The organism is Terrabacter sp. Root181 (assembly GCF_001428505.1).
GTDB lineage: Bacteria > Actinomycetota > Actinomycetes > Actinomycetales > Dermatophilaceae > Terrabacter.
Genome location: NZ_LMHU01000010.1, coordinates 113,190 through 167,947, shown reverse-complemented (window position 1 = coordinate 167,947; position 54,758 = coordinate 113,190). Strand labels below are relative to the sequence as shown.

Sequence of the window (54,758 nt, the reverse complement as noted above, 5' to 3'; positions counted from 1 at the left end):
TCAGGGCCGTCGGGGACGTCGGCAACGGGTGCAGGCCCGCGCATCGCGGCACGCTGGGCGTCGGCGAGCTTGCGGGAGGTGATCGTGTAGACGAACGCCTCGAAGGGCAGCCCGCGCTCCTGGTAGGTCGGCAGGGCGGTCATGACGGCCATGCACACCTCCTGAGCGACGTCCTGGGCTGTGTCCTCGGCGCCGAAACGGCCCAGGCGGACGCGGGAGTACCGCAGGGCCATGTCCCTGACGCGCGCCAGCAGCACGTCGCGTGCGTTGTCGTCACGCACGGCGAGCGCCGCAAGCTCACGAAGCGATGGAGCGTCCATCCGCTCCATCGCACCAACGCCACCCGGCGTTACGCCGGTGTGCGTGGACCATCCAAGACCCATGTGAGCTGTCGTCCCCCCGAACTGTCGTCTGTGCTGGCGACGCCTTCGTCCGCGCCGCCGTCGGTGCGCTCCCCAGAGCGGGGCCCATGGTAGTGCCGGCGGGCCCCTCCGGACGAGTACGGACGGTCGGATCCGCCTCCTCGGACGAGCATGCCATCCAGATGGCAATTCTTGAACAAGTCCTTAAGATTCCGCTCTTTATCCGTGATCGCATGCCCGGTTAGCGTCGATTCCGCGGCTCCGCGACCCACCACACGCACCGAGCGGGCCGGTACGACACGGCGGACACAACCGCCCCACCGAGAGACGAGTTCATGGCCGAGATCACCCGCCTGCCCGGACCGGTTGCCGACCTGTGGGACTGGCAGCTGGACGGTGCCTGCCGCGGCGTCAGCCCCGAGGTCTTCTTCCACCCCGAGGGCGAGCGCGGCCCGCGCCGCCGCAACCGTGACGCCCAGGCCAAGGCCGTCTGCGCCGCCTGCCCCGTCGTGGCCCAGTGCCGCTCGCACGCCCTCGAGGTCCGCGAGCCCTACGGCGTCTGGGGCGGGCTGACCGAGGCCGAGCGCGAGGTCCTCTACGACGGCATCCAGGAGGCCTCCTGACCACCTGACGGTCGCCGGCACACGCCGTCGGCGACCACGCAGCCGCTCGACCGGCCCGCGAGATACGACGGGGTCGCGGAGGTCGAGACGCAGCGAGGGCCGCTCCCCGTCGGGGAGCGGCCCTCGCTGTCGTGTCAGGCGCCGACGCGGGGCCCGTCAGGGCCCGTGGTCGTATGCCGTGTGGCGCGGTGCGTCAGTGACCGTGGCCGTGGCCGTGACCGCCGGCCGCGGGCTCCTCGTTCTCGGGCTTCTCGACGACGAGCGTGTCGGTCGTGAGGATCATCGACGCGATGGACTCGGCGTTGCGCAGCGCGGAACGGGTGACCTTGACCGGGTCGATGACGCCGGCGGCGATGAGGTCGCCGTACTCGCCCGTGGCCGCGTTGAGGCCCTGGCCGAGCGGGAGCTCGGCGACCTTGGAGGTGACGACGTAGCCCTGGAGGCCGGCGTTCTCGGCGATCCAGCGCAGGGGCTCGGCGACGGCCTTGCGCACGATGGACGCACCCGTGGCCTCGTCACCGGTCAGCTCGAGGGCGTCGATGGCGGAGGCCGCGTGGATGAGGGCCGTGCCGCCACCGGCGACGATGCCCTCCTCGATGGCCGCGCGGGTCGCCGAGATGGCGTCCTCGATGCGGTGCTTCTTCTCCTTGAGCTCCACCTCGGTGTGGGCGCCGACCTTGATGACGCAGACGCCACCGGCGAGCTTGGCGAGGCGCTCCTGGAGCTTCTCGCGGTCCCAGTCGGAGTCGGTGCGCTCGATCTCGGCCTTGATCTGGTGGACGCGGCCGGAGACCTCGCCCTCCTCGCCGTTGCCGTCGATGATCGTCGTGTTGTCCTTGGTGAGGACGACGCGGCGGGCCTGGCCGAGGACGGTCAGGTCGGCCTGGTCGAGGCTGAGGCCGACCTCGGGCGCGATGACCTGGCCACCGGTGAGGATGGCGAGGTCCTGGAGCATGGCCTTGCGGCGGTCGCCGAAGCCGGGGGCCTTGACGGCCGCGACGTTGAACGTGCCGCGGATCTTGTTGACGACGAGCGTCGAGAGGGCCTCGCCGTCGACGTCCTCGGCGATGATGAGCAGCGGCTTGCCCGACTGCACGACCTTCTCGAGGATCGGGAGCACCTCGGCGACCGAGGAGATCTTGCCCTGGTTGATGAGCACGTAGGCGTCCTCGAGGACGGTCTCCATGCGCTCGGTGTCGGTGACGAAGTAGGCCGAGAGGTAGCCCTTGTCGAACTGCATGCCCTCGGTGAACTCGAGCTCGGTCGCCGTCGTCGAGGACTCCTCGACGGTGATGACGCCGTCCTTGCCGACCTTGTCGAACGCCTCGCCGATGAGGCCACCGAGGGTGGCGTCCTGGGCGGAGAGCGTCGCGACGGAGGCGATCTCGTCCTTGCCGTCGACCTCGCGGGCGTTCTCGAGGAGGCGGTCGTTGACCGCGGTGACGGCCTTGTCCATGCCGCGCTTGAGCGCGGCCGGGGCGGCGCCGGCGGCGACGTTGCGCAGGCCCTCCTTCACCATGGCCTGGGCGAGCACGGTCGCGGTCGTCGTGCCGTCACCGGCGACGTCGTTGGTCTTGGTCGCGACCTCCTTGGCGAGCTGGGCGCCGAGGTTCTCGTAGGCGTCCTCGAGCTCGATCTCGCGGGCGATGGTCACGCCGTCGTTCGTGATCGTGGGGGCGCCCCACTTCTTGTCGATGACGACGTTGCGGCCCTTCGGGCCGAGCGTCACCTTGACGGCGTTGGCGAGCGCGTCAACGCCGCGCTCGAGCGACTTGCGGGCGGAGTCGTCGAACTCCAGCTGCTTGGCCATGGTGTTCCTTTGGCTCGGGTTGCTTTGCGGTTGCTGTGCTTACGTGAAACGAGACGCACCCCGGGGAGACCCCAGTGGGGCTCACCGGGGTGCGTTCACGGCATACGGCTGGGTCAGCCGACGATGGCGAGGACGTCACGCGCGGAGAGGATCAGGAACTCCTCGCCGCCGTACTTGACCTCGGTGCCGCCGTACTTGCTGTAGATGACCTTGTCGCCGACCTTGACGTCGAGCGGGACGCGCTCGGTGCCGGTGTCGTTGAAGCGGCCGGGGCCGACAGCGAGGACCTCGCCCTCCTGGGGCTTCTCCTTGGCCGTGTCCGGGATGACGAGGCCGGACGCAGTGGTCTGCTCGGCCTCGAGGGACTTGACGACGATGCGGTCTTCGAGCGGCTTGATGGAAACCGACACGGTGGTGACCTTCCCTTCGGGACAGTCGGAAACTGACTACGGACTGTGGGCTCTTCGAGGCTGGCCGCCGTCGCGGGGGTCGACCTCCCTCGATGAGGGTGCTGGCACTTTCAGGTCGAGAGTGCCAACAGGATGAATCTAGGTTTGCCGTTAGCACTCGGTCAAGTCGAGTGCCAGATTCGGCGGCGCGTCGTGGTCCGCCGGGCGCTGGCAGGATGAGCCCATGGACGCCGCCATGGTCGATCGCCTCTCCGCGGGTGAGGGCTGGGCGCTGCTCCAGTCGCTGCCTCCCTACGACGAGGGCGGCTCGCTGCACCTGCAGGATCGGCTGCGTGAGGCGGGCTTCGCCGCCGACCTCGTCGCGGCGGCGATGACCCAGTCGCGGCTGCGCTCACGCGGGGTCGAGAAGTTCGGCGACTTCGCCGCCGGCATGCTCTTCACCCCCGACGGCCTCGAGCAGTCGACGCGCCTGGCGATCGCCGCGCGCCACGCGCACCGGTACGCCGCCGCCGGGGTCCGCGACGTCTACGACCTCGGGTGCGGGCTGGGGTCCGACGCGATGGCCTTCGCCGGCCTCGACCTGACGGTCCACGCCGTCGACGCCGACGACACGACCGCCCGCATCGCCGCCGTCAACCTGCGCCACTGGCCGTCCGCCCGGGTCACGCACGGGCTCGCCGAGGACGTGCGCCTCCCGGAGGGCGAGGGACGACGCCACCTCGGGCTGTGGCTCGACCCGGCCCGCCGCGTCACCGGAGTGGCCGACATCAGCGGCCGCACGAAGCGCGTCTTCTCGCTCGACGCCATCTCGCCGTCGTGGTCGCAGGTGCTGGAGTTCGCCGGGCAGGTGCCGGCGACGGGCGCCAAGCTCTCCCCCGGCTTCCCGCACGGGTCGGTCCCCCGGGGCGCCGAGGCGCAGTGGACGTCGTGGCACGGTGAGGTGCTCGAGTGCGCGGTCTGGTGGGGACCGCTCGTCGCGAGCGCCGGACGCACCGCTGCCGTGTGCACCGAGACCTCCACCTCCGTGGTCACCGAGGCCGACGCGGCCGACGGCGCACGGCGCCCGGGGCTCGGGTCGGTCACCGACATCGGCGAATGGCTCTACGAGCCCGACCGCGCCGTCATCCGGGCCGGACTCACGGGCGCGCTCGTCGCGGCCGTCGACGGCGCCGAGCTCGCCACCGGAGTCGGCTACGTCTCGAGCGGCGTGGCTCGCGAGCTGGCCTGGGCCCGGCGCTTCCGGGTCGTCGAGGCGATGCCCCTGTCGACCAAGCGCCTCGCCCGCTGGCTGCGCGACCACGGTCACGACCGCGTGACGATCAAGAAGCGCGGCGTGACCCTCGATGCCGACCTGCTGCGGCGACAGCTGAAGATGACCGGCCGGGGCAAGGGTGGCTCCGAGGCGACGCTCGTCCTGACCCGGGTCGGCGGCGGCCAGGTTGCCCTCGTCGTCACGCCTGCCTGACGCAGCCGTCCCGGGCTCCCTGTCGCCCACCCCATGGTCTGCCCGATGGTGCTGCGGATGGTGGGGTGATCGCCCCACCAACCGCAGCACCATCAGCAGGTCCACACCGAGGGCCGACCGGCTCAGGTCGCGGCGGCGGCGTACAGCTCGTGCAGGGCGCTCCACGTGATGCCCCAGTCCGGCGCCGGCGTGCCGTCGACGTGGGCGTCGAGGGCGCGGACGTAGGTGTCCCAGCCCGCGGCATACCCCGCGACCTGGCCGTCCGTGAGCCGCGCGTGCCGCAGGACGAGGCGCGACCCCTCGCCGTCGGCGCTCACCTCGACCGTGACGACGGTCGGCGCCTCGCGGATCGGCCACTCCCAGACGAGCCGGTGGGGTGGCTCGCACCTGACGACGCGACAGCGCGGGACGTCGCCGTCGTCGAAGTGGATGGCGAACTCGCCTCCGGGGCGTAGGTCCCCGGCAACGGGCGCGAACCAGCGGGCCAGACGGTCCGGGTCGGTGCACGCCTGCCAGAGGTCCTCGGGTGATGTCGCATAGTGCCGGTCGAAGACGATCGCGAGGGCGCCCGGGTCGTCACCGTCCCGCTCGATCCGCCCCAGCACCTGCGTCAGCTGCTCGCTCATCCCTGCTCCTGCCGTCGGGCCCGCACGCCGCGGGCGATCTCGGTGTCGAGGGCGTCGAGACGCTGCCCCCAGAACGAGCGGACCTCGCGGCACCACTGCTCGACCTCGTCGAGCGCACCCGGCGCGAGCCGGTAGACGCGCCGCTGGGCGACGGCCTCCGCCTCGACGACACCGGCCTCGCGCAGCACCCGCAGGTGCCGCGAGATGCCGGGGCGCGCCGCGTCGAAGAGTGCCGCGACCTCGCCCGCGGTCAGCTCCTCACGGGCGAGGTGCTCGACGATGGACCGCCTGGTCGGGTCGGTCAGCGCTTCCCAGGTGCCGCTCATGCGTTGAGGGTAACGCTTGAGTTACGTAACTCACAAGGTACGTCCTTGTCCCGCAACACACCGAGCAGGTCACAACCCACCGCGATCCGTCCCGGGTGTGTTGTGACCTGCTCGGTGAGTTGCGGGGTGGGGTGGGGTGGGTCAGAGGGTGGCGTCGGGCTGGGCACCGACCCAGCGCACGGCGGCAGCACCGGCGGCGTTGGCCGCCTCGACGGCGGCCTGGCGGTCGGCACCGCCGGCCAGGGCCGCCGCGAGGGCTCCGCAGAACGCGTCTCCGGCACCGACCGTGTCACCGAGTTCATGCGGCGCCACGGGTATGCCGTCGACGCCGTCCGTCCCCCACCGCGCCCCCGCTGCCCCGAAGGTCACGAGCAGCGACTGCGGCACGAGGTCGGAGTCCGCGAGAGCGCGCATCTCCGACTCGTTGACGACCACCGGGTCGGCCAGGGCGATGACGTCGGATGGCAGCCCGGCATACGGCGCGAGGTTGAGCACGACCCGGGCACCGGCCGAGTGGGCCGCGCGAGCGGCGTCGGCCACGGTGTCGAGGTGCACCTCGAGCGAGCACAGCAGCACGTCGCCGGGGCCGAGACGTCCGGCCTGCGCCACGAGGGAGCGGTCCCGCTCGCCGTTGGCGCCGGCCACGACGATGATCGAGTTCTCGCCCTGCTCGTCGACGGTGATGAAGGCCGTGCCGGTCGGCGCATCCCCACTCGTCGACACGGCGGAGGTGTCGACGCCAAGGCCCGCGAGCCGGTCGAGGTAGGCACGACCCGGACCGTCGTCGCCGACGCGGGCGAGCATCGCGACGTCGGCGCCGACGCGGGCGGCCGCCGCAGCCTGGTTGCCGCCCTTGCCCCCGGCGAAGGTGCCGCCCGGCTCCCCGAGCAGGGTCTCCCCCGGCAGGGGGTGACGCTCGACGAGGGTCACGACGTCGACGTTGAGCGAGCCGAGCACCGCGACGCGCCCCATCAGCGCTGCCCCGCCCGGCCGAGGATCGTGTCGGCCCAGAGCCGGGTGTAGCGGGGGCCGTCGACCTCCAGGGCGACGTCGACGCGCACCGGGGCCTCGCCGTGCGGGTCGTGGGCCATGTCGCCGCTCCAGTCGCGCCGGTCGACGATCGTGCGGCCTCGCGACCACGTGCCGGCGAGCTCGACCCGCAGCGGCAGGGGCTCGGTGCGGACGCCGTCCCGGTCGATGACGACGCACACCGCGCCGGCGTCACCGATGGTCGACGCCGGACGGTCGAAGCGCGCGTTCTGGAATCTGATCAGGCTGCCCGCCAGCTCGGCCGGGCCGCGGCCCCCGACGGCGACGAGCTCGTCGGCCAGCTCGGCCGGCACGACGGGCTCATAGAAGACGTCGAGGCCGTACATCGTCACCGGGATGCCGAGGTCGGCCGCCGCGTCGAGCGTGATGGCGGCCGCTTCGGGGTCGTGGAAGACGTTGAACTCGGCCGACGCCGTCGCGTTGCCGACATTGGCGGCGCCACCCATGAAGATGATCTCCGAGATGCCTTGTGCCACATCCGGATAGGTGCGCAGGAGCAGCGCGATGTTCGTCAGCGGCGCCAGGGGCACCAGCGTGACCGGTCGGCCCTCGGCGGCCGCCTCACGGCAGACGTCGCGCAGGAGCTCGACGGCATGCCGCGGGTCGACCGTCGCTGCCGCGGCCGGCCAGCCGAGGTCGCCCATGCCGTCGTCGCCGTGCACGTGCCGCGCGTCGACCGGCGTCTCGAGCAGCGGTCGCTCGGCTCCACGCGCCACCGGGATGTCGCTGCGCCCCGCGGTCTCGAGGACGAGCAGCGTGTTGCGCACGACGTCGTCGACGGGGGCGTTGCCCCCGACGCACGAGACGGCTCGCAGGTCGAGCGCCGGGTGCAGGGCGGCCAGGAGGAGGGCGCAGGCGTCGTCGACCCCGGTGTCGACGTCGAGCACGATCGGGATGGGTTCGGTCGTCACAGCGGCAACGTACCGGTTCGGGCCGTCCCCGACGTCCCGGCGGGGACGAGGACCACCAGCCGCCGGGGATAGGCTCGAACGATGCGCCCGAGCCACAGCCGACGCCTCCTTCAGTCCACCGCCGGATGGGCCGTTCTCGCGGCGGCCGTGACCGCTGTCGCGGCCGCCTGCTCGTCGGCGCCGCCGGCCGCCGCCCCGCCGGCCTCCGGCACGTCCACGCCCCGCTCGACCTCGGCGACGACCGTCCCCACGACGGTCCCCACGACGAGCGCGGGCCCCTCGACGAGCGCTCCCGTCCCCACGACCAGCGAACCGTCGGCGCCCGCCTCCTGCGCGCCCCGCATCGTCGCGGGCATGGACGACGACGAGCGCGCGGGCCAGCTGCTCATGGTCGGTCTCGACAACGGCGCGAGCCGCTCGAGCCTCGACGCCCTCGTCGCGCGCCGCCACCTCGGCGGGGTCATCCTGCTCGGCGGCTGGGACGGCGGCACCGAGCGCGTCCGTGCGACGACCCGGCACCTCGCCGGGCTCGCGTCCGAGGAGGACACCGCCGGCCTCGGCCTGCTCGTCGCGGCCGACCAGGAGGGCGGAGCCGTGCAGCAGCTGCGCGGCGACGGCTTCAGCCGTATGCCGTCCGCCCGCGTCCAGGACCAGGGCTCGGCGAAGGGCCTCACCGCCGACGCGACGCGCTGGGCCGGCCAGCTGCGCCGGGCGGGCATCAACGTCAACCTCGCACCCGTCGCCGACACGGTGCCGACGTCGATCGGTCGCGCCAACGGTCCGATCGGCCAGTACGACCGACAGTTCTCGAGCGACCCAGAGCGCGTCTCACGCATGGTCGGCGCCTTCATCGCCGGGATGCGCGCGGGAGGCGTCGCCTCCACCGTCAAGCACTTCCCGGGCCTCGGACGCATCACGGGCAACACCGACGTCACGGCCCGTGGCATCACCGACCGCACGACGACGGTCGACGACCCCTACCTCGAGCCGTTCCGCACCGGCATCCAGGACGGCGTCGAGCTCGTCATGGTCGGCTCGGCCATCTACAGCCGGATCGACCCGGGCACCAACGCGGTCTTCTCCCGGCCGATCGTCACCGACCTGCTCCGCGACCGGCTCTCCTACGACGGGGTCGTCATCACCGACGACGTAGGCGCCGCGAAGGCCGTGGCCGACGTGCCGGTCGGCGAGCGCGCCACCCGCTTCATCGAGGCCGGCGGCGACATCACCCTGACCGCCCGCCCGAGCACCGTCCCAGCCATGCACGACGCCATCACGACGAAGATGCACGCGAGCCCGGCCTTCGCCAAGCAGGTCCAGACCGCCGCCACCCGCGTCGTCGACCTCAAGCTCCAGATGGGCCTCGCCCGCTGCCCGTAGCCCCAGACCGCGACACCCCCAGACCGCGGCCCCGACCCAGTCACCAGCCCCACCGACCCCCCCCCAGGCGCGAGCCGACGACCGAGGGTGGGTGCAGATCCGCTGCAGCCCGGTCACACCCAGCCAGGACGAGAGGGCGCCGGGCGGGCCCAGGAGGAGCGCGCCGAGTGCGCAGTACGACAGGCCGGGAGGTGGGCGGCCGTTCGTCCGCGCGGCATCGAAGGCGGCACCGTGCCCCTGCAAGGCCACGTGCCCGCATACGCCGCCTTCGCTCCACGCCGCGCGGGCGAGCGGGTGCCCGCCGACCCCACGCCACGAGCGCCGTCGCGCGCCCGACGAGCCCCAGCCGGGCGGGCAGTGACGCGAGCTACGCCTGGACGAGAGTGACCGGCATCGACGAGTCGGTGGGAAGCCCGAGGTCGCTCGGCTCGCGCCCCTTCGCCACCATCTGCGCCCCGAGCGCCGCGACCATGGCCCCGTTGTCGGTGCACAGCCCGGGACGCGGCACGCGCAGGGTGACGCCGGCCTTGGCACAGCGCTCCTCCGCGAGCGCCCGCAGGCGGGAGTTGGCCGCGACGCCGCCGCCGATGAGCAGGTGGTCGACCTCGTGCTCCTTGCAGGCGAGCAGGGCCTTGCGCGTGAGGACGTCGACGACGGCCTCCTGGAAACTGGCCGCGACGTCGGCGACGGGCACGGTCTCGCCGGCACGCTGACGGGTCTCGACCCACCGCGCGACGGCCGTCTTGAGCCCCGAGAACGAGAAGTCGAAGCGGTGCCGCTCCATGTCGCGACCGGTCGTGAGCCCGCGAGGGAAGTCGATGGCGATCCGGTTGCCTTCTCGCGCAGCGCGATCCACGTGCGGACCACCCGGGAAGGGCAGACCGAGCACGCGCGCGACCTTGTCGAAGGCCTCCCCCGCGGCGTCGTCCATCGTCGAGCCGAGCGAGCGCACGTCGTGGGTGACGTCGGGGACGAGGAGCAGCGAGGAGTGACCACCCGAGACGAGCATCGCCATCGTCGGCTCGGGCAGCGGACCGTGCTCGACGACGTCGACGGCGACGTGCGAGGCGAGGTGGTTGACGCCGTAGATCGGCTTGCCGAGCGCGAGGGCGAGGGCCTTGGCCGAGGCGACCCCGACGAGGAGGGCGCCGGCCAGTCCGGGACCCGAGGTCACCGAGATGGCGTCGAGGTCGCGCAGCTGCACGCCGGCCTCGCGGCAGGCCCGCTCGATCGTCGGCACCATGGCCTCGAGGTGGGCTCGGCTCGCGACCTCGGGGACGACACCGCCGAAGCGGGCGTGCTCCTCGACGCTGCTCGCGACCGTGTCGACGAGCAGCGTCTGCCCGCGGACGATGCCGACACCCGTCTCGTCGCAGGACGTCTCGATGCCGAGGACGAGGGGCTCGTCGCTCATGCGTCTCCCTTCGTGACGAGAAGGCGCATGACGAGCGCGTCCACGTCGCCTGGTTGGTAGTAGCGGCGGCGCACCGAGATGACCTCGAAGCCGGCCCGGTCGTAGAGGCGCCGTGCCGCGTCGTTGTCGGCGCGCACCTCGAGCAGCACCGCGTCGACCCCGCGCAGCGTCGCCCGACGGACGAGCTCGGCGAGCAGGACGCGGCCCGTGCCGTGGCCCTGGTGGTCGGGGGCGGTCGCGATCGTCATGACGTCGGCGACGTCTCCTGCGACGTCGAGACCGGCATACCCGGCGATGGCGCCGTCGGCCGTCGTCGCGACGACGTAGTCGCGACGGGGGCGACCGGCGAGCTCGCTCCACCACGTGGCCGCGGACCACGCGTCGTCGGCGAAGAGCTGCTCCTCGAGCTCGGCGAGGCGGGCGAGGTCGGTCCACTCGAGGTCGCGCAGCACGACCCCCTCACCGCGGCGCACCTGCGGCTCCGTCACGGTCACCCGAGGGTCGACTTCGTCGAGGGAGGCGCTGGAGCGGCGTCGGGTCGGCGCAGGTAGAGCGGCTCGAGACCGTCGAAGCCGTGGCCGGGGTCGATCCACTGGAGCTCGGTGGCGGCCGGGTGCGCCGCCGCGGCGAGGCGGCGGACGGCGAGGTCGGCGAGCGCTCCCCCGCTGACGTCGAGGGGCTCCACGGCCCGCGGGAGGGCCTCGGCGTAGAGGCCGGGCCCGCGCCCGGCCGTGGGCAGGGCGCGCGCCTCGGTGGGGAGGTCGGACGCCCGCGACACCGCGGGCTCAGTGACGCGGTCGGCGCGAGCGTCCCCGAGGACGTACGCGGCGGCATACACCTCCTTGCGGCGGGCGTCCGTCGCGACGAGCAGGTCGCCGCGCCGCCCACCGAGCCACGCCTCGTGGGCGATCGCGTCGAGGCTCGTCAGGCCGCGCACCGGCAGACCGAGCGCGAAGGCGAACGTCCGGCCGGTGACGATGCCGACGCGGAGGCCGGTGAAGGGGCCGGGGCCGATGCCGACGACGACGTCGGTGACGTCTCCCGGCTCGGCGCCGACCTGGGCCAGGGCATCGCGGACGTTGGGCGCGAGGTGCTCGGCGTGCGCACGGGCGTCGAGCGTCGTGGCCTCCGCGACGACCGAGGCGCCGTCGTGCAGGCCGACGGTGATGGCGGTCGTGGAGGTGTCGATCGCGAGCAGGAGCACGTCGGTCAGGCTATCCGAGCACGCACGCGGACCCGCACCCGTGCCGCCCTCGCATGCCGTCCGGACGCGTCGAGCGGGGGCGGTCAGCGCGCCGGCGCGACCGCGTCGAGGACGTCGTCCCAGCGGTCGCCCACGCCGACGAGGCGCGCCGTGCGCACGTCGTCGCCCGTGATCGTCAGCTCGAGCCGCGACTCGCTCAGCTGCTCGGCGAGCCCGGCGCCCCACTCGACGACGGTGACGCTCGCGTCGAGGTCGGCATCGAGGTCGAGGTCGTCGAGCTCGATGGCGCTGCCGAGGCGGTAGGCGTCGACGTGGACGAGCAGCGGGCCGCCGACGAGCGACGGGTGCACTCGTGCGATGACGAAGGTCGGCGACGTGATGGGGCCACGCACACCGAGCCCCTCGGCGATGCCCTGCGTCAGCGTCGTCTTGCCGGCACCGAGGTCGCCGGTGAGGACGAGCACGTCGCCGCCGCGCAGCCGGGCGCCGAGATGGCGGCCGAAGTCCTGGGTGTCCTCGGTCGTGGCCCAGCGCACCTCGCGCTCCACGTGCTCACGCCCCCTTGGTGCGCGCCTGCTTGACGCGGCCGGACCGGACGAGCTCGGCCGCCTCCTTCTCGAGGCGGCGCTGGCGGCGGTTCTTGGCGACGTCGGTGACGATGCGGCGCACGCGCGGCTGCGAGGCGACCTCGATCTGCTCGGCTCGTGCCCGCGCCGACTGGTCGACGAGCTGTACGAGGTGCGCGTTCAGCAGGTCGGGGTGCTCGAGCATGATGACGTGCCCGGCGTCGTTGACGACGATGTGCTCGGCGCCGGGGATGCCCTCGACGATGAGCTCGCTGTGTGACGGCGGCGTCAGGATGTCGTCGCGCCCGTTGAAGACGAGGACGACGGCGTGCCGGAACTCGAGGAGCGCGGGCCGCTTGTCGAAGCCGTCGAACGTCTGGAGGTAGTCGTTGACGACATCGAGCGGCGTGCCGAGCAGGATGTCGCTCGTGTAGCGCACGACCGAGCGCGGCACCGGCGAGGCGAACGAGTTCTGCTCGACCATGAAGTGCTCGATGTCGCGCCCCACCCGCCGGATCCGGGTGAAGAGCTCGGGGCGGTGGCTCAGCGGGCCGAGCACGCCCGGTCCGATTCGCTCGAGCAGGAGCCGGCCGAAGGTCGCGGTGCGTCCGCCGTTGGCGAGCATGATGCCCCCGGGACTCGTCGCGACGAACGCGGCTCCGACGACCCGCTCGAGGACGAGCTGTGGCTCTGCCTCACCGAGCCCGAGCATCGTCATGCCACCCATCGAGTGGCCGACGAGCACGAGGTCGCCCTCGGGCACGAGCTCGGTGATGACCGTGTGGAGGTCCTGACCGAGCCGGTCGATGGTGTAGCTGTCCTTCTCGCCGCGACCCGACCGGCCGTGGCCGCGCTGGTCCCAGCTGACGACGCGGTAGCCGGCCTCCTTGAGGGCGCGGCGCTGGTAGACCCAGCAGCGCAGGCTGAGGCAGTAGCCGTGCGTCAGCACGACGGTGGGCAGCTCGTCGGGGCGCCCGTGCCTCGTGGTGCCGTCCGCTGCGGCGCGGGCCGCGGCGGCGGAGGGGAGGTCGATCTCGACGTGGAGCGGGACGCCGTCGTCGGTGAGCACGACGCGCTCCTCGTCGGGCGTGATGTCGAGCAGCTCGGGCGTCTCCAGCGCCGCCATCGCGGCCCGGTGCTTGCCGGCGCGGTCGGCGGCGATGCCCGCGGCCACACCTGCGGCGACGCCGAGCGTGGCGGCGGCGATCCCGATGACGGGGTTGCGGCGCGAGCTCATGCGGTGCCCTCGGGCGCGCCGACGTAGAGCCTCGGCACGCGGGCCCCGAGCCGTGTCACGATCTCGTAGCTGATGGTGTCGGTCGCGTCGGCCCAGTCCTGGGCCGTGGGCTCACCGGGGGCGCCGCCGAAGAGCGTCACGACGTCACCGGCCCGGGCCCGCGAGCCCGGTCCGAGGTCGACGACGAACTGGTCCATGCAGACGCGTCCGGCGATGGTGGTGCGCTGACCGTCGACGAGCAGTGGCCCGACGTTGGTCGCGTTGCGGGGCACGCCGTCGGCATAGCCGGCCGGCACGAGCCCGACGACCGTGTCGACATCCGGGACGTAGGCGTGTCCGTAGCTGATGCCCTGTCCTGCCGGCAGCGCCTTGACGAGGGCGAGGCGCGCGCGCAGTGTCATGACCGGGCGCAGGCCGAAGTCGTCGTCGACCTGCGGCACGGGGGTCAGGCCGTAGATCGCGATGCCGGGCCGCACGAGGTCGGCGTGCGCCGAGGGGTGCACTAGGGTCGCCGCCGAGTTGGCGAGGTGGCGCACCTCGGGGCGCAGACCGGCCCGCTCGGCCTCGGTGACGGCCTCGAAGAAGCGCTCCTGCTGGGCGAGCACCGTGGGGTGCTCGGGCGAGTCGGCGTGGGCGAAGTGGGTCCAGATGCCGACGACGCGCACGGAGCCGTCGGCCTCGGCGCGATGCGCGTGCTGCACGAGGGTGGTCCAGTCGCGGCCGTAGGCTCCGCCGCGCCCGAGACCCGTGTCGACCTTGAGGTGGACCCGCGCCGTGCGTCCGATCCGGGACGCCGCCGCTGCGATCTCGTCGATGACCCACGGCGCCGAGGCCGAGAGGTCGATGTCGCGCTCGACGGCGCCGCCGAAGTCGGAGCCGGGCACGCTGAGCCAGGTCAGCAGTCGCGTCGTGATGCCGGCGTCGCGCAGCGCGAACGCCTCGGCCAGCTGGGCCGCCCCGAGCCACGTCGCGCCTCCGCGCACCGCGGCGCGCGCGACGGGAAGCAGGCCGTGGCCGTAGGCGTCGGCCTTGACGACGGCCATGAGCTCCGACGTCGGGGCCAGCGCGCCGAGCGTGCGCACGTTGGCCTCGAGCGCCGTGAGGTCGATCTCGGCCCACACGGTCAGGCCGTGGGTCTCCGGTGCGGTCGGGCTCCCAGCGGTGGGCGTCGTGGTCCGCTCGGCGTCGGAGGCGTCGATCTGGCTCATCGGTTCAGTCTCGCAGTTCGTCTGGGTGGTCCGGGTGCGGGGCTCCGCGTGCGGGACGCGGGGGCCAGGCTCACCCGGGCGCGGACCGTCCCCGGGCCAGCAGGTCGCGCACCGTCGGTCGTATGCCGTGGGCCACCGCGAGTGCGCGCAGCGGGCCGCCGCCCGAGACCCGGGCGGCGGTGACGCCGTGCACGAGCGTCCCGAGGGAGGCCGCGTCGTGCGGCGGGAGGCCGGCTGCGAGCAGGGCGCCGATGACGCCCGAGAGCACGTCGCCGGCCCCCGCCGTGGCGAGCCAGGGCGGGGCGTCGGCCTGGGAGCGCACCGGCTCGTCCTCGGTGACGACGAGCGTCGTCGCGCCCTTGAGCAGCACGGTGGCGCCGGTCAGGGCGACGAGGCGGCGGGCGTGACCGAGCGGGTCGGCTCTGACCTCGTCGGCGGTGACCTCGGCGGGACCGTCGACGCTGCTTGCGCCACCGTGCACGCTCGCGGAGCCACCGGAGTCGGACGAACCTGCGTCATCCGTCCCCGATGACTGCCTCTCGAGGCGGGTCAGGAGCCGGGCCAGCTCGCCGGCGTGCGGCGTCAGGACCGTGGGCGCGTCACGTCGGCCGTCGACGAGGGCCAGTCCCCCGGCATCGACGACCACCGGCAGGTCGCTCGCCAGGGCGGCACGTGCCGCGTCGAGCTGGGACCGGCCGGCATCGTCGTCGGTCTCGGTGTCGAGACCCGGACCCACGACCCACGCCTGCACGCGTCCGTCGCCCACGACGGCCTCGGGCACGGCCTGGTGGACGAGGCCGACCGGGGTCGGCGTGCCGACGTAGCGGAGCATCCCGACGCCGGCCTCGGCGGCGGCGGTCGTGCACAGCACCGCCGCACCGGGGTAGGCCTCGCTGCCTGCGACGACGCCCAGGACCCCGCGGGAGTACTTGTCGTCACCCTGACCGGGCACGGGCCACAGGTCGGACACGTCGTCCCACGTCAGCCGCTCGACGGCCGCGGGCACGTCGTCGACGTCGACCCCGATGTCGACGACGGTGAGCCGGCCGGTCGCGCCCTCACCGGCCGGGAGCAGGTGCACGGGCTTGGGGGTGCCGAACGTGACCGTCTCGTCGGCCCACACGGCGTCGTCCTCGCCGGACTCCCCGGCAGGGTCGAGGCCGCTCGCGAGGTCGACAGCCAGCACCCACGCGTCGTCGTCGACGGCGTCCACGAGGCGCGCGGCCTCGGGCCGCAGACCGGGCCGGCCGCCGATGCCGACGATGCCGTCGAGCACGAGGTCGGCCTCCGCGACGACGTCGGCCGCGGCACCCTGGTCGGAGGCCACGTGGACCATGACCCCCGCTGACTCGGCAGCCGCGAGAGCAGCAGCGTGCACGCCGGAGCGGCCCGACGACGGCACGAGCACCACGGCGCAGGCGAAGCCCGACTCGGCGAGGTGGGCCACCGCATACAACGTGTCGCCGCCGTTGTCACCGGCGCCGACGAGACCCACGACGGTGGTGCCCTCGATGTCGGCGAGGCGGGCCACGGCGACCTCGGCGAGGCCGAGGGCGGCCCGCGACATGAGCTCGCCCTCGGGCAGCTCGGCCATGGCGGCGGCCTCGGCGGAGCGGACCGCATCGACGGAGTGGGCGCGGATCATCAGCCCTCCGCGATGACGACGGCCGACGCGACACCCGCGTCGTGCGACAGGGACAGGTGGAAGGAGTCGACACCGAGGGCGTTGGCCCGCGCGAGGACGGTGCCCCCGATCTCGAGCGAGGGTCGGCCGTCGTCGTTGGTCACGACCCGGGCGTCGGTCCAGTGCAGGCCGACGGGAGCGCCCAGCGACTTGGCGAGCGCCTCCTTGGCCGCGAAGCGCGCCGCGAGCGAGGCGATGCCGAGGTGGCGCTCCTCGACGGTGAAGAGCCGTTCGCGTAGCGCCGGGGTGCGCTCGAGGGTGGACCCGAAACGCTCGATGTCGACGACGTCGATCCCGACCCCGACGATCACGTCACTCGACCGTGACCGACTTGGCGAGGTTGCGCGGCTGGTCGACGTCGAGGCCCTTGGCCGTCGACAGCCACAGCGCGAAGACCTGGAGCGGGACCACGGTGAGCAGCGGCGCGAGCAGCGGAGAGGTCGCGGGCACCCGGATGACCTCGTCGGCGAACGGCTCGACGGAGTCGTCACCCTCCTCGGCGATGACGAGGGTGCGGGCGCCGCGGGCGCGGATCTCCTGGATGTTGCTGACGACCTTGCCGTGCAGGCCGTGCTCGCTCGTCGGCGACGGCACGATGACGAAGACGGGCTGGCCGGGCTCGATGAGCGCGATGGGGCCGTGCTTGAGCTCGCCGGCGGCGAACCCCTCGGCGTGGATGTAGGCGAGCTCCTTGAGCTTGAGCGCACCCTCCATGGCGATCGGGTAGCCGACGTGGCGGCCGAGGAAGAGGACCGCGCGGGTGTCGGCCATGAACTTGGCGATCTCCCTGACCCGGCCCATCTGGCCGAGCAGCGTCTCGATCTTGGCGGGGACGCCGCTCAGCTCCTTCATGACCGACTGCGCGTCGTCGGCGAACGAGCCGCCGCGCAGCTGCGCGAGGTAGAGGCCGAGGACGTAGCAGGCGGTGATCTGCGCGAGGAACGCCTTGGTCGAGGCGACCGCGATCTCAGGACCGGCGTGCGTGTAGAGCACGGCGTCGGACTCGCGCGGGATGGTCGAGCCGTGCGTGTTGCAGACCGAGACCGTGATGGCACCGAGCTCGCGGGCGTGCTTGACGGCCATCAGGGTGTCCATCGTCTCGCCCGACTGGCTGATCGAGACGACGAGCGTGCGCTCGTTGACGATCGGGTCGCAGTAGCGGAACTCGTGCGCGAGGGCGACCTCGACGGGGATGCGCGTCCAGTGCTCGATGGCGTACTTCGCGACCATGCCGGCATACGCGGCGGTGCCGCACGCGACGATCGTGATGCGGTCGACGGACCGGAGCTGCTCCTCGGAGATGCTCATGTCGTCGAGGACGAGGCGGCCCTCGGCGTCGGTGCGCCCGAGCAGCGTGTCGGCGACGGCGTGCGGCTGGTCGTTGATCTCCTTCTCCATGAAGGTCGCGTAGCCGCCCTTCTCGGCGGCCGCGGCGTCCCACGTGACCTCGTACGCCTTGCCCTCGGCGGGCGAGCCGTCGAAGTTGATGACGGACGCACCATCGGGAGTGATCGTGACGATCTGGTCCTGGGCGAGCTCGAGGGCGTGGCGCGTGTGGCCGATGAAGGCCGCGACGTCGGAGCCGAGGTAGTTCGCGTCGTCGCCGAGACCGACGACGAGCGGGCTGTTGCGGCGGGCCCCGACGACGACGCCGGGCTGGTCGGCGTGGATCGCGAGGAGCGTGAAGGCGCCCTCGAGGTCGGCGACGACGGCGCGCATGGCGTCGGTCAGGTCGTGCTCGCGGTCGTAGGCGGCGGCCACGAGGTGGGCGACGACCTCGGTGTCGGTCTCGCTCGTGAACTGGATGCCGTCGGCCAGCAGGCCCTTCTTCAGCGCGTGGAAGTTCTCGATGATGCCGTTGTGGATGAGGGCGAGCTTGCCGTCCTTGCCACCCCGGTGCGGGTGGGCGTTCTCGTCGGTCGGGCCGCCGTGGGTGGCCCAACGGGTGTGGCCGATCCCGGTCGTCGAGGACGGCATCGGGTGGGCCTCGAGCTCGGCCGTGAGGTTGGCCAGCTTGCCCGACTTCTTGCGCGTCTCGACGTGGTCGCCGTCGAGCAGGGCCACGCCTGCCGAGTCGTAGCCGCGGTACTCCAGACGGGCCAGGCCCTCCATCACGACGTCGAGCGCCGTCCCGTCGTCGGTCCGCCCGACGTATCCCACGATTCCGCACATGGGGTCCAGCCTAGGGGACCGTCCGAGGGGCCAATGCCACCCCCGCCCCCGGCGTCCGCAAGAATGTGGCTCGTGTCGGAGCCATCCAGCGGTACCGGCGGTGACGGCGGCGAGGGCGCCAACGGGACCGCGATCCCGTCGCCGTACGTCGAGTTCGACCGGGCCGCGTGGTCACGGTTGCGCGAGAACCACCCGCTCAACCTCGACGACGCCGACCTCGCGCGCCTGCGCGGCCTCGGCGACCGCGTCGACCTCAACGAGGTCGAGGAGGTCTACCTCCCCCTCTCGCGCCTGCTCAACTTCTACGTGGGGGCCACCCGCCAGCTGCACCAGGTGACGAGCGACTTCCTCGGTGAGCGCCCGGCCAAGACGCCCTTCGTCATCGGCGTGGCGGGCTCGGTGGCGGTCGGCAAGTCGACGACGGCCCGCATCCTGCGCGAGATGCTCGCGCGCTGGCCCGACACCCCGCGCGTCGCCCTCGTCACGACCGACGGCTTCCTCTTCCCCAACGCGGAGCTCGAGCGCCGAGGCATCCTGCAGCGCAAGGGCTTCCCCGAGTCCTACGACCGCCGGGCGCTGCTCCGCTTCGTCGCCGAGATCAAGTCGGGCCGGGCCGAGGTCACGGCGCCGGTGTACTCGCACCTGACCTACGACATCGTCCCCGGCGAGCGCATCGTCGTGCGCCAGCCCGACGTGCTCATCGTCGAGGGCCTCAACGTGCTCCAGGCGCCCGAGGTGCACCCGGTGCGCGGCACCGGCCTGGCCATCAGCGACTTCTTCGACTTCTCGGTGTACGTCGACGCGTGGGTCGACGACGTGCGCAAGTGGTACGTCGAGCGCTTCCTGCGCCTGCGCGAGACGGCGTTCTCCGACCCCGACTCGTACTTCCACCGCTACGCCGTGCTCTCCGACGACGAGGCCGTCGCGACCGCGAACCGGATCTGGCGCGAGATCAACGGCCCGAACCTCGTCGAGAACATCCTGCCCACGCGGTCACGGGCGAGCCTCGTGCTGTCCAAGGGCGACAACCACGAGGTCCGCCGGGTGCGCCTGCGCAAGATCTGAGCGTCCCGGTCGGCCGAGCACGTATGCCGGGTGGCGGGCGCCTGCTGGGAGCCCGCCCACCCGGCATACGGCGTGGGCCAGGTCAGTACCAGTGCGGCGAGCGCGCCTGCCACGTCGACCAGGCGTTGCACGGGTTGCCGTAGGACATCTCGATGTACCAGAGGCCCCACTTGATCTGGGTCAGCGGGTTGGTGCGGTAGTCGGCACCGAACTGCGCCATCTTGCGGGCCGGGAGGGACTGCGGGATGCCGTAGGCCCCGGAGCTGGCGTTCTCGGCGTACCAGCGCCAGTCGCTCTCGCCGGTCCACAGGTTGACGAGGCAGTTGTACTGCGCGTCGCTCGTCCAGCCGTGGTCGGCCATGAGGACGCGGGCCGCGGCCTGCGGGTCGTCCTTGGCGTTGTCGATGGCGCGCTGGCGCTCCTTCGCACGCTCGGCCTTGGCGGCCTCCTCGCGGGCCAGCTCGGCCTGCTTGGCGGCTTCCTTCTTCTTCTTGGCCTCGAGCTCCTTGGCGGTGCGCAGGCCGGTGGCCGCGATGGCGGTGCGGCGCTCGTTGCGCGAGACCGAGGCGGCGGCGCGGTAGGTCGTGTCGACCGTCGAGGCGCGGGCCAGCTCGTCGGTCTGGGCGACGACCCCGCTGCCGACGACGAACGCGGCCGCGTCGGCGCCGATGAGGTTGGTGGCCTTGGCGTAGGCGAAGCCTGAGGCTCCGAGGCCGAGCGCGAGCGCGCCGGCGAGGATCGGCCGGCCGACGTGGCGCTGGCGCGCGGTCGGCTTGGCGTGGCGGCTGCTGCGCGTCGCGTGCGGCAGGGACGCCGCCGGGCGCCGGGGACCGGCGCCGTCGGCGTGGTCGGCAGAGGCAGCGCTGACGGGGATGGCGCGTGTGGGGTCGAAGGCCCGACGGGCTCCCTGGGTCGCACCCGCAGCGGGCTGGCTCACCGGTCGCGGGCTCCGGGGGACGGCCGGAGCCGTCTCGGGGTCGACGCGGTCGGACCGCGCCGAGGGGGTGGCGGGGTTCGGGCGCGGAGCGGTCGAGGGAGCCGGAGCGTTGCGGTGCCGGCCTTCATACCGTGCCATGAACAGACGTCACGCCTTCCTGGGTCGAGGGGGTGTGCCCGGCGCGTGCGTCTGCGGGCGCTGGCCCGTCGACGGCTGCGCCCGACGTGTGGAGGTGACCCGGGGGGATCGCGCTCACACCCCGAGGTGAGCGTTACCGTTCCGAGATCTTTCAACCTCACACGGTGCCAGCCGACTGCACCCGGGAGCAAGTCGGCATCCACCGTGGAGGGTGTTTCAGGGGGCCGGAGCGAGTGGCCCAGCGCACAGCGTCCCCGAGCCGCGTGCTCGGGGAGCGCCGTGCGTCGTGTGACTCAGGTCACATCTCGAGACCTTCGAGCATGTCGGTGACGAGTGCCGCGATCGGGCTGCGCTCGCTGCGCGTCAGGGTGACGTGCGCGAAGAGCGGGTGACCCTTGAGCTTCTCGATGACCGCCGCCACACCGTCGTGGCGCCCCACCCGGAGGTTGTCGCGCTGGGCGACGTCGTGCGTGAGCACGACCTTGCTGTTCTGGCCGATGCGCGAGAGGACCGTGAGGAGCACGTTGCGCTCGAGCGACTGGGCCTCGTCGACGATGACGAACGCGTCGTGGAGCGAGCGCCCGCGGATGTGGGTCAGCGGCAGCACCTCGAGCAGGCCGCGGTCCATGATCTCCTCGACGACCTCGGTCGAGACGAGGGCCCCGAGCGTGTCGAAGACCGCCTGGCCCCACGGGTTCATCTTCTCCTGCTCGGTGCCGGGCAGGTAGCCGAGCTCCTGGCCGCCGACGGCGAAGAGCGGGCGGAAGACGAGCACCTTGCGCTGGGCGCGACGCTCCATGACGGACTCGAGGCCCGCGCAGAGCGCGAGCGCCGACTTGCCCGTGCCGGCGCGCCCACCGAGGCTGACGATGCCGACGTCGGGGTCGAGCAGCAGGTCGAGGGCGATCCGCTGCTCGGCGCTGCGGCCATGCAGGCCGAAGGCGTCACGGTCGCCGCGCACGAGACGGATCTGCTTGTCGGCACCGACCCGCCCCAGACCGCTTCCCCGCGGCGAGAGCAGGACGAGACCGGTGTGGCACGGCAGCTCGGCGGCGCCGGCGTGCTCGATACGGCCGCGGTCGTAGAGCTGGTCGAGCTCCTCGCTGCTGACCTCGAGCTCCTGCAGCCCGGTCCAGCCCGAGTCGACGCCCTGCTCGTGGCGGTACTCCTCCGCCTCGAGGCCGCACGCCGAGGCCTTGACGCGCATCGGGAGGTCCTTGGACACGATGGTGACGTCGGCGCCTTCGTTGGCGAGGTTGCGGGCCACCGCGAGGATCCGCGTGTCGTTGTCGCCGAGACGGAAGCCCGCCGGCAGCGACGAGGGGTCGGTGTGGTTCAGCTCGACGCGCAGCGTGCCGCCCTCGGCGCCCACGGCCACCGGCTTGTCGAGACGGCCCTCGCTGACGCGGAGGTCGTCGAGCAGGCGCAGGGCCTGGCGGGCGAAGTAGCCGAGCTCCGGATGGTGCCGCTTGCCCTCGAGCTCGGTCACCACGACGACCGGGAGCACGACCTCGTGCTCGGCGAAGCGGAGCATGGCCCGGGGGTCGGACAGGAGCACCGACGTGTCGAGGACGTACGTCTTGTGCTCGGGCTCGCGTTCGCGGGCCGTCGTGCGCGTGGTGGCGCGTGTCGTGGCGCGTGTGGAGGCCGCGGCCGGCTTGGTGGTCGTGCTGGCGGGGTCCGACGTGACCTGACGGGTCGTACGAGCCATGTGCCACTCCCTACGCGGCGCGCGTCGCGCGCCTAATCGCTCCCGAGATGCCGGGCGGTGACCACCAGAGGGTGGCGCACTGCCCGACCCTCCGTCCTGAGCGATCGCTCCATGGGTGGGCCTCCTGGCAACGTCCGACGGGTGTCGGCCGTTGTGACGACGGTACGACTCGGAGGCGACGGCGACGAGCATTGAGCGACGTCGAGTCGTCGTGTCGCCCGAGAGTTCACACGGGCGTAACACGCCCGTCGCCGCCGGCCCGAAAGCGGATCCGGGGCCGACGGCGCAGGCGGCACGAGCGAGGGCGCCCGGGACTCGGGGCTCAGGCCCAGGGCGAGCGGCCCATGACGCGGACGTACTCGCGCTTCCAGCGCCAGCGGACCGCGGCGATGGCCATCCCGATGACGCCGAGCCCGCCGAAGATCGCGAGGATCAGGTAGGCGACGCCCGTGGCGCCCTCGGCCCCCTGGTCGGCGCCCTTCTTGACCATGAGGAAGAAGATGACGCCGACGACGGTGAAGGCGAGGAAGAACAGGCCCATGAGGATCGGCTCACGGATCTTGAGGGTCAGCAGCCCGCGCTCCTGGCTGACGTAGGAGAACGGCTCCTTCGGCGGCGTCGGGCCGGCAGGGTCGGCCGAGTCGGCCGGGTCGGTCTGGCGGGGCGTCGGCGTGCTCATGCGCTGACCGTCTCGGCGTAGAGGGCGGTCACGGCGTCCTGCAGGCCGTCGGCGTCGACGACCCCGCCCGTGCCGGTGCCCGGCCCGGCGACGTCGGTGAGCGCCTCGAAGTCGGTGCCGGAACGGCGGATCGCGAGGTTGGCGCTGCCCTCGAGGGTCTGCACCTCGAGGAAGACGCCGGCCTCGGCGTTCGCGGCGAAACGCTCGCGCACGAGTCCGGTGACGAGGGCGCCGGTGTTGCCGTCGCGCTCGCCGAGGCGGATGAACCACGACGCGAGCTGACGTGGCTGCATCAGGGCGATGACGGTGTCGGACTCGACGAGGATGGCGAAGTCGGCCTGGCTGACGTTCTCGCCCACCAGCCCGATGCGGGTCCACCGCGTGGCCGCGCCCACGGCGTACTCGACGAGGGCGGCGTTGGAGCGCGACTCGGGGGTGCCGTCGTCGGTGACGGTGAGCCACCCGCGCGAGGCGAGGCTGGAGGCGCCGGCGAGCAGGGCGGCGTCGTCCGCGGTGCGGGGGTCGAGCATGAGCAGGCGGCGCGAGCGCTCACCGGCCGGGGTCTCGTGGCGGGCCATGAGGTAGGCGAGCTCGCCGGCGCCCAGCCCGAAGACGTCCTCGGGGAGCTCGAAACCCTCGAGCGGGGTGCCCTTCATCGGGTCAGCCATGGTTCTCCTCGGTCGTGGTCCGTGTGGTCGTGGGGTCTGGGTCGTGCTGCGGGTGCGTGGGCCGTGTCGTGACGTCAACGATGCCGGGTGCCTCGTGGTTTCGCCTCCCGGGGTCTCCCCCGCCGGTCAGAACGGCCACGCCTTGTCGGCGATGTCGCCGATGGCGTCACCGGCGTCCGAGGCGAAGTCGCCGACAGCGTCGACCGCGTCACCGGTGAAGTCGCTGATGGTGTCCCAGTTGTCGTACACGAGCTGGCCGACGGCCATGCCGCCTGCGGCGATGCCGCAGACGACGTCGACCGGGGGCGGGGTCATCAGGGCCGCGGCACCGAGACCGGTCATCACCGAGTCGTAGCCGGCGCGGCCGTAGTTGCCCTCGGAGATGTCGTTGGCGACCGTGAAGCCACCGAAGGCGACGCCGATGGGTCCGAGCGCCTTGCCGACGGTGCCGAGCGTGCGGGCGAGCGCACCACCCTCGGCCAGGGAGGGCATGAAGCGCGAGAGGGTGCTCCAGTTCTTGGGGTTCAGGGCGTCGCCGAACTCGGCGAGACGACCCGTGCCCCAGGCGTTCTTGAGGTTGGCGAACAGGCCCGTCGCCCGGTCCCAGCTGCCGAGGTTGGACAGGAAGTTCTTGATCTTCATCCCGGTGCCGAGGAGGCCGACCGCGGTGCCGAGGCCCTTGATCGGGGTCCACAGCGACTTGAGCAGGTCGTAGCCCGGGATCCCGCCGTTGCCGCCGGATCCGCCGGATCCGCCCGAGCCGCCGGGTCCACCACCGGAGCCGGACCCGCCCTCACCGCTCGTCGAGTCCTGCGCCCCCGCGTTGCGCCGCAGTGCCTCGGCGAGCTTGCCCAGGTCGGTACCGAACTGCGTCAGCTGCGCCTCCACCGGCGGCCAGCGGTCCATCAGGTGGTCGAGGTCGGCGCCGCCCCACTGGCCCTTGAGGGCGTGGACGGCGCGGCTCGCCTCACCCTTGAGGGTGTCGCACTCACGGGCGTGCCCGGTGATGCGCTCGGCGGACGCCCGTAGGGCCACCGGGTCGGCACCCTTCTTGTAGATCGCCATCTCTGGTACTCCCCTGATGTCGTCGCCGTCTTCGTCGTGCGCGGCCCGTCCGGCTCGGCGCCCGCCCGTGCGTGCTCCGGCGTCTCGGCCCAACGGCAACCTACGCAACCGGGCCAAGCCGGACAATGGGGAGCACTCCCCACCGCTTAGCGGCGTGTCGTGGCCGGCCGTCCCCGAGGTTGGTGGAGCGCCCGGTCAGCCGCCGAAGCGACGGTGCCGGCCGGCATACGCCCGGAGAGCGCGCAGGAAGTCGACGTGACGGAAGTCGGGCCAGTAGGCCTCGCAGAAGTAGAACTCCGACGTCGCGCTCTGCCACAGCAGGAAACCGCCGAGCCGCTGCTCGCCCGAGGTGCGGATGACGAGGTCGGGGTCGGGCTGGCCCTTGGTGTAGAGGTGCTCGGCGATGTCCTCGACGGTGAGCTCGGCGGCGATCTGCTCGATGGTCTCGCCGTCAGCAGCCCGCGCGAGCAGCAGGTCGCGCACGGCGTCGGCGATCTCGCGGCGCCCGCCGTAGCCGACTGCGACGTTGACGGTCATCCCGTCGACGTCCTTCGTGCGCTCGGCCGAGGCGCTGAGGCTCGCAGCGGTCTCGGGTGGCAGCAGGTCGAGGGCGCCGACGATCTTGAGGCGCCAGTGCCCGGACTCGGCGAGGTCGGAGACGGCCGTCTCGATGATCTTGAGGAGCGGTGCCAGCTCCTCCTCGGCGCGGCGCAGGTTGTCGGTCGAGAGGAGCCAGAGCGTGACGTACTCGACGCCCGCCTCCCGGCACCACTCGAGCAGCTCCTCGATCTTGTCGGCCCCGGCCTGGTGGCCGCTCGCCGTCCCGGCTCCGCGGGCCCGCGCCCAGCGCCGGTTGCCGTCGAGCATGACGGCGACGTGCCGTGGGAGCGCCTCCTTGGGGAGGTCCTTGAGGACTCGGCGCTCGTACGCGCCGTAGACCACATCGCGCCACCCCACGGGGCCTCCTCGTCGACTCGCTCGTGTCATCGCCGGTCACAGTCTGGGCAGCCCCCGGGCGGGCCGCGGTCCCACCGTACCGCTCGTCCATCGGCGCGCAGAGGCGGTCGGCGGGAGTCGGCGGGAGTCGGCGCGAGGCTTTCGTGACGAGGTCGTGAGGGTGTCGTGAAGGTCGCCACGACCCCGCGGTCCACCGGAAACCATGAACCTACGTTGCCGTAACTTACGGTCGCGTAGGTTACAGTGGGGCGATGAGCCGCACCCCCGAGCCCACCGCCGACCACGGCACCGAGGACGCGTCGAGCACCCCCGTCGCCGACCTCGTCGCGATCGTCAAGCCCCGCCTGCGCGGCTGGCTGCACCTCGCCATGTTCCCCGTCGCCCTCATCGGCGGCCTGGTCCTCGTGCTCGTCTCCGACCCCGGGTCCGTGCGCACCGCCTCGATCGTCTTCACCATCAGCGCCGCCCTGCTCTTCGGCGTCTCCGCCGTCTACCACCGCGGCACGTGGGGTCCGAAGATGTCAGGCCTGCTCAAGCGGTTCGACCACTCGAACATCTACCTCATCATCGCGGGCACCTACACGCCGTTCGCCGTGACGCTGCTGCCGGCCGACCAGGCCCGGCTGCTCCTGCTCGTCATCTGGGGCGGCGCCATCGCCGGGGTCCTGTTCCGCGTTTTCTGGGTCGGCGCCCCGCGCTGGCTCTACACGGCGCTCTACCTCGCGCTCGGCTGGGCCGCGATCTTCTACGTCGTGCCGTTCTGGCGCGAGGGCGGACCGCTCATCGGCTCGCTCATCGGCCTCGGCGGCCTGATGTACACCGCGGGCGGCATCGTCTACGGCACGAAGCGACCCAACCCGTGGCCGCGGTGGTTCGGCTTCCACGAGGTGTTCCACGCGTTCACCCTCGGCGGCTTTCTCACGCACTTCGTCGCCGTGACGCTCGCCGTCATCGGCTACCAGGCCGCCACCTGAGCCTCTCCCCGTCGGGCTGGTGGCCCGCTGGACGACCGAAACGCCCCGGCATCGTGCCGGGGCGTTCGTCGTGTCCGAGGGCGTATGCCGCCCGCTGGGTCTCAGGGACGCGGCGCCTCGCCGGTCGGGCGGGGGTCGTCACCCGGGTGGGGGTCGTCACCCGGGTGGGGGTCGTCACCCGGGTGGGGGTCGTCACCCGCCTCGTCCGCCGCCGGGTCCGCGTCCGGGTCCGGCCCGGCGGACGTGGCGCGGTCGCCCTTCGTGCCGACGATGTCGGCATCCGCGGCGAACTCCTCCGCGCGGTCCCGGTCGCGGTAGGCCATCCGGCGCAGACGGCTGTTCATGTTGCGCACGAGGAACCACAGCGCGACCGCGAGCACGAAGAAGGCGATGAAGCCCCAGATGCCCGGGCCGATCGGGAGGTTGCCGCCGCCGCTCATCGGACGTCCGCCGTGGCGCTGTCGGACTCGGCGTCCTCGTCGGCGTGCGTCTCCGAGCTGTCACCGTGGGCGCGACCGGACTCCGGCTCGGCCTCCTCGGGCTCGGGCTCGCCGGTGACACGGCCGTCGTGGGCGAGCTCGAGGTCGGGTCGCGTGGCGAGGGCGTCGGCCTCCGCGGGGCTTCCGAGGCCGGCGAAGAGGTCGTCCTCGCCGTCGGCGATCTCGACGTAGGACAGCGCGGCCTCGAACTCCTCGACGCCCCAGACCCGCTTCTGGATCTCGAGCGGCACCTGGAACCAGAAGCCGTCGGGGTCGACCTGCGTCGCGTGCGCCATGAGCGCGCGGTCACGGGTCTCGAAGTGCTCGCCACACGCGATCGTCGTGGTGGGGCGTCCGGAACGCCGCGGCTTCCAGTTGGCCAGCCACTCGGCATACGGGCTCTCGAGCCCCTCGGCGAGCATGGCGTCGTGGATCGCCTCGAGGCGGTCCTTGCTCCAGCCGCCGTTGTAGTAGATCTTGAGCGGCTGCCAGGGCTCCCCGGCGTGCGGGTAGCGGGTCGGGTCGCCGGCCGCCTCGAAGGCCGCCATCGACACCGTGTGGCACATGATGTGGTCGGGGTGGGGGTAGCCACCCTTCTCGTCGTACGTCGTCATGACGTGCGGACGCCACGCTCGGATGACCCGCACGAGCGCCTCGGTGGTCACGTCGATGTCCTCGAGCGCGAAGCAGCCGTCGGGCAGCGGCGGCAGCGGGTCGCCCTCTGGCAGACCGGAGTCGACGAAGCCGAGCCATGTGTGCTCGCAGCCGAGCACGTCCTGGGCGGCCTTCATCTCGTCGCGGCGCACCTGGGCGATGTCGCGCAGGATGTGCGGGTCGTCCTTGAGCTTCTCGTTGAGGATGTCGCCGCGCTCGCCGCCCGTGCAGGACACGACCATGACGGAGGTGCCGTCGGCGACGTACCTCGCCGTCGTCGCGGCACCCTTGCTCGACTCGTCGTCGGGGTGCGCGTGCACCGCCATCAAACGCATGCCCTCGGCCACGTGGCTCCCTGTTCGTCGTCAGTCGTCGGTGGTGGGACGCGGGTGGCTGGTCTTGCCGAAGCCCCTCGGCGCCCGGGTCCCTGCGGCTCTCGCCGTGCCATGGGAGACACTGGACCCGTCCGCCATCCTCTCACTCCCCCGCACCTGACGATGCGCGGGCTCGAACCGCCAGGACTCCGTATGCCGTCCCGCACGACCCTGCCCCGCCCCGCCCCCGGCCAGCTGAAGTGGTGGGTCGTCGGCACGGTCGGCATCCTCGCCGGCGTGGGCCTCGCCATCTGGTTCGGGCTGTCGTCGACGCTCGGCCAGCCCTCGTGGCAGACCCTCGGTTACAAGGTCGTCAGCGACCAGCAGGTGCGGGTCGACTTCCAGGTCTACCGACCCGGCGGCACGGCCCTGACGTGCACGGTCGAGGCGCTCTCCCGCGACTTCGCCCCCGTGGGGACGAGCACGGTGCAGGTGCCGGCGAGCGTCGACGAGACGACGAACGAGTCCGTGACCCTGCGCACGACGTCACGAGCGGTGACCGGTCAGGTCAGGACCTGCTCCTGAGCGGGGGCACCCGAGCGACGGATGCGGCGTGAACTGCACGTTTGCCGTTCATTTTGTTATCCTTGTTGCTTCATCAAGGGTCCGGACCCGTCGCCGACCGGCATCACGAGTCGACGACACCACGGTTCGGGCCCTTATTTTTGTGCAGGCGCCCACGCGAGCACCGCGTGGGCGCTGTTCATCCAAGGAGTGACACACAGTGACCGAGACTGCCGCTGGCTTCCTGACCCAGGAGGCCCATGACCGCCTCAAGGCGGAGCTCGACCAGCTGACGGGCGAAGGTCGCATCGAGATCGCGCACAAGATCGAGGAAGCCCGCGAGGAGGGCGACCTCAAGGAGAACGGCGGCTACCACGCCGCCCGCGAGGAGCAGGGCAAGATGGAAGCCCGCATCCGCCAGCTCACCGAGCTGCTCCAGAACGCGACGATCGGCGAGACGCCCCCCGACGACGGTGTCGTCGAGCCCGGCATGCTCGTGACCGTCGAGATCTTCGGCGACGAGGAGACCTTCCTGCTCGGCAACCGCGAGATCGCCGACGGCTCCGACCTGCAGGTCTTCTCCGAGAAGTCCGCCATGGGCGCCGCCATCAACGGCAAGAGCGTCGGCGACAGCACGAGCTACGTGGCCCCCAACGGCAAGACCATCGGGGTCAAGGTCATCGCCGCGAAGCCCTACACGGGCTGAGCACCGCAGACGCCTGACGAACGGGCCGGTCCCCCCTTGGGGACCGGCCCGTTCCCCTATTCACCGTCGAGAGGCCACGTCCGGCCCCCTGCCCACCGTCGAGAGGCCACGTGCGGCCCCGCAGCTAACGACGGGGTCGTCGCGGCCTGGCGAACTGCGGTGGCGCCAGCAACTGCGGGCCGGAGCCCAAGACGTCCAGGACGTGCGGGTTGACCCCGAGGTGGCCCGCGAGCTCGCGCAGCTTCGCCGCCCGGCAGTGCGTGTCGAAGACGTCCTCAGCGGCGATCTCGACGACGACCCAGTCACCGTGCTCGATTCCCTCCCTCCTGACGCCGTCGTGACGGCGGTCCAGCGGGCGCGTGTGGAACTCGACTCCTTGGTACTCGCCGACGACCCTCTGCTCGCGCCAGACGAGGTCCCCGCACCCCAACCACTCCCCCGTGCGACTCAAGACGTCCGCGTTCAGCGACGGCTCCGGAAGGCCGGCCCGCAGCACCATGAGCCGAGCCCGCGTCTCCATCGGAGACCACGACCCGACCCGGATGCGCGGGATCGCGTACGTGAGCGTGACCTTGCCGCGCGGTCTCACACGGCACTCGACAGCATGGCGAAGTGGCTCCGTGCCTCCCACGATGTTGACCACCGCGTCCCCAGCGACGATGAGGTCGTCGAGCCCGACGGGCTTGCCGGGCCCGACGTACTCGCCGAGGTCTACCCATGTGTCGGCGGGCGCGACGACCGGTAGGCCGACCACGTCGACGACCTCGCGGCTCTCGAGCCCACGGTGGCCTTGGACCTCGGCCCTCCTGATGCGGTTGGCGGAGGTCGGCGTGACGATGTGGACCCGGCAGTCCTCCTCGACGGCATACGGGAGCGGGATGCCGAGCAGCTGCGCGGCGGTCACGTGGGAGAACGCGAACTCCGTGGGTGCCGCCGCCGCGAACGCGCGAGCCTGTTCGACGATCGACGTGGGGAGGTCGACGGATCGGACCCCACGCGTCGGGGTCCAGAGATCCCGGGCACGCAGTCGCTTGCGTGTCACTCCCCTGGCGAGGGCCTCTGATGCGAGGAAGGGGCGACGGGTCAGATCGAGAGGCAGGGGTGCTGCGTCCATGAACGGACGATCTGCCGTGTGGCCGCTCGTGGCCAGAGGTCGCGCTGGTCCTGTGCACACCGCGGCTTCGGTCGCAGGGGGTGTGGATGAGCGTCCGGGTGGCAGTCGAACGTGGCCTCACGACGGTAGGGAGGGGGCCAGACGTGGCCTCTCGACGGTTGGGAGGGGGCCAGACGTGGCCTCTCGACGGTTGGGAGGGGGCCAGACGTGGCCTCTCGACGGTTAGGAGGGGGCCAGACGTGGCCTCTCGACGGTTAGGAGGGGGCCAGACGTGGCCTTTCGACGGTTAGGGGTTGAGGGTCTGGGTGGCGACGGTGCGGGCGAGGCCGAGGTGCTCGGGGTCGTCGGCCAACAGGCCGGCGGCGAAGAGGAGGTATGCCGTGTCGACCGTCGCGCGCGCCGCGCGCGGCACCTTCCAGCCACCGGCGTGGTCGGCGAGGACGGCCCCGAGCACGTGGTCGCGGCCGGCCTCGTCGGTGTGGCGTAGGACTCCCCCGGACCCGACGAGGGCCGTGACGTTGGCGAGCGGCCGCGGCGACTCCGTCGGCTGGGCCGGGCGCGCGTGCCGACGCACCGCGACGAGTGCCGCGAGCCGCGCCAGCTCGAGGTCGAGGGCGCGCTCGGCGTCGTCGACCGGGAGCGAGCCGGGCCGCTCGTGGACGCGGGCGGCATACGCGGTCAGGGCCGCCGGGTCGGCGACGGTGTCGAGGAGGTGCTCGACCACGGCGGCCTCCACGACGTGCTCGGCGTTCCACCGCATGCCGAGGTCGCCCTCGACGGTGCGGGCGTGCCAGAGGGGCGCCACGACGCCCTTGCGCAGGCCGGCGTCCTCGCCCTCGGGCGTCAGGCACGAGTAGACGTCGGTGGTGGCGCCTCCGATGTCGACGACGAGGACGTCGCCCCCGTCGGCCACGGAGGCGAGCACCTCGACGCCGCGCAGGACGACGTCGGGCGTGGCCGCCTCGACCATCGCGGCGAACGCCGGGTCACGCGAGAGCCCCTTGCCGCCGATGACGTGGCGCAGGAACGCGTCCCGGATGGCCGCACGCGCCGACTCGGGCGCGATGACGCCGATCTGCGGGAGGACGTTGTCGGCGAGCACCGTCGGCCGGCCGGTCGTCGCCAGCATGGCCGCCGCCTCGTCGCGGACGTCGACGTTGCCGGCGACGACGACCGGGACCGCGTGCGCCCCGTGGCCGCCGATGGCACCCTTCGCGAGCCGGGCTGCGTTGTGCAGCAGGACGTTCCCGTTGCCGCCGTCGGTGCCGCCGACGAGCAGGATCATGTCGGGCCGGGACCCACGGATGCCCGCGACGTCCGCCGTCGTCAGCTCACCCGCGGCGACGTGGACGACCTTGGCCCCGGCGGAGAGGCCGACCCGGTGACCGGCCTGGGCCGTGACGGTGCGCTCGTAGCCGACGACGGCGAGCCGCAACCCGCCTCCCGCGCTCGAGCAGGCCCGCACGATGGCGTCGCCCGGGACGCCCAGCGCCTCCCGCAGCGTCCGGTAGCCGTCGAGGATGTCGCCCCGGCCCTGGGTGCCGGTCGTCGGGGTCGACGCCGTGCCCAGCACCCTGCCGTCGTCGGCGAGCAGGGCGCCCTTGGTGAACGTCGACCCGAAGTCGACGGCGAGGATCGTCATGCGCGGTGGTCGTCGAGCCGGTCAGCCGTGGATGTCGAGCGCCTCGCGCAGGTCGGCGATGAGGTCGTCGACGTCCTCGATGCCGACCGACAGGCGGATGAGGTCGGACGGCACCTCGAGCTCCGTGCCGGCGACGCTCGCGTGCGTCATGCGACCGGGGTGCTCGATGAGCGACTCGACGCCGCCGAGCGACTCGCCGAGCGTCCACAGGCTGACGGCCGCGCACGCCTTGACGGCGGCGTCCTCACCGCGACGCATCCGGAAGCTGACCATGCCGCCGAAGCGCTTCATCTGGCGCGCGGCGACGTCGTGGTTGGCGTGCCCCGGCAGCCCCGGGTAGAGCACCTGCGAGACGCCGTCGTGGCCCTCGAGGAACTCGACGACCTTCTCCGCGTTGTCGCAGTGGCGCTCCATCCGGATGGCGAGCGTCTTGAGACCGCGCAGGGTCAGCCACGAGTCGAACGGTCCGGCGACACCGCCGATGCTGTTCTGGTGGAAGGCGATCCGCTCCTCGGCGTCCTCGTAGCCGGGCACCCGAATCTCAGTGGCCGTCACGACCGCGCCGCCGACGACGTCGCTGTGGCCGCCGGAGTACTTCGTCGTCGAGTGCGTCACGACGTCGGCGCCGAGCGCGAGCGGGCTCTGGAGGTAGGCCGTCGCGAACGTGTTGTCGACGACGAGCACCGCGCCCGCATCGTGGGCGATCCCCGCGATGGCCTCGATGTCGGCGATGCCGAGCAGCGGGTTGGTCGGGGTCTCGACCCAGACCATCTTCGTCTGCCCCGGGCGGATCGCCGCGCGGACGGCCTCGACGTCGCCCATGTTGGCGATGGAGTGCTCGATGCCCTGGGGCTTCGCGACCTTGTTGAAGTAGCGATACGTGCCGCCGTAGGCGTCGTTCGGGACGACGACGTGGTCTCCGGGGACGAGCAGCGCACGGGCCACGGTGTCCTGGCCGGCCAGCCCAGAGGCGAAGGCGAAGCCGCGGCTGCCGCCCTCGAGCGCGGCGATGCACTCCTCGAGCGCCGTCCGCGTCGGGTTGGCCGACCGGCTGTACTCGTAGCCGTTGCGGAAGCCGCCGATGCCGTCCTGCTTGTAGGTCGACACCTGGTAGATCGGGGGCACCACCGCTCCGGTGAGCTCGTCGGCCTCCTGGCCGGCGTGGATGGCGCGTGTGGAGAAGCCGTGCTCGTCAGACATGGGGCCGAGCCTATGCCCTGCGTCCGGGCCTCCGTCGCGGCCCGAGGTGCGCCCAGCACCCCGACGGGCCGGTTGCGTCGGACGTCACACGGACGTCTGGGATGCTGCCGTGGTGGCACCCGACTTCGACTACAGCAACCGCAGCGAGCGACCGCGCGGTCCGGTGCTGTCGGCGCTCTCGACGGCCTTCCCCGGCGTCCGGTCGGTCCAGGAGCAGGTGCTGCCGTATGCCGTGTGGTGGGAGTCGCACAACCGCGTGGCCGCAGCGGGTGGCGGGCCCCTGTGGGTCGCCCTCGGTGACTCGATGACGCAGGGCATCGGTGCGAGCGCGCCCGACCTGGGCTGGGTCGGGCAGCTGAGCGGGCGACTCGCGACCCGCGGGTGGGACCACCGCCTCGTCAACCTCGGCGTCAACGGTGCGCGGGTCGAGGACGTGCTCGACCGGCAGCTGCCCGCCCTCGAGGCTCTGGAGTCGGATGGGTCGCCGGCAGCCCTCGTCACCGTCGTCATCGGCTCGAACGACGTCGTCGTGCGGCGCCATCGCCGCGGTCTCGTCGAACGCTTCACCGCGATGCTCGACCGGCTGCCCGAGGGAGCCGTCGTCTCGAACCTGCCCAACCCGCAGCGCGAGGCACGGGCCGTCGACGCCATGCTGCACGAGCGGGCCGCCGCCGGGCGACTCGTCCTCGTCGACATGCGCCGCGACGGACCCCGCTCGTGGCGAGGGCGGCTCGCCTCGGACAAGTTCCACCCGAACGACCGCGGCTACGCCGACATGGCGTCCGTCGTGGAGCGCGCCATCGACCGGGCGGGCCTCATCGCCTGAGCCCGGCCCACGGCATACGCCCTCGGGTCGCGCTGCTGCGCAGCGTCCTTCAGTCGAGGGGGTCGAGGATCCGGTGCAGGAACTGGCGCGCCCGCTCGGTGCGGGGACGGGTCAGGACCTCGTCCGGTGTCCCGCGCTCGACGACGACCCCGCCGTCCATGAAGAGCACCTGGTCCGCGACCTGCTGGGCGAAGCGGATCTCGTGGGTGACCACGACCATCGTCCACCCTTGTGCCGCAAGGTCCTTCATGACCACGAGCACCTCGCCGACGAGCTCGGGGTCGAGCGCTGAGGTCGGCTCGTCGAAGAGCATCAGCTGGGGCCGGATGGCGAGCGCCCGGGCGATGCCGACGCGCTGCTGCTGGCCACCGGAGAGCTGGTAGGGGTAGGCACCGGCCTTCTCGTCCAGACCGACGAGGCGGAGCAGCTCGTGCGCCTCCGCCTCGGACTCGGAGCGATCCCGGCGTCGGGCGAGCACCGGACCGGCGGTGACGTTCTCGAGCACCGTCAGGTGCGGGAAGAGGTGGTGGGACTGGAAGACCATCCCGCTCTGGGCCCGGAGGGTCGCGACCTCGCGCCTCGTCAGCGGTCGCTGCGCGAAGTCGACCTCGACGTCACCGATGCGGACGACGCCTGCGTCCGCCACCTCGAGCGCGTTGAGCGAGCGCAGGACGGTCGTCTTGCCCGAGCCGGACGGGCCGACGAGGACGGTGACGCTGCCCGGCGCGACCTCGAAGTCGATCGACCGGAGCACCTCGTGGTCGCCGAACGACTTCGCAAGGCCGGACACCGAGACGAGCGGGTCGGGTTGTGGTGCAGTGGATCTCGAGGAGATCGCAGAGCTCGCGCAGGTGCTGCGCAGGGGGGTGTGGGACTCGGTCATGCGGAGACGTACCTGTTCTGTCGTTCCTCGAGGCGGGACTGGACGGCGGAGAGGACGAGGCAGACGACCCAGTAGTAGACGGCGGCGACGCCGTACAGCGCGAAGAACTGGTAGGTCGGCGCCGCGGCCTCCTGCGCCACGCGCAGCAGCTCGGTGACCTGGATGGTCGAGGCGAGCGAGGTGTCCTTGACGAGGGAGATGAGCGTGTTGGACAGGGGCGGGATGGCGGTGCGGGCAGCCTGCGGCAGGACGACCCTGCGCAGCGTCGTGACGTAGCCCATCCCGACCGTCGAGGCCGCCTCCCACTGGCCCTTGGGGACCGAGAGGATCGCCGAGCGGATCACCTCGGCGGCGTAGCCACCGACGTTGAGCGTGAAGGCGAGGACGGCCGCCGGGAAGGGGTCGAAGCGCACCCCCAGGGCGGGCAGGCCGTAGTAGATGATGAAGAGCTGGAGCAGCAGCGGCGTGCCGCGGACGAGGGACACGTAGACCCGCGCCACGGACGACACCGCGCGCACCGACGACAGCCTCATGAGGGCGACGCCGAGAGCGAGGACCAGCCCGAGGACGAAGCTGATGATCGTCAGCGGGATCGTCGTGGTCACCGTGGCCCGCAGCAGCGGGCCCAGCGCGTCGAGGATCAGCTGGGTCGTCTGCTCGTTCACGACGCCGAGGCGCCGGCAGGCTGCTTCGAGACGTCGGCCGAGAAGTACTTCTGCGAGATCTTCGCGAGGGTGCCGTCGGCCTCGAGGTCGGCGAGGGCCCGGTCGATGGCGGCGACGAGGTCGGAGTCCTTGCGGGTCGCGACGACCTGCTCGGAGACGTCCCCGGTCCTGGCCGCGATCTTGACCGTCTGGTCACCGGTCGACTTCTGGTAGTCGAGCACCGCAAGGCTGTCGTTGACGGTCGCGTCGACGCGCGACTGCTTGAGCAGCGTGATGGCCTGGGTGAAGCCCTCGACCGACTCGACCTGGGCGCCGGCGTCCTTGGCGACCGCGGCCCAGTTGCTCGTCAGGCTCTGCGCGGACTTCTTGCCCTCGAGGCTCGCCAGCGAGGTGATCGACGTGTCGTTCGCGCGGGTGGCGATGACGCCCTCGGACCACGTGTAGGTGCTGCTGAGGCCGTAGAGGCCGGCGCGCTCAGGGTTCTTCGTGACCTGGTTGACGACGACGTCGTAGCGCTCGGCGGCGAGGCCGGCGAAGATCGCGTCCCAGGGCGTCTCGACGTACTCGACCTTGACGCCGAGCTTGTCGGCGACGGCCTTCGCGACCTCGACGTCGTAGCCGGTCAGGGCGTTCGTCCTGGGATCGTGGAACGAGAACGGCGAGTACGTGCCCTCCGTGGCGACGCGCAGGACGCCTGCCTGCTTGACGGACTCGAGGTCGGAGCCGCCACCCGAGCCGGTGCTGCAGGCAGTGAGGACGACGGCGACGAGCGTGGTGAGCAGGGCGGTGAGGGTGAACCTCGAACGCATGGTAGGCACTTCCTGTGGATCGGCGGGATGGCGTCGGACGGCCGACAACCTATAAGTCCACCTTGGGATGGACATAATCAGTTGTCGGTGGTCCACCGCCTGCCAACCGGCAGGACGTCGTCTACATTCCCTCTTCGGCGTGTCGCCCGCGTCACCCACCCGTGCACGAGGCCCTGACCGGGTCGTCAGGAGCACGTCAGTCGTCGAGCGATGCCACGTAGTCCTCGAGCCCCGCGCGGTCGGTGCCCAGCGTCTTGACGTCGCGGCCGAGCGCGGCCGTCGCCTGGCGCGCCGTCAGCGTGTACGTCTGCCCCGCGGAGGTCACGTTGACCGTGTCGAGGTTGGTCACGGTGCCGAGCAGCAGCGTGGCCGGGGCACGCAGGTCGGTCGTGCCGAAGGGCTTCCCGGTGTCGGAGAGCGTGATCGTCACGGCATACGGCGGCCGCGTCGTCCAGAGCGCGAGGGAGTAGGTGCCACGCGGCCCGAAGCCGGCCGCGTCCACGAGCGCGACGACCTTCGAGCTGTCGCCGACGTAGGCCGTCCGGCCGGCCCACAGCGCCTGCGCCCGGTCCGCGACCGCGACCGTCGCGGACGCTCCCCGCGGCTGGTCAGCCGGCTCCGATGTGGTGCACCCCACAAGGCCGAGGACGCTGACGGCCAAGGAGCAGAGGACGGTCCGGACCATGAGGGGTCTCCTGTCTGCGGCACCGACCACCGGCGCGCTGCAGTTTACGGACGCCGAACACGCTCCCCCCGTTCCGGACACCCGAGGCGTGCCCCGCAACACACCGAGAAGGTGCCAAACCACCGGGATCGGACACCGGTGTGTTGTGACCTGCTCGGTGTGTTGTCGAGCAGGCGTCGCGTGCGCTTCTCCCGACGCCATGGGTTCACCCCGGCGCGCGGCTCAGAGGTGCTTGGCCCACTCCCGCGTCCACCCCGTCACGGCGAACCCCATCCGCTCGTTGATGGCGATCATGTGGGTGTTGGTGTCGGCGTTCCACGTCCGCACCGTCGTGGCGTCGGGGCGCTGCCGCTGCAGGGCACGGAGGTTGGCCAGCTTGACGGCCAGACCCAGTGCCCGGCCCCGGTGCTCGCGCAGGACGAGGGTGTCCGACTGGACGGCGAGGTCGGGCTGCCCCGGGCGCACCACGATGTCGGTGAAGGCCACGAGCCGTCCCGTGGGCACGTGCCGCGCGACGGACTCGACGCCCCAGATGGGGCTCGGGGTGTTCCACAGCTGCCGCACCCGCTCGGCGTCCCAGTCCTCCTCGTCGAGGTCGATGTCCCCTGACGGGGCGTCGGTGCTCATCCGTCGCGCGAGGACGGCGCGGTCCTCGAGCCAGTCCTCGGGGAGCCCGTCGACCGACGTCTCGATGACGTATGCCGTCGGGTCGGGTCGCGGGTCGAGTGCGCCGAGCGTGGCCTCGTCCAGGGGCAGCGCGAGGTCCTGACGGAGGTCGACCAGCGTCTGGCGGTAGCCGTTCGCGAGGGCGAATCCCGTGGCGGCGTCGCCGTGCTCGGCCGGAGACCCACTGTGCTCGTGGATGCGGTCGCACCCGTCGTCACGCAGCGTCTGCTCGCAGTGGCCGAGCAGGAGCGAGCCGATCCCGCGCCGCTGGTGTTCGGGGTGGACGGAGAGCCAGAGGCCGGCCGTCGCGAGGTTCTCACGGGTGCGTCGGATCGTCTGGGCGGCCGCGAGCACGACATCCGAGCCGGCCTCGGAGACGAGGAACGTGCGCCGTACCTCGTGCCGGCGGTCCGCGACGTCGACGATCTCCTCGATCGAGGTCCGCTGGGCCGCGTCGCCCCAGACAGCCCGGTTGGCGGCATGGTGCACCTGGAGCCAGGCCTCGCTGCGCCGGTCACCGACGAATAGCTCGATCTCCTTGACCCGCGGTCTCATTCGGCCGGCCCGGTGACCTTCTGCCACTCGCGGCTGTAGCCGTCGACGACGTAGCCCAGCCGCCGGTTGACGGCGAGCATGTGCGCGTTCGACGCGGAGTTCCACGTGCGGATCGACGAGACCTCGGGGATCTCGTCCATCAGGCGGAGCGCATTGGTCGCCTTGAGCCGCAGGCCGAGCCCGTGGCCGCGGTGCTCCCTCAGCACGAGGGTGTCCTGCTGGTAGCCGAGGTCAGGGCTTCCTGCGGACACCCCGATCGTCGTGAAGGCGACGAGACGGCCCGAGGGCATGTGGCGCGCGGCCGACTCGACGATCCGCCGCCCGGAGGCGAGCGTGCGGGCGTGCGTCTCCCGCAGGCGGTCGGCGTCCCAGGCCTCCTCCTCGAGGGCGAGGTCGTCCGCGGGGGCATCGGTGCTCATCCGCTGCTGGAGGACCGCCCGGTCGTCGAGCCACTCCTCGGGCATCGCGTCGACGAAGGTCTCGACGGCGTAGTCGTCGGTGACGGCCAGGAGCGCCGAGAGGGCGTCGTGGTCGGCGGGCAGCGACATGGCGCTGCGAAGCATCGTCTGCCCGACGGCGTAGCCGTGTCGAGCCGCAAACGTCTCCGCGAGGTCGACACCGCCCTCGGCCCACTCCGTCTCGCCCATCAGCGTGCCGCGGCCGTGCTCGCGGGCGATCGCCTCCCCCTCGCTCAGGAGGGCCTCACCGACGCCTCGCCCCCGGTGGTCCGGCAGGACCGACAGCCAGAACAGGGCCAGGTCGAGGTTGTCGGTCGTCGGCATCCGAGCCTCGAACGCACCGACGAGACGGTCTCCGACCCACGCCGCACGGGCGACCCGGGTGCCCGACGGCGAGCGGTGGAAGCCCCGGATCTCGTCCAGGGTCCAGGCGCTGCCCGTGGGACCGAACAGCTCGCGCTGGACGGCTGCGTGGACGCCGATCCAGTCGCGGGCCGCATCCTCCTGGGCACGGTCGAGCAGGTCGATGGGGCAGATCTCCAGGTCGTCGCTCACGCGCACGAGTCTGTCGAGCCCGGGGGCGCGGAGCCAGCGATTTGTCCGGACCGCGCCACCCGGCATACGCACGCGGTCGCGGGCGTTACAGGGACGTAAGACCCTCCCCGCACGAAGGATGTGACACTGGAATGGTGTTCGGATTCGGTAGGAAGTCCCAGATGCCCAGCCGCGACGAGGCCCTCCCGGGTCGCGCGGAACGCCCGTATGCCGTGAACCCCACGCACGTCGTGCTCGGCACCCCGCTCGAAGGTCCCTGGGCCGAGGGCTCCGAGGTGCTCTACGTCGCGATGGGCTGCTTCTGGGGGGTCGAGCGCATCTTCTGGAGGCAGGACGGCGTCGTCTCGACCGCCGCCGGCTACATGGGTGGCTACACGCCCAACCCGACGTACGAGGAGACGTGCACCGGTCGCACCGGGCACGCCGAGACGGTCCGCGTCGTCTACGACCCCGAGAAGACCTCTCCCGAGCTGCTGCTCAAGGCGTTCTGGGAGAACCACGACCCGACGACGTCCAACCGCCAGGGCAACGACGTCGGAACCGCCTACCGTTCGGCGATCTACTGGACGACCGAGGGGCAGCGCCTCGCCGCCGAGGCGACGCGCGAGGCGTTCCAGAAGGTGCTGGACGACAACGGCTTCGGGCAGATCACGACCGAGATCCGCCCGGCCGAGGACGCCGGCCCGTTCTACCTCGCCGAGGACTACCACCAGGGCTACCTGCACAAGAACCCCGGCGGCTACTGCAACCACGGCCCCAACGGCATGACGTGCCCGGTCGGCATTGTCCGCCAGGACCAGCTGCCCGCCCAGCAAGACATCGCTCCGCCAGCCTGACCGCGACCACCGCCCAGCGAAAACCGCATCACGGGAACGCGCCCACCCCCCGGTGGGCGCGTTCGTCGTGCAGGACGGTCCGGGCGGAGACGTATCCACACGGCCACCTCGAGCCTCTGTCCCTGAGGTCGGACCATCCCGGAACCGACCACGACGACAAGGGGAGTTGCCATGGCAACGACGTCCAACGGGCCACGGCCCGACCAGGGGTCATCCGAGCAGCCCGCAGCCGCGAACGTCCCGAAGGCGGTGGCCGACGTCGGGCTCGACGTCCCGTCGCAGCCGTTCCTCGACGAGCAGCTCCACGGGCAGACGACGCGGACGACCAAGCGCTCGAGGAGGACGAAGGACGACACGGGTCCCGCGAGCACGAACACGTCCGAGCCCGTGGCCGAGACCACCGACCCGGCACACGTCCACGCCTCGGTCCAGGCACTGGCCGCGCGCATCGAGCCCGAGGCGCCCGTGCCCCTGGCGACGCTGCCGGACGAGATCCGACAGTCCGTCACAGCGCTGCAGCCCGGGCGTCGCTCGACGCACGGCTCCAAGTACTCGCTCGCCTACTTCCCGGGGCCGCAGGTGCGCCGGCCCTGCGGTGACCGTTTCGGCTATCTCACGACTGCCCGAACCCGCAGCGCCACGCGGTTGCCCTTCACCGCGGCCAACCGCGGTCTGCTCACCGCGCTGGGCACCGCCATGGCCGCCCCGGGGCGCGACGCCCCCATCGCCGACTCGACCATCGACGCCGGCATGACGTATGCCGGCCAGTTCATCGACCACGACATCACGCTCGACGTCTCGTCCTCGCTCGACATCTCGACCGATGCGAACACGGTCCACAACATGCGCTCGCCGTCGCTCGACCTCGACAGCGTCTACGGTCGAGGGCCCGCCCTCGACCCCTTCCTCTACGACATGCCCGGCCCGGGCGCGAACCCCACCGCCATCAAGATGCAGCTCGGCACCAACCTGCCCAGCGGCCCCGGCGGGCCCGGTGGTCCCGCAGGGTCGGTGGGGATGGTGCAGCACGCGGACCGTGACGTGCCACGCCTGCTCGGGTCGGCCCACACGGCGATCATCGGCGACCCCCGCAACGACGAGAACCTCGTCGTCGTGCAGCTGCACCACACGATGCTGCGCTTCCACAACGCCGTCGTCGACGCAGTGCTGGCGAGCGGCTTCAGCGGGGACGTCTTCGTCGAGGCGAAGCGCATCGTCACGCACCACTACCAGTGGGCCGTCGTCCACGACTTCCTCCGGGCCGTCTGTGGTCCGACGGCGGTCTCGAGCGCGATGTCGTCGGTCTCGGCGCCACCCAACAGCGCCTTCCGGATGCCTGTGGAGTTCTCCGTCGCGGCCTACCGCTTCGGGCACAGCATGATCCGGGACACCTACTGGCTGAACTTCAACTTCCCGGCCGGCACGCTGGCCCAGGTCTTCCAGTTCAACCGCAACCCGCACCTGCCCGTCCGGAGCAACTGGGTCGTCGACCTCAACGCCTTCTTCCCGACCGGCATACCCGTGCCCGTCTTCAACAAGGCGCGCAAGATCGACACCGGCATCGCAGCGGGTCTCGAGCACCTGCCGGGCTTCACCGGGATGATGGAGATGCTCGCCGTGCGCAACCTGCTGCGCGGCCTGGCACTCGGCCTGCCGAGCGGTCAGGGCGTGGCCCGGGCCTTCGGGATCACGCCGCTCACGGCCGCACAGCTCACGGCGGGTCTCCCGGCCCCCGAGCAGGCGGCCCTCTCCGCCGCAGGTGGAGTCCTGCTGACGAGGACGCCTCTCTGGTACTACGTGCTCCGCGAGGCAGCCGTGCTCAAGGGCGGGAACCGTCTCGGCCCCGTCGGCGCGCGCATCGTCGCCGAGACGTTCGCGCGGATGCTCAAAAGGGACCCTGACTCGTTCGTGAACCAGCCCGGCGGCTTCGTGCCGATCCTCCCGGGGGCGTCCGCGGGGGCGTTCACGTTCGCCGACCTCGTCACCTTCACCCGGATGAACCTGCCCTGAGCGACACGGCGACCTGGAGCGGCTTGCCCAGGGCGCCCGCCGCGCGAACCCTCGGCCCATGGTGTCGAGGAGCCGCCACAGGTCCCGAAATCATCGGACATCCCTTCGACTCGGTGATGGCGGGACCTGTGCGGCTCCTGACCGAAGAGCCGACCCACCCGTGCCGCCCCCGGCCACGCGGCGGCGATGGCAGGATGCCGCCATGGCCGACAAGAGCTTCCACATCAGCCGCGAGACGACGATCGCCGCACCACCGGAGCGGATCCACGCTCTCGTCAACGACTTCCACGAGTGGCAGGCGTGGTCCCCCTGGGAGGGGCTGGACCCCGCGATGGAGCGCGCCTACACCGGCCCCGCGGCCGGCGTCGGTGCCGTCTACGCCTGGCGCGGCAACAGCAAGGCTGGCGAGGGCCGCATGGAGATCCTCGAGTCGGAGCCCCAGCACGTCGCCGTCGACCTGCTCTTCGCCGCCCCGATGAAGGCGCACAACCGCGTCGACTTCACCTTGACCCCCGACGGCGACGGCACCCGGGTCGAGTGGGCCATGACCGGGCCCCAGAACGTCGTCATGCGCCTCATGAGCAAGGTGTGGTCGATGGAGAAGCTCGTCGGTCCCGACTTCGAGAAGGGCCTCGCGCAGCTCAAGCGCACCGCCGAGAACGCATGAGCCCGTTGGTGATCCGGGGCGCCGTCCGCGACGACGTGCCGGCGATCGTGGCCATGCTGGCCGACGACCCGCTCGGCGCCGCCCGCGAGGACCTCGGCGACCCACGGACGTACGACGCGGCATACGACCGGGTGGTGGCCGACCCCGGACAGCACCTCGTCGTCGCCGAGCGCGAGGGCACGGTCGTCGGCACGCTCCAGCTCAGCGTCATCCCGGGGCTGTCGCGACGCGGCGCCACCCGCTCCGTCATCGAGGGTGTTCGCGTGGCCCGCGCCGAACGCGGAACCGGCCTCGGCACCGAGCTCGTCACCTGGGCGGTCGAGGAGTCGCGCCGGCTCGGGTGCACCCTCGTGCAGCTGACGAGCGACGCGAGCCGCACCGACGCCCGCCGCTTCTACGAGCGGCTCGGCTTCGTGGCCTCGCACGTCGGCTTCAAACTCCAGCTCGACGACTGACCCCGCGGGCGCTGCCCACGGGGTCGGTCGTCACGACACGGGGCCGCTCAGAAGATGCGGACCCGCTGGTCCTCCTCGAGCCACAGCGCGTCACCGGGCTTGACCGCGAAGGCCTCGTGGAACTCGCTGAGGTTGCGCACGGCGTTGCCCCGCACGTCCTGGGGCGAGTGCGGGTCGACGGCGAGCAGCCGGATGGCCTCGGCCTCGCGGGCCTTGCCCTTCCAGACCTGGGCCCAGCCGATGAAGAAGCGCTGCGGCCCGGTGAAGCCGTCGAGCTCGGTCATCCCGCTGCCCTCGGTGGCGATGCGATAGGCGGAGTAGCCGATCTGAAGGCCGCCGAGGTCGCCGATGTTCTCGCCGACGGTCAGCCCGCCGTTGACCTTGTGGTCGTCGGACAGCCCCGCCGGCGTGTAGCCGCTGAACTGCTCGATGAGCCGCTGCGACAACGCGTCGAACCGCTCACGGTCGGCCTCGGTCCACCAGTCACGCAGGGCCCCGGTGCCGTCGTAGCGCGAGCCCTGGTCGTCGAAGCCGTGACCGAGCTCGTGGCCGATGACCGCGCCGATGCCGCCGTAGTTGACGGCGTCGTCGGCCTCGAGGTCGAAGAACGGCGGCTGGAGGATCGCCGCCGGGAAGACGATCTCGTTCATCGACGGCATGTAGTACGCGTTGACGTGCTGCGGGAGCATGAACCACTCGCTGCGGTCGATCGGGGCACCGATCTTCGCGAGGTTGCGGTCGACGTCGAAGGCCGTGCTGCGGCGCACGTTGCCGACGAGGTCGGCCGGGTCGATCTCGATCGCGGAGTAGTCGCGCCACACGTCGGGGTAGCCGATCTTGGGCGTGAACGCGTCGAGCTTGGCGACGGCCTGGGCGCGGGTGTCGGTGCCCATCCACGCGAGCGACGAGAAGGACCTCCGGAAGGCCTCGACGAGGTTGGCGACGAGCTCCTGCATGCGCTCCTTCGCCGCGGGCGGGAACCACCGCTCGGCGTAGAGTTGGCCGACGGCCTCACCGACGCACGACTCGACGACCGCGACGCCCCGCTTCCACCGCTCCTTGTTCTCCGGCTGCCCCGAGAGCGTGCGACCGAAGAAGTCGAAGTCCTCGTCGACGAACGACTGCGGCAGCACCGACGCAAACTCCGAGAGGACGTGCCACGTCAGCCACGAGCGCCAGTCGGCGACGTCGGTGGACTCGAGGGCCGCACCGAGGCCGGTGACGAAGCTCGGCTGGCGCACGACGACCTTGTCGAACGAGCCCGCAGGCGCCCCGAGGCCCGAAAGCCATGCGTCCCAAGGGAACTGGGGTGAGAGCGCCTTGGCCTCGTCGAGCGTGTGGGCGTTGTAGGTCTTGATCGCGTCCCGGTTGCGCACGGTGTCCCAGTGCGACGCCGCGAGGAGCGTCTCGAGCGCCATGATGCGCGTGGCCCTGGCGTCGGCGTCGGGGATGCCGGCGATGGCGAGCAGCCTCCCGATGTGCGCGACGTAGGCCGTGCGGATGTCGGCGTACTTCTCCTCGCGGTAGTACGACTCGTCGGGCAGGCCGAGGCCGGCCTGCTCGAGGTAGACGACGTAGTCCTCCGGCGAGCGCTCGTCGGGCGACACGAAGTGCTGCAGGGCGCCGGCGACGCCGTCACGGGCGAGGCGACCGAGCGCCGCGCCGAGGGAGTCGACGTCGTCGACGGCCGCGACCTCCGAGAGCACCACCTGCAGGGGCGAGAGCCCCAGCTCCTCGATGCGGTCGGTGTCGGTGAAGCTGGCATAGAGGTCGCCGACCTGTCGCTTCGGAGTGCCCAGCGCGCTCCCCTCGTCGGCCGCCGCCTCCTCGATGAGGTCGCGCACCCGCGCCGTGGACTCCTCGCGCAGGATGTCGAAGGTGCCGAAGCGGGCCCGGTCGCCCGGGATCTCCGTCGTCTCGAGCCACGTGCCGTTGACGAACCGGAACAGGTCGTCCTGGGGCCTGGTGGACCGGTCGAACCCCTCGAGCGTGATGCCGGACTTCATGAGCACGTTGTCTCCCCTTTGCCAGTGCCGGACCTCACCGGCGAGCGTGCTGCCGAGCCTAGTCACGCCCGCCGACGCCGGGCGCGGCGACCGCCGCGAGCAGGTATGCCGTGTCGTGGCGTCGGCGGGTCGTGGCGTCGGCGGGTGGTGACTCGACGGGTGGGTCAGCGCCGCAGCCGGCCCGCGACGACGCCGGCGAGCCCGACGAGCAGCAGCATGCCGCCGAAGGCGCCGATCATCGACGGACCCACCATCCGGAAGCTGAGGTCGGCGTCGGTGAGGTTGGCGACGAGGAGGTAGGCCGCCACGAGCATCGTCAGCAGCCCCAGCATGATCGACCCGGGGCGCGGTCCCTTGCGGACCGTCACGAGGGCCGGGCGCGGGGCCGGCTGGGGCACTGCGGGAGCCGGCCACGACGGGTCGGGCACGGAGGTCGTCGGCGGCGGCAGGTGCGGAAGGCGGGCTCCCTCGGTGACGGCGTCGTCGGGCACCGGCGTCGAAGGCTCGACGCGGAAGGGGGTCGCCGCCGGCAGCGCCCGCGTCGAGGCGGCGGCGATCGTCGTGGTCTCGGTCGGGTCCGGCGTCGGGTCCGGCGTCGGCGCCGGGGCCGGGTCGGCCGTCGGGTCGGCCATCGGGTCGGCCATCGGGTCGGCCATCGGGTCGCGGTGCTCCGCTGTCGGGTCCGGGGTGTCGTTGCTCGTCATGTCGCTGCTCTCCGCTGCGTTGGTCGTCGGCTGGTTCGTCGGGTCGGCGCCCGGGTCGTTCCTCGGGTCCCGCGGGCTGGTGCTCATGACGTGCTCGCCGTCGTGATCTTGATCTGGCCGACGCCGAGCTCGGCGTCGACGACGATCTCGGGGGTCTTCGTCGCGTCTCCGAACGTCACCGTCTGCGTCCAGCCGGTGCCCTCGTGCTGGACCTGGTCCGGGCCGAGTCGCTGCATGCCGTCGCCGGCCACCGTCGGGCCCGTCGCGATGATCTCGCCGGCACGCGCCGTGGCGTTGACCTTCACGTTGACACCCTCGGGGACGACGAGGTCGAGCTCGCCGACGCCCATCGTGGTCGTCACGGTGTCCGTGCCGAGCGTGCTCTTCCAGTTCGCGTCGCGCAGGTCGACCGTCATCTGGCCGAGGCCGAGCTCGAAGGCGGGCGGCGGGGTCATCGACGTCACCGTGTGGGTGCGGTCACCCGCCTGCCAGGGGTGCGCGAGCCCCATGGGCGCGGCGGTCGTGGCCGCGGCCGCGATCATGCCGGTCACGGCGAAGAACGCGAGGCCTCCGGACCGACGGCCGGCGAGGCCGGCGACGAGGATGCCGAGCCCGAGCACGCCCAGGCCGGAGGCGATCCCGACGGCCACGGGGTTGCCGGACCATCCGGCTGCCTGCGCGACCGACGAGAGCACGACACCGGTGACGATGGCGAGGCCGAGGACGAGGAGCCCACCGGCGAAGCCGATCGACGGGGTCCGCTCCCGCACGGGCGTCGGGGCGGCCGGGCGGGGTGCGGCGAGGGTCGCGCCGGCGTTGGCGGCCGCGTTGCCCGTCGAGCCGTAGGCCGTAGCGGCCGCGGGGACCGGGGTCCCGCCGCCGGGCTGCGTGACAGCCTCACCAGTCACGGGGTCGACGGACGTCGTCGCGCCGGGGGCACCGGGGCCCTGGTTCCTCCAGGGCGCCTGGGCCATGAGCTCGCGGCCGCTGGCGGTCCGGGTCGCGAACCACCAGGCACCCACGATGAGGAGCACGAACCCGAAGAAGCGGAAGCCCCTCGAGTCGCCACCCCACCATGGGCCGCCGCCGAGCACCGCCATCGCCGTGACGACGAGGAGGAAGATCGAGTGGCCCTCACCGTGCTTGAGCGCGCGCTCGACGTGGATCTCGCCGCGCTCGTCCGGCATGAGCAGCCACAGCACGAGGTAGAGGGCGACGCCCATCCCGAAGAAGATGGAGAAGAGGATGAAGCCCGCTCGGACGACCAGAGGGTCGACGCCGAGCCAGCGGGCCAGGCCCGTCGCGACGCCGGCGAACCAGCGACCGTCGCTCCGGCGCACGATCCCCGGGCGTCGCAGAGCGGTGTAGAAACCGTCCAGGCCGTGCCCCTGCGGAGGGGCGTCATTGCTTTTCGTCATGTCCCCACAGTGGCGCCCCGAACTCCCCGCAACCATGAGGGTCGACCCTGAGCGCACCCTGACGCGACCCCCAAAGAGGGCCGGGATGGTCGCCCTGGCCCGCCGAGTGGGTCAGGATGGAACGGTGCAGACGGCATACGAGAACGGAACGGGCCCCGCGCGCCCGGCCTGGCGGGCGACGCCACGGCCTCCGCTCGTGCGCCAGCGACAGGGCAAGGTCATCGCAGGGGTCGCCGCGGGCCTCGCCGAGCACCTCGGGGTGCCGGTCGTCGCCGTACGCGTGGTGCTCGTCCTGACGAGCATCCCCTTCGGCGCGGGGCTCGTCGTCTACGTCTTCCTCTGGGCGACGATGCGCGAGGTCGGTGACGTCGACCCGGCCGTTGCCTCAACCCCGACCCTCTCGCCGGCGCCGGGTGCCCCGGTCGCCGACCCGGCCACCGCAGGCGGTGCCACGACGCCGACGACCGCCAGCACGGTCCGCACCCAGCACCACGTCGACCTCGCCGCCATGCGCACCTGGCTGCGCAGCGGCAACCAGGCCGTCGTCATCACGCTGCTCGGCGTGGCCGCCCTGGCCGTCGCCGGCGCGCTCTGGCTCGGCGGCGCCGGTCTCGACGTGCATGCCGAGCTCATCCTGCCCGTCGTCGCCATCGTCATCGGCGCGATCTTCTTCTGGTCGCAGCTCGACGACACCGACGCCATCGGGGCCCGCCGGCCGGTCCGCTGGATCTGGCTCGTCGTCGGCCTGGGCCTGACCATCCTCGGCCTCGTCGGCCTGCTCGTGCGCGGCACGAAACTCACCGAGCTGTGGCAGGTCGCGGGCGCCGTGCTCGCCGCGCTCGTCGGCGTGGCCGTCCTGTCGGCGCCGTGGATCCTGCGGCTGTGGAGCAACCTGCGCCTCGAGCAGGCGGCCCGTATCCGCGCCACCGAGCGCGCCGACATCGCCGCCCACCTGCACGACTCGGTGCTCCAGACCCTCGCCCTCATCCAGCGCCAGTCCGGCGACGCCGCGACCGTCGCACGGCTCGCCCGGGCCCAGGAGCGACAGCTGCGCAGCTACCTCTACGACGAGGACGCGCGTGCCGGCACGCTGGGCGCCGCCCTCACCGCGGCGATGGGCGAGGTCGAGGACCTCCACGGCGTGCCCGTCCAGCTCGTCGTCACGGGCGACCGACCCATGGACGAGCACCTCGACGCGCTCGTCAAGGCCGTCCGCGAGGCCACGTGGAACGCCGTGCGCCACGCCAGCCCGCCGGTCAGCGCCTACGTCGAGGTCGGACCCGACGCCGTCGAGGCGTTCGTCCGCGACCACGGCGCGGGCTTCGACCTCGACACCGTGCCCGACGACCGCGCCGGGGTGCGCGAGTCGATCATCGGCCGGATGGAGCGTCACGGCGGCACGGCCCGCATCCGTCGGCGTGCCGACGGCACCGAGGTCGAGCTGCGCCTGCCCGTGCGCCAGCCGCACGAGCCCGAGCCGGCCGCGACCACTCCCGCCCCGCCCGGTGCCCCTGCCGCGCCCACCGCACCTGGCACCACACCCAGCACGACCACCGGCAGCACGCCGGACCCCGAGACGCAGGAGCAGGCTTCATGACCGACCCGCGGACCATCCGCATCGTCATCGTCGACGACCACCACATGTTCCGCACCGGTGTGCGTGCCGAGCTGACCACCCTCGCGGCGACGCCACGGGCCGGGGCGTTCACGCTCGAGATCGCCGGTGAGGCCGGGGCGGTCGAGTCGGCGGTGAAGGTCATCACCGAACAGCGCCCCGACGTCGTGCTCCTCGACGTGCACCTCCCCGGCGGAGACGGTCACGGCGGCGCCGACGTCATCCGCGCCTGCGCCGGCGTCCAGTCGGGCGCCGACGTGCCCGTGCGCTTCCTCGCCCTGTCGGTGTCCGACGCCGCCGAGGACGTCATCGCCGTCATCCGCGCCGGAGCCCGCGGCTACGTCACCAAGACGATCAGCGCCGAGGAGCTGCTCACGGCGATCGGACGGGTGGCCGACGGCGACGCCGTCTTCAGCCCGCGCCTCGCCGGCTTCGTCCTCGACGCGTTCGGGGCCACCGCGGGTGAGGTCGCCGAGATCGACGAGGAGCTCGACCGTCTCTCGGCTCGCGAGCGCGAGGTCATGCGCCTCATCGCGCGCGGCTACCAGTACAAGGAGGTCGCGAAGGAGCTCTTCATCTCCGTCAAGACCGTCGAGACCCACGTCAGCTCGGTGCTGCGCAAGCTCCAGCTCAGCTCACGCCACGAGCTGACGGCCTGGGCCATGGGCCGCCGCCTCCTCTGACCTGCCGCTTCCTCCTGCGCCCTCGACCGAACGCAGCGTTCGGTCGCGAAAGCGTTGGTAGAACACAGAGTTCGCCACCGAACGCAGCGTTCGGTCGCGAAAGCGCTGGTAGAACAGTGAGTTCGCCACCGAACGCAGCGTTCGCGATGTGAGCGTGACAGGGCGTATGCCGTCAGGCGGGGTCGGCGACGAAACGGCGCAGGGCGGTGACGATGATCTCTGGGGCGTCGGTGTGCACCCAGTGCCCGGCCCCCTTGATGGTGAACAGGCGGGTGCGGGGGAAGTGCCGACGCATGCGTTCGCCGTCCTCGCGCCTGACGTAGCGCGAGTCGCCGCCGGCGACCCACAGCACCGGACCCTCGTAGGCCGGGAGCTCGTCGAGGTCGTCGGGCCAGTCCGCGATGCGTGAGTCCACCCCCAACGCCGCGTCACCCGCAACGAGGTCGAGGTTGACCTGCCAGCGCCACGCCTGCCCGTCACGCCGAAGGTTCTGCAGGAGGAACGCCTTGACGCCCGGGTCGGGCTCGGTGAAGCGGGCCTCGGCGTCGCCCCGGCTCGTCAGCTCGGCCAGCGGCAGCGCCTGCATCTCGCGGATGTAGCCCTCGAAACGCTCGAGCGAGCCGTAGCCCTTGGGCGCGATGTCGACGACGACGAGCCGCTCGACGAGCTCGGGGTGACGCAGGGCGAGCACCATCGCGACCTTGCCCCCGAGCGAGTGGCCGACGACGGCCCACCCCTCCCCGTCGCCCTCGGCCCGGAGCGTCGCGGCCACGGCGTCGGCGTACGCGTCGAGCGAGAACTCCTGCGACCACGGTGACCGGCCGTGGTCGGGGAGGTCGACGAGCAGGCACCGCGCGTCGGCGCCGTCGGGGCCGCTCACGGCCTTGGCGATCTGGTTCCAGTTGCGGCCCTGGCCGAAGAGGCCGTGGAGGAAGGCGATCCGGGGCCCGGCGGTGCCCACGGACAGGGTGTTGAGAAAGGCCTGGTCAGCAGCCGGCGTCATGACCGCGAGCCTACGCGGCGAGCCGCCTCACGCCGCTCCGGGTCGGCCGTGAGACGGCCGCAGCCGACCTCCGTGCGTGACCTCACGGGGTCGCCGGACAGCCGTGAGGCAGCCGTAACCGCGGGGTCACAGCAGACCCGGCGACCCGCAACACCGGCTCCCTAGCGTGAGCGTCACGCTCTCGCAGCGACCCCAGCCCGTCTCACTCCGACACCGTCCCGCTCGGCTCGAGCAGCCCAGGAGGAACCCCGTGAGCACCACCACCGGAAGCACGACCGACAGCACGACCGGCAGCGCCGCCGAGACCTCAGCACCCACCGCTCTCGCACCGGCGCCCGAACGTCCCGGCCGCCTCCGTGAGCTCACCGCCCCGCGCACGCGGGTCATCCGCGACTGGGACCCCGAGGACACGGCGGCCTGGGAGGCCGGCAACAAGGACGTCGCCCGTCGCAACCTGATCTGGTCGGTCGCGACGGAGCACATCGGCTTCTCGATCTGGTCGATCTGGTCGGTCATGGTCCTGTTCATGCCGCAGGCCGTCTACGGCTTCACCGCGGCCGACAAGTTCTTCCTCGTGGCCGTGCCGACACTCGTCGGCGCCGTGCTGCGGGTGCCCTACACGATGGCCACGGCCTGGTTCGGGGGCCGCAACTGGGCCATCATCAGCGGCTTCGCCCTCCTCGTGCCGACGACCCTTACGTGGTGGCTCATGGTCAACCCGGGGCACTCGTTCACGACCTTCCTGCTCATCGCGGGGCTCGCGGGTCTCGGCGGCGGCAACTTCGCCTCGTCGATGACGAACATCAACGCCTTCTACCCGCAGCGGATGAAGGGCTGGGCCCTGGGGCTCAACGCCGGTGGCGGCAACATCGGCGTCCCCGTCGTGCAGCTCGTCGGGCTCCTCGTCATCGCGACGCTCGGCAACCGCCGGCCGGAGGTCGTGTGCGCCATCTACCTCGTGCTGCTCGCCGTCGCCAGCATCGGCGCCGCGCTCTTCATGGACAACCTCGACCACCAGACGGCCAACCCCAGGGCCATGCTCGAGGTGCTGCGCCACCGTGACTCGTGGTTCATCTCGCTGCTCTACATCGGCACCTTCGGCTCGTTCATCGGCTTCGGCTTCGCCTTCGGGCAGGTGCTCAACCAGACGTTCCTCGCCGGCATGACCGGAGGGGCCGCGCCGACGCCCGCCCAGACCTCGGCCGCGAGCCTGCACGCCGCCCAGATCGCCTTCATCGGGCCGCTGCTCGGCTCGGTCAGCCGCGTGTGGGGCGGCAAGCTCGCCGACCGCCGCGGCGGTGCTGCCGTGACGTTGTGGACGTTCGTCGGCCTCACCGTCGCGGGCGTCCTCGTGACGCTCGCCGCCCGCTCGGACGACGTGACGGCCGGCGCCGCGACCGGTCTGCAGCTCACCGGTCTCATCGGCGGCTTCGTGCTCCTCTTCGTCCTCTCCGGCATCGGCAACGGCTCGGTCTACAAGATGATCCCGGCGCTCTTCGAGGCGAGGTCCGCGTCGATCCCCGGCCCCGCGGTCGAGCGCACGGCGTGGTCGCGCTCGATGGCCGGCGCCCTCATCGGCATCGCCGGCGCCATCGGTGCTCTCGGCGGCGTCCTCATCAACCTCGGGCTGCGGGCTTCCTACCAGGGCGCCGGCCACTCGGCCACGGCCGCGTTCGTCGTCTTCACCCTCTTCTACGTCGGCGCCGCCACCTTGACCAAGGTGCGCTACCGCCGATGACGACAGACCTGAGAATGCCCTCGCACCAGCTCGGTGGGCCAGCGCCCACCGAGCCGGTGGGCGTCGCCACCCACTGCGCCTACTGCGGGCTCCAGTGCGCGATGACGCTGACCGGTTCGTCGGCAGCGGACCTCACCGTCAGCCCGCGCCGCTTCCCGACGAACCGGGGTGGGCTCTGCCAGAAGGGCTGGACGAGCGCCGAGCTGCTGCGCACGCCCGGGCGCCTCACGACCCCGCTCGTGCGACGGGACGGCGTCCTCGCCCCCGCGTCGTGGGACGAGGCCCTCGACGTCGTGGCCGGTGCCATCGTGCGGACGCAGGCGGCATACGGCAGAGATGCTGTCGCGGTGTTCGGCGGCGGCGGCCTGACGAACGAGAAGGCTTACCAGCTGGGCAAGTTCGCACGCGTGGCGCTGAGGACCAGCCAGATCGACTACAACGGTCGCTGGTGCATGAGCTCGGCCGCCGCCGCGGGGATCAGCTGCTTCGGGCTGGACCGCGGGCTCCCCTTCCCCGTCACCGACATCGGGTCGGCGCACGCGGTGCTGCTCCTCGGTGCCAACCCCGCCGAGACGATGCCGCCCTTCCTGACGCACCTCGTCCGGGCTGCCGACGCCGGTGGCCTCATGGTCGCCGACCCCCGCCTGACGCCCACCGCGGCCAAGGCGGTCGATGGCGGCGGTCTGCACCTGCAGCTGCGCCCCGGCACCGACGCCGCGCTCGCCCTCGGCATGCTGCACCTCGCCGTCACGGAGGGGTATGCCGACCGCGGGTTCGTCGCGGAGCGCACCTCTGGCTTCGACGACGTCTGGCCGATCGCCGCGCAATGGCTGCCCGAGCGGGTCGAGCGCGTGACGGGCGTCGCGGTCACGACGATGCGCGCTGCCGTGGCGGCGCTGGCTCGCGCCCGCGACACCGAGCGCGGTGCCTACGTCCTGTCGGCCCGCGGGAGCGAGCAGCACGCGAGCGGCACCGACACGGTGACGGCGTTCATCGCCCTGGCCCTCGCGCTCGGGCTGCCCGGCAACCCCGGCACCGGGTTCGGGACGATCACCGGCCAGGGCAACGGCCAGGGCGGCCGCGAGCACGGCCAGAAGGCCGACCAGCTGCCCGGCTACCGCAGGATCGACGACCCGGCCGCGCGGGCCCATGTCGCCGCGGTCTGGGGCATCGACCCCGCCGAGCTGCCGGGCCCCGGCCGGAGCGCCTTCGAGCTGCTGTCGGCGCTGGGCACCGAGGGCGGCCCGCGCGTGCTCATGGTCCACGGCAGCAACCCCGTCGTCTCCGCGCCCGACGCGCGCGTCGTGACCGAGCGCCTCGCCGCCCTCGACCTGCTCGTGGTCTCGGACTTCGTCCTGTCCGAGACCGCAGCCGTCGCCGACGTGGTGCTCCCCGTGCTCCAGTGGGCCGAGGAGGAGGGGACGCTGACCAACCTCGAGGGCCGGGTGCTGCGGCGCCGTCGGGCCATCACCGCCCCGGAGGGGTGCCGCAGCGAGCTCGACCTGTGGAGCGAGCTGGCACGCCGGATCGGTTGCAGCACAGGCTTCCCCACTGACCCGAGAGTCGTCTTCGACGAGCTGCGCCGGGCCTCGGCGGGGGGTCCGGCCGACTACTCCGCGGTGACGTGGGAGCGTCTCGACGCCGGCGAGAGCCTGCACTGGCCGTGCAGCACCGAGCGCCCCCAGGGCACGCCGCGCCTCTTCCTCGACCGCTTCGCGACACCCGACGGCCGCGCCCGGTTCGTGCCCGTCGACCACGTGGGTCCTGCTGAGGCCGACGACGCGGACTACCCCCTCGTCGCGACGACGGGACGGGTGCTCCAGCACTACCAGTCAGGCGCCCAGACACGACTCGTCGCAGAGCTGTCGGCCGCCGCGGGCGAGATGTTCGTCCAGGTGCACCCCGACACGGCCGAGGCCGCCGGGCTCGTCGAGGGCGACCTCACGGACGTCGTCAGCCGACGCGGCCGCACTCGGGCCGTCGTCCGCGTCGACGAGGACATGCGTGCCGACGTCGTCTTCCTGCCCTTCCACTGGGGCGGTGACGCCCGGGCGAACTCCCTGACCCACGCGGCCCTCGACCCCACGAGCCGCATGCCGGAGTTCAAGGCGTGCGCCGTCCGCCTGGAGGCCATCGCATGACCCGCTCCCGCACACACGTCCTCGTCGTCGGCAACGGCATGGCCGGCGCCCGGCTCGCCGAGGAG

55 protein-coding genes (2 of these 55 cut by a window edge) are annotated in these 54,758 nt (G+C 72.2%); 17 read left to right on the top strand and 38 right to left on the bottom strand.

Features of this window, described 5'->3' with window-relative positions; translation table 11 throughout:
* A protein-coding gene (gene shbA / locus ASD90_RS20805; protein ID WP_056760721.1) for an RNA polymerase sigma factor ShbA crosses the window boundary here: on the bottom strand, nucleotides 1–320 show its 5' portion. The gene continues 247 nt to the left of window position 1, outside the view; only the first 320 of its 567 coding nucleotides appear in the window; it begins with the start codon at nucleotides 318–320; its stop codon lies beyond the left edge, outside the window.
* Nucleotides 321–697: 377 nt separating this feature from the next.
* Here shbA and ASD90_RS20800 point away from each other — a divergent pair, with 377 nt between their 5' ends.
* Entirely contained in the window at nucleotides 698–985 is a 288-nt protein-coding gene (locus ASD90_RS20800) for a WhiB family transcriptional regulator (protein ID WP_020144864.1), read from the top strand.
* Nucleotides 986–1,178: 193 nt separating this feature from the next.
* Here the strand turns inward: ASD90_RS20800 and groL are convergent, their stop codons facing one another.
* Together groL and groES are read right to left on the bottom strand one after the other, a co-directional pair.
* Nucleotides 1,179–2,795: a chaperonin GroEL gene (groL, locus tag ASD90_RS20795; protein WP_056760719.1), complete on the bottom strand. Its 1,617-nt coding sequence runs from the start codon at nucleotides 2,793–2,795 to the stop codon at nucleotides 1,179–1,181.
* A gap of 113 nt (nucleotides 2,796–2,908) precedes the next feature.
* Nucleotides 2,909–3,205: a co-chaperone GroES gene (gene groES / locus ASD90_RS20790; protein ID WP_020144866.1), complete on the bottom strand. Its 297-nt coding sequence runs from the start codon at nucleotides 3,203–3,205 to the stop codon at nucleotides 2,909–2,911.
* A gap of 223 nt (nucleotides 3,206–3,428) precedes the next feature.
* On the opposite strand from groES, the gene ASD90_RS20785 reads away from it, so the two are divergent.
* Nucleotides 3,429–4,670, top strand: coding sequence for a class I SAM-dependent methyltransferase (locus tag ASD90_RS20785; RefSeq protein WP_056760716.1), 1,242 nt, complete (start codon nucleotides 3,429–3,431; stop codon nucleotides 4,668–4,670).
* 122 nt (nucleotides 4,671–4,792) lie between these two features.
* Here ASD90_RS20785 and ASD90_RS20780 read toward each other — a convergent pair whose 3' ends face one another.
* From ASD90_RS20780 to ASD90_RS24465, 5 genes are all read right to left on the bottom strand, one after another.
* The gene (locus tag ASD90_RS20780; RefSeq protein WP_056760713.1) at nucleotides 4,793–5,296 is read right to left on the bottom strand and encodes an SRPBCC family protein; all 504 of its coding nucleotides are present in this window, start codon (nucleotides 5,294–5,296) and stop codon (nucleotides 4,793–4,795) included.
* Nucleotides 5,293–5,622 carry a metalloregulator ArsR/SmtB family transcription factor gene (locus tag ASD90_RS20775; RefSeq protein ID WP_056760709.1) on the bottom strand — a complete coding sequence of 110 codons (330 nt, stop codon included), beginning with the start codon at nucleotides 5,620–5,622 and terminating at the stop codon, nucleotides 5,293–5,295. Before ASD90_RS20775 ends, ASD90_RS20780 begins: the two co-directional genes overlap by 4 nt.
* Before the next feature lie 141 nt (nucleotides 5,623–5,763).
* Nucleotides 5,764–6,594, bottom strand: a complete 831-nt coding sequence (locus ASD90_RS20770; protein ID WP_056760705.1) for a PfkB family carbohydrate kinase — start codon at nucleotides 6,592–6,594, stop codon at nucleotides 5,764–5,766.
* The gene (locus ASD90_RS20765) at nucleotides 6,594–7,583 is read right to left on the bottom strand and encodes a nucleoside hydrolase (protein WP_056760702.1); all 990 of its coding nucleotides are present in this window, start codon (nucleotides 7,581–7,583) and stop codon (nucleotides 6,594–6,596) included. Before ASD90_RS20765 ends, ASD90_RS20770 begins: the two co-directional genes overlap by 1 nt.
* Before the next feature lie 110 nt (nucleotides 7,584–7,693).
* Nucleotides 7,694–7,972, bottom strand: coding sequence for a hypothetical protein (locus ASD90_RS24465; protein ID WP_235506842.1), 279 nt, complete (start codon nucleotides 7,970–7,972; stop codon nucleotides 7,694–7,696).
* Between ASD90_RS24465 and ASD90_RS20760 the strand changes: the two genes are divergently transcribed.
* The gene (locus ASD90_RS20760; RefSeq protein ID WP_235506841.1) at nucleotides 7,938–8,963 is read left to right on the top strand and encodes a glycoside hydrolase family 3 N-terminal domain-containing protein; all 1,026 of its coding nucleotides are present in this window, start codon (nucleotides 7,938–7,940) and stop codon (nucleotides 8,961–8,963) included. The two genes, ASD90_RS24465 and ASD90_RS20760, sit on opposite strands and share 35 nt — an antisense overlap.
* Nucleotides 8,964–9,330: 367 nt before the next feature.
* On the opposite strand, the gene tsaD is transcribed toward ASD90_RS20760, so the two are convergent.
* The 9 genes from tsaD to glmS all read right to left on the bottom strand — a co-directional run bounded on the left by tsaD (nucleotide 9,331) and on the right by glmS (nucleotide 18,448).
* Nucleotides 9,331–10,377 carry a tRNA (adenosine(37)-N6)-threonylcarbamoyltransferase complex transferase subunit TsaD gene (gene tsaD, locus ASD90_RS20755; protein WP_056760695.1) on the bottom strand — a complete coding sequence of 349 codons (1,047 nt, stop codon included), beginning with the start codon at nucleotides 10,375–10,377 and terminating at the stop codon, nucleotides 9,331–9,333.
* Nucleotides 10,374–10,865 (bottom strand): ribosomal protein S18-alanine N-acetyltransferase, encoded by a 492-nt coding sequence (gene rimI / locus ASD90_RS20750; RefSeq protein WP_369793638.1) that lies wholly within the window; start codon nucleotides 10,863–10,865, stop codon nucleotides 10,374–10,376. The genes tsaD and rimI overlap by 4 nt, the downstream gene beginning before the upstream one ends.
* 2 nt (nucleotides 10,866–10,867) lie before the next feature.
* Nucleotides 10,868–11,581, bottom strand: a complete 714-nt coding sequence (gene tsaB / locus ASD90_RS20745) for a tRNA (adenosine(37)-N6)-threonylcarbamoyltransferase complex dimerization subunit type 1 TsaB (protein WP_056760692.1) — start codon at nucleotides 11,579–11,581, stop codon at nucleotides 10,868–10,870.
* An 83-nt stretch (nucleotides 11,582–11,664) separates the two neighbouring features.
* Nucleotides 11,665–12,129, bottom strand: a complete 465-nt coding sequence (gene tsaE / locus ASD90_RS20740) for a tRNA (adenosine(37)-N6)-threonylcarbamoyltransferase complex ATPase subunit type 1 TsaE (RefSeq protein WP_056760689.1) — start codon at nucleotides 12,127–12,129, stop codon at nucleotides 11,665–11,667.
* Between the two features lie 4 nt (nucleotides 12,130–12,133).
* Complete coding sequence (locus tag ASD90_RS20735; RefSeq protein WP_056760685.1) at nucleotides 12,134–13,384, bottom strand: alpha/beta fold hydrolase; 1,251 nt, start codon at nucleotides 13,382–13,384, stop codon at nucleotides 12,134–12,136.
* Nucleotides 13,381–14,592, bottom strand: a complete 1,212-nt coding sequence (gene alr, locus ASD90_RS20730; protein ID WP_082588928.1) for an alanine racemase — start codon at nucleotides 14,590–14,592, stop codon at nucleotides 13,381–13,383. Before alr ends, ASD90_RS20735 begins: the two co-directional genes overlap by 4 nt.
* A 70-nt stretch (nucleotides 14,593–14,662) precedes the next feature.
* Entirely contained in the window at nucleotides 14,663–16,237 is a 1,575-nt protein-coding gene (locus ASD90_RS20725; protein WP_056760682.1) for a bifunctional ADP-dependent NAD(P)H-hydrate dehydratase/NAD(P)H-hydrate epimerase, read from the bottom strand.
* Nucleotides 16,237–16,587, bottom strand: coding sequence for a holo-ACP synthase (locus ASD90_RS20720; RefSeq protein WP_056760678.1), 351 nt, complete (start codon nucleotides 16,585–16,587; stop codon nucleotides 16,237–16,239). The genes ASD90_RS20725 and ASD90_RS20720 overlap by 1 nt, the downstream gene beginning before the upstream one ends.
* 1 nt (nucleotide 16,588) lies before the next feature.
* A complete protein-coding gene (glmS, locus tag ASD90_RS20715; RefSeq protein ID WP_056760675.1) occupies nucleotides 16,589–18,448 on the bottom strand; it encodes a glutamine--fructose-6-phosphate transaminase (isomerizing) in 1,860 nt (619 codons plus the stop codon).
* Between the two features lie 63 nt (nucleotides 18,449–18,511).
* Here glmS and coaA point away from each other — a divergent pair, with 63 nt between their 5' ends.
* Nucleotides 18,512–19,513 (top strand): type I pantothenate kinase, encoded by a 1,002-nt coding sequence (coaA, locus tag ASD90_RS20710; RefSeq protein ID WP_082588927.1) that lies wholly within the window; start codon nucleotides 18,512–18,514, stop codon nucleotides 19,511–19,513.
* A gap of 82 nt (nucleotides 19,514–19,595) precedes the next feature.
* Here coaA and ASD90_RS20705 read toward each other — a convergent pair whose 3' ends face one another.
* The 6 genes from ASD90_RS20705 to ASD90_RS20680 form a co-directional block, all read right to left on the bottom strand.
* Entirely contained in the window at nucleotides 19,596–20,588 is a 993-nt protein-coding gene (locus ASD90_RS20705) for a hypothetical protein (protein WP_056760672.1), read from the bottom strand.
* 298 nt (nucleotides 20,589–20,886) lie between these two features.
* Nucleotides 20,887–22,122: a PhoH family protein gene (locus ASD90_RS20700; protein WP_235506864.1), complete on the bottom strand. Its 1,236-nt coding sequence runs from the start codon at nucleotides 22,120–22,122 to the stop codon at nucleotides 20,887–20,889.
* 499 nt (nucleotides 22,123–22,621) lie between these two features.
* Complete coding sequence (locus tag ASD90_RS20695) at nucleotides 22,622–22,978, bottom strand: hypothetical protein (RefSeq protein WP_056760664.1); 357 nt, start codon at nucleotides 22,976–22,978, stop codon at nucleotides 22,622–22,624.
* Entirely contained in the window at nucleotides 22,975–23,646 is a 672-nt protein-coding gene (locus tag ASD90_RS20690) for a hypothetical protein (RefSeq protein ID WP_157623242.1), read from the bottom strand. Before ASD90_RS20690 ends, ASD90_RS20695 begins: the two co-directional genes overlap by 4 nt.
* A gap of 126 nt (nucleotides 23,647–23,772) precedes the next feature.
* Nucleotides 23,773–24,711, bottom strand: a complete 939-nt coding sequence (locus ASD90_RS20685; protein ID WP_056760659.1) for a hypothetical protein — start codon at nucleotides 24,709–24,711, stop codon at nucleotides 23,773–23,775.
* A 195-nt stretch (nucleotides 24,712–24,906) separates the two neighbouring features.
* Nucleotides 24,907–25,698 (bottom strand): isoprenyl transferase, encoded by a 792-nt coding sequence (locus tag ASD90_RS20680; RefSeq protein ID WP_056760657.1) that lies wholly within the window; start codon nucleotides 25,696–25,698, stop codon nucleotides 24,907–24,909.
* A gap of 221 nt (nucleotides 25,699–25,919) precedes the next feature.
* Between ASD90_RS20680 and ASD90_RS20675 the strand changes: the two genes are divergently transcribed.
* A complete protein-coding gene (locus ASD90_RS20675) occupies nucleotides 25,920–26,642 on the top strand; it encodes a hemolysin III family protein (RefSeq protein WP_056760654.1) in 723 nt (240 codons plus the stop codon).
* 101 nt (nucleotides 26,643–26,743) lie between these two features.
* Here the strand turns inward: ASD90_RS20675 and ASD90_RS20670 are convergent, their stop codons facing one another.
* Complete coding sequence (locus ASD90_RS20670) at nucleotides 26,744–27,082, bottom strand: hypothetical protein (RefSeq protein ID WP_056760651.1); 339 nt, start codon at nucleotides 27,080–27,082, stop codon at nucleotides 26,744–26,746.
* The gene (mca, locus tag ASD90_RS20665) at nucleotides 27,079–28,122 is read right to left on the bottom strand and encodes a mycothiol conjugate amidase Mca (RefSeq protein WP_235506839.1); all 1,044 of its coding nucleotides are present in this window, start codon (nucleotides 28,120–28,122) and stop codon (nucleotides 27,079–27,081) included. The genes ASD90_RS20670 and mca overlap by 4 nt, the downstream gene beginning before the upstream one ends.
* Before the next feature lie 180 nt (nucleotides 28,123–28,302).
* Here mca and ASD90_RS20660 point away from each other — a divergent pair, with 180 nt between their 5' ends.
* Nucleotides 28,303–28,674 (top strand): DUF4307 domain-containing protein, encoded by a 372-nt coding sequence (locus ASD90_RS20660; RefSeq protein WP_056760649.1) that lies wholly within the window; start codon nucleotides 28,303–28,305, stop codon nucleotides 28,672–28,674.
* Nucleotides 28,675–28,873: 199 nt separating this feature from the next.
* Entirely contained in the window at nucleotides 28,874–29,359 is a 486-nt protein-coding gene (greA, locus tag ASD90_RS20655; protein ID WP_056760646.1) for a transcription elongation factor GreA, read from the top strand.
* A 124-nt stretch (nucleotides 29,360–29,483) separates the two neighbouring features.
* Here the strand turns inward: greA and ASD90_RS20650 are convergent, their stop codons facing one another.
* The 3 genes from ASD90_RS20650 to ASD90_RS20640 form a co-directional block, all read right to left on the bottom strand.
* Nucleotides 29,484–30,473 carry a hypothetical protein gene (locus ASD90_RS20650; protein WP_056760643.1) on the bottom strand — a complete coding sequence of 330 codons (990 nt, stop codon included), beginning with the start codon at nucleotides 30,471–30,473 and terminating at the stop codon, nucleotides 29,484–29,486.
* 286 nt (nucleotides 30,474–30,759) lie between these two features.
* Nucleotides 30,760–32,115: a glutamate mutase L gene (locus tag ASD90_RS20645; protein ID WP_056760640.1), complete on the bottom strand. Its 1,356-nt coding sequence runs from the start codon at nucleotides 32,113–32,115 to the stop codon at nucleotides 30,760–30,762.
* 21 nt (nucleotides 32,116–32,136) lie between these two features.
* Nucleotides 32,137–33,315, bottom strand: coding sequence for a cystathionine gamma-synthase (locus ASD90_RS20640; RefSeq protein ID WP_056760637.1), 1,179 nt, complete (start codon nucleotides 33,313–33,315; stop codon nucleotides 32,137–32,139).
* A 112-nt stretch (nucleotides 33,316–33,427) separates the two neighbouring features.
* On the opposite strand from ASD90_RS20640, the gene ASD90_RS20635 reads away from it, so the two are divergent.
* Complete coding sequence (locus tag ASD90_RS20635) at nucleotides 33,428–34,141, top strand: SGNH/GDSL hydrolase family protein (protein ID WP_200958668.1); 714 nt, start codon at nucleotides 33,428–33,430, stop codon at nucleotides 34,139–34,141.
* Between the two features lie 49 nt (nucleotides 34,142–34,190).
* Here ASD90_RS20635 and ASD90_RS20630 read toward each other — a convergent pair whose 3' ends face one another.
* The 6 genes from ASD90_RS20630 to ASD90_RS20605 all read right to left on the bottom strand — a co-directional run bounded on the left by ASD90_RS20630 (nucleotide 34,191) and on the right by ASD90_RS20605 (nucleotide 39,417).
* On the bottom strand, nucleotides 34,191–35,024 hold the full coding sequence (locus ASD90_RS20630; protein WP_235506838.1) for an amino acid ABC transporter ATP-binding protein: 834 nt from the start codon (nucleotides 35,022–35,024) through the stop codon (nucleotides 34,191–34,193).
* Nucleotides 35,021–35,689: an amino acid ABC transporter permease gene (locus ASD90_RS20625; RefSeq protein WP_056760632.1), complete on the bottom strand. Its 669-nt coding sequence runs from the start codon at nucleotides 35,687–35,689 to the stop codon at nucleotides 35,021–35,023. Before ASD90_RS20625 ends, ASD90_RS20630 begins: the two co-directional genes overlap by 4 nt.
* The gene (locus tag ASD90_RS20620) at nucleotides 35,686–36,498 is read right to left on the bottom strand and encodes an amino acid ABC transporter substrate-binding protein (protein ID WP_056760628.1); all 813 of its coding nucleotides are present in this window, start codon (nucleotides 36,496–36,498) and stop codon (nucleotides 35,686–35,688) included. The genes ASD90_RS20625 and ASD90_RS20620 overlap by 4 nt, the downstream gene beginning before the upstream one ends.
* A 196-nt stretch (nucleotides 36,499–36,694) precedes the next feature.
* On the bottom strand, nucleotides 36,695–37,183 hold the full coding sequence (locus ASD90_RS20615) for a DUF4825 domain-containing protein (RefSeq protein WP_056760624.1): 489 nt from the start codon (nucleotides 37,181–37,183) through the stop codon (nucleotides 36,695–36,697).
* Between the two features lie 222 nt (nucleotides 37,184–37,405).
* Complete coding sequence (locus ASD90_RS20610; protein WP_056760619.1) at nucleotides 37,406–38,404, bottom strand: GNAT family N-acetyltransferase; 999 nt, start codon at nucleotides 38,402–38,404, stop codon at nucleotides 37,406–37,408.
* Nucleotides 38,401–39,417 carry a GNAT family N-acetyltransferase gene (locus tag ASD90_RS20605; protein WP_162260232.1) on the bottom strand — a complete coding sequence of 339 codons (1,017 nt, stop codon included), beginning with the start codon at nucleotides 39,415–39,417 and terminating at the stop codon, nucleotides 38,401–38,403. Before ASD90_RS20605 ends, ASD90_RS20610 begins: the two co-directional genes overlap by 4 nt.
* Nucleotides 39,418–39,578: 161 nt before the next feature.
* On the opposite strand from ASD90_RS20605, the gene msrA reads away from it, so the two are divergent.
* From msrA to ASD90_RS20585, 4 genes are all read left to right on the top strand, one after another.
* Nucleotides 39,579–40,253: a peptide-methionine (S)-S-oxide reductase MsrA gene (gene msrA / locus ASD90_RS20600; RefSeq protein WP_235506837.1), complete on the top strand. Its 675-nt coding sequence runs from the start codon at nucleotides 39,579–39,581 to the stop codon at nucleotides 40,251–40,253.
* 171 nt (nucleotides 40,254–40,424) lie between these two features.
* Nucleotides 40,425–42,263 carry a heme peroxidase family protein gene (locus ASD90_RS20595; RefSeq protein WP_056760610.1) on the top strand — a complete coding sequence of 613 codons (1,839 nt, stop codon included), beginning with the start codon at nucleotides 40,425–40,427 and terminating at the stop codon, nucleotides 42,261–42,263.
* 202 nt (nucleotides 42,264–42,465) lie between these two features.
* Complete coding sequence (locus ASD90_RS20590) at nucleotides 42,466–42,930, top strand: SRPBCC family protein (protein WP_056760607.1); 465 nt, start codon at nucleotides 42,466–42,468, stop codon at nucleotides 42,928–42,930.
* Entirely contained in the window at nucleotides 42,927–43,385 is a 459-nt protein-coding gene (locus tag ASD90_RS20585; RefSeq protein WP_056760603.1) for a GNAT family N-acetyltransferase, read from the top strand. Before ASD90_RS20590 ends, ASD90_RS20585 begins: the two co-directional genes overlap by 4 nt.
* A gap of 47 nt (nucleotides 43,386–43,432) precedes the next feature.
* Here the strand turns inward: ASD90_RS20585 and ASD90_RS20580 are convergent, their stop codons facing one another.
* The 3 genes from ASD90_RS20580 to ASD90_RS20570 form a co-directional block, all read right to left on the bottom strand.
* Nucleotides 43,433–45,391 (bottom strand): M13 family metallopeptidase, encoded by a 1,959-nt coding sequence (locus tag ASD90_RS20580; protein WP_056760601.1) that lies wholly within the window; start codon nucleotides 45,389–45,391, stop codon nucleotides 43,433–43,435.
* Nucleotides 45,392–45,555: 164 nt separating this feature from the next.
* A complete protein-coding gene (locus ASD90_RS23665; RefSeq protein ID WP_056760597.1) occupies nucleotides 45,556–46,182 on the bottom strand; it encodes a hypothetical protein in 627 nt (208 codons plus the stop codon).
* Nucleotides 46,179–47,513, bottom strand: coding sequence for a PspC domain-containing protein (locus tag ASD90_RS20570; RefSeq protein WP_162260231.1), 1,335 nt, complete (start codon nucleotides 47,511–47,513; stop codon nucleotides 46,179–46,181). The genes ASD90_RS23665 and ASD90_RS20570 overlap by 4 nt, the downstream gene beginning before the upstream one ends.
* Before the next feature lie 124 nt (nucleotides 47,514–47,637).
* On the opposite strand from ASD90_RS20570, the gene ASD90_RS20565 reads away from it, so the two are divergent.
* On the top strand, nucleotides 47,638–49,110 hold the full coding sequence (locus ASD90_RS20565; RefSeq protein ID WP_235506835.1) for an ATP-binding protein: 1,473 nt from the start codon (nucleotides 47,638–47,640) through the stop codon (nucleotides 49,108–49,110).
* Nucleotides 49,107–49,811 carry a response regulator transcription factor gene (locus ASD90_RS20560; protein ID WP_056760588.1) on the top strand — a complete coding sequence of 235 codons (705 nt, stop codon included), beginning with the start codon at nucleotides 49,107–49,109 and terminating at the stop codon, nucleotides 49,809–49,811. Before ASD90_RS20565 ends, ASD90_RS20560 begins: the two co-directional genes overlap by 4 nt.
* Before the next feature lie 172 nt (nucleotides 49,812–49,983).
* Here the strand turns inward: ASD90_RS20560 and ASD90_RS20555 are convergent, their stop codons facing one another.
* Nucleotides 49,984–50,814 (bottom strand): alpha/beta fold hydrolase, encoded by an 831-nt coding sequence (locus ASD90_RS20555; protein ID WP_056760586.1) that lies wholly within the window; start codon nucleotides 50,812–50,814, stop codon nucleotides 49,984–49,986.
* 250 nt (nucleotides 50,815–51,064) lie between these two features.
* On the opposite strand from ASD90_RS20555, the gene ASD90_RS20550 reads away from it, so the two are divergent.
* The 3 genes in view from ASD90_RS20550 to ASD90_RS20540 are tightly spaced (each overlapping or abutting the next) and all read left to right on the top strand, a layout consistent with a single transcriptional unit that may run on beyond the window.
* Nucleotides 51,065–52,552 (top strand): NarK/NasA family nitrate transporter, encoded by a 1,488-nt coding sequence (locus ASD90_RS20550; protein ID WP_200958667.1) that lies wholly within the window; start codon nucleotides 51,065–51,067, stop codon nucleotides 52,550–52,552.
* Nucleotides 52,549–54,693 carry a molybdopterin oxidoreductase family protein gene (locus ASD90_RS20545; RefSeq protein WP_369793637.1) on the top strand — a complete coding sequence of 715 codons (2,145 nt, stop codon included), beginning with the start codon at nucleotides 52,549–52,551 and terminating at the stop codon, nucleotides 54,691–54,693. Before ASD90_RS20550 ends, ASD90_RS20545 begins: the two co-directional genes overlap by 4 nt.
* Nucleotides 54,690–54,758, top strand: partial view of an FAD-dependent oxidoreductase gene (locus tag ASD90_RS20540; protein WP_056760581.1) — the 5' portion only. The gene runs 1,539 nt beyond the window's last position; 69 of the gene's 1,608 nt are visible here — the first part of the coding sequence; its start codon is at nucleotides 54,690–54,692; the stop codon falls past the right edge of the window. The genes ASD90_RS20545 and ASD90_RS20540 overlap by 4 nt, the downstream gene beginning before the upstream one ends.

Excerpts from the sequence above, each read along its gene's own strand:
- ASD90_RS20800 (WP_020144864.1), top strand. The coding sequence starts at position 698 with ATGGCCGAGATCACCCGCCTGCCCGGACCGGTTGCCGACCTGTGGGAC.
- groL (WP_056760719.1), bottom strand. The coding sequence starts at position 2,795 with ATGGCCAAGCAGCTGGAGTTCGACGACTCCGCCCGCAAGTCGCTCGAG.
- ASD90_RS20785 (WP_056760716.1), top strand. The coding sequence starts at position 3,429 with ATGGACGCCGCCATGGTCGATCGCCTCTCCGCGGGTGAGGGCTGGGCG.
- ASD90_RS20780 (WP_056760713.1), bottom strand. The coding sequence starts at position 5,296 with ATGAGCGAGCAGCTGACGCAGGTGCTGGGGCGGATCGAGCGGGACGGT.
- ASD90_RS20775 (WP_056760709.1), bottom strand. The coding sequence starts at position 5,622 with ATGAGCGGCACCTGGGAAGCGCTGACCGACCCGACCAGGCGGTCCATC.
- ASD90_RS20770 (WP_056760705.1), bottom strand. The coding sequence starts at position 6,594 with ATGGGGCGCGTCGCGGTGCTCGGCTCGCTCAACGTCGACGTCGTGACC.
- ASD90_RS20760 (WP_235506841.1), top strand. The coding sequence starts at position 7,938 with ATGGACGACGACGAGCGCGCGGGCCAGCTGCTCATGGTCGGTCTCGAC.
- ASD90_RS24465 (WP_235506842.1), bottom strand. The coding sequence starts at position 7,972 with ATGAGCAGCTGGCCCGCGCGCTCGTCGTCGTCCATGCCCGCGACGATG.
- tsaD (WP_056760695.1), bottom strand. The coding sequence starts at position 10,377 with ATGAGCGACGAGCCCCTCGTCCTCGGCATCGAGACGTCCTGCGACGAG.
- ASD90_RS20735 (WP_056760685.1), bottom strand. The coding sequence starts at position 13,384 with ATGAGCTCGCGCCGCAACCCCGTCATCGGGATCGCCGCCGCCACGCTC.
- alr (WP_082588928.1), bottom strand. The coding sequence starts at position 14,592 with ATGAGCCAGATCGACGCCTCCGACGCCGAGCGGACCACGACGCCCACC.
- ASD90_RS20725 (WP_056760682.1), bottom strand. The coding sequence starts at position 16,237 with ATGATCCGCGCCCACTCCGTCGATGCGGTCCGCTCCGCCGAGGCCGCC.
- glmS (WP_056760675.1), bottom strand. The coding sequence starts at position 18,448 with ATGTGCGGAATCGTGGGATACGTCGGGCGGACCGACGACGGGACGGCG.
- coaA (WP_082588927.1), top strand. The coding sequence starts at position 18,512 with ATGTGGCTCGTGTCGGAGCCATCCAGCGGTACCGGCGGTGACGGCGGC.
- ASD90_RS20705 (WP_056760672.1), bottom strand. The coding sequence starts at position 20,588 with ATGGCACGGTATGAAGGCCGGCACCGCAACGCTCCGGCTCCCTCGACC.
- ASD90_RS20700 (WP_235506864.1), bottom strand. The coding sequence starts at position 22,122 with ATGCTCCGCTTCGCCGAGCACGAGGTCGTGCTCCCGGTCGTCGTGGTG.
- ASD90_RS20695 (WP_056760664.1), bottom strand. The coding sequence starts at position 22,978 with ATGAGCACGCCGACGCCCCGCCAGACCGACCCGGCCGACTCGGCCGAC.
- ASD90_RS20690 (WP_157623242.1), bottom strand. The coding sequence starts at position 23,646 with ATGGCTGACCCGATGAAGGGCACCCCGCTCGAGGGTTTCGAGCTCCCC.
- ASD90_RS20685 (WP_056760659.1), bottom strand. The coding sequence starts at position 24,711 with ATGGCGATCTACAAGAAGGGTGCCGACCCGGTGGCCCTACGGGCGTCC.
- ASD90_RS20680 (WP_056760657.1), bottom strand. The coding sequence starts at position 25,698 with ATGACACGAGCGAGTCGACGAGGAGGCCCCGTGGGGTGGCGCGATGTG.
- ASD90_RS20675 (WP_056760654.1), top strand. The coding sequence starts at position 25,920 with ATGAGCCGCACCCCCGAGCCCACCGCCGACCACGGCACCGAGGACGCG.
- ASD90_RS20670 (WP_056760651.1), bottom strand. The coding sequence starts at position 27,082 with ATGAGCGGCGGCGGCAACCTCCCGATCGGCCCGGGCATCTGGGGCTTC.
- ASD90_RS20660 (WP_056760649.1), top strand. The coding sequence starts at position 28,303 with ATGCCGTCCCGCACGACCCTGCCCCGCCCCGCCCCCGGCCAGCTGAAG.
- ASD90_RS20650 (WP_056760643.1), bottom strand. The coding sequence starts at position 30,473 with ATGGACGCAGCACCCCTGCCTCTCGATCTGACCCGTCGCCCCTTCCTC.
- ASD90_RS20645 (WP_056760640.1), bottom strand. The coding sequence starts at position 32,115 with ATGACGATCCTCGCCGTCGACTTCGGGTCGACGTTCACCAAGGGCGCC.
- ASD90_RS20640 (WP_056760637.1), bottom strand. The coding sequence starts at position 33,315 with ATGTCTGACGAGCACGGCTTCTCCACACGCGCCATCCACGCCGGCCAG.
- ASD90_RS20630 (WP_235506838.1), bottom strand. The coding sequence starts at position 35,024 with ATGACCGAGTCCCACACCCCCCTGCGCAGCACCTGCGCGAGCTCTGCG.
- ASD90_RS20620 (WP_056760628.1), bottom strand. The coding sequence starts at position 36,498 with ATGCGTTCGAGGTTCACCCTCACCGCCCTGCTCACCACGCTCGTCGCC.
- ASD90_RS20615 (WP_056760624.1), bottom strand. The coding sequence starts at position 37,183 with ATGGTCCGGACCGTCCTCTGCTCCTTGGCCGTCAGCGTCCTCGGCCTT.
- ASD90_RS20610 (WP_056760619.1), bottom strand. The coding sequence starts at position 38,404 with ATGAGACCGCGGGTCAAGGAGATCGAGCTATTCGTCGGTGACCGGCGC.
- msrA (WP_235506837.1), top strand. The coding sequence starts at position 39,579 with ATGCCCAGCCGCGACGAGGCCCTCCCGGGTCGCGCGGAACGCCCGTAT.
- ASD90_RS20595 (WP_056760610.1), top strand. The coding sequence starts at position 40,425 with ATGGCAACGACGTCCAACGGGCCACGGCCCGACCAGGGGTCATCCGAG.
- ASD90_RS20590 (WP_056760607.1), top strand. The coding sequence starts at position 42,466 with ATGGCCGACAAGAGCTTCCACATCAGCCGCGAGACGACGATCGCCGCA.
- ASD90_RS20585 (WP_056760603.1), top strand. The coding sequence starts at position 42,927 with ATGAGCCCGTTGGTGATCCGGGGCGCCGTCCGCGACGACGTGCCGGCG.
- ASD90_RS20580 (WP_056760601.1), bottom strand. The coding sequence starts at position 45,391 with ATGAAGTCCGGCATCACGCTCGAGGGGTTCGACCGGTCCACCAGGCCC.
- ASD90_RS23665 (WP_056760597.1), bottom strand. The coding sequence starts at position 46,182 with ATGAGCACCAGCCCGCGGGACCCGAGGAACGACCCGGGCGCCGACCCG.
- ASD90_RS20570 (WP_162260231.1), bottom strand. The coding sequence starts at position 47,513 with ATGACGAAAAGCAATGACGCCCCTCCGCAGGGGCACGGCCTGGACGGT.
- ASD90_RS20560 (WP_056760588.1), top strand. The coding sequence starts at position 49,107 with ATGACCGACCCGCGGACCATCCGCATCGTCATCGTCGACGACCACCAC.
- ASD90_RS20555 (WP_056760586.1), bottom strand. The coding sequence starts at position 50,814 with ATGACGCCGGCTGCTGACCAGGCCTTTCTCAACACCCTGTCCGTGGGC.
- ASD90_RS20545 (WP_369793637.1), top strand. The coding sequence starts at position 52,549 with ATGACGACAGACCTGAGAATGCCCTCGCACCAGCTCGGTGGGCCAGCG.